We start from the raw sequence: 57,671 nt of genomic DNA on the forward strand, positions 1-57,671 counted from the left end.
TCAGTGTAAAATGTACTTGGGTCATGTAACGTCCTCCTGGGTATGTTTTTGTGGTTAAAAACATTGTACCGTAAAAGGGCTGTTACATGGCCTTTTATCTTTTACACAATTATATGGACGTAATCTTCAAAATACATACATAACGTACAGATGATTATAATAGAGAGGAAGAATAATATGACAAAAATCGATTTAGATCAGTTGGTTACCGAAAGACGCAATGAACAAACGTCTAATTTAGATGAAATGAGTATTCAAGAAGCTTTGGTTGTCATGAATCAAGAAGATTTGAAAGTGCCTGAAGCGATCTTGTTTGTTCTACCTGAAATCGAACAAGTGATTATAGCAGTCATTACAGCTTTCAAAGAAGGTGGACGTTTGATTTATATGGGAGCGGGAACGAGTGGTCGTTTAGGTGTTTTGGATGCGGCAGAGTGTGTACCAACTTTTGGTGTTTCTAGTGAAATGGTCGTAGGTCTTATCGCAGGTGGTCAACAGGCAATGACGAAAGCTGTAGAGGGTGCAGAAGATTCGACAGCATTAGGCGAAAAAGATTTGATCGAATTGGATCTTAAACAACAAGATATCGTAATCGGGATCGCAGCGAGTGGACGTACTCCTTATGTTATCGGTGGCTTGGATTATGCTAGAAAAATTGGCGCAAAAACAGCGAGTTTAGCTTGCAATACAAATGCTGAAATTAGTCGACATGCAGATTTTGCGATCGAAGTCGATGCTGGACCAGAATTTTTGACTGGTTCAACACGATTAAAATCAGGTAGTGCGCAAAAAATGATCTTAAATATGATCTCTACGATTAGTATGATCGGGATTGGAAAAGTCTTTCATAATTTAATGGTCGATGTTCAACCGACGAATGCCAAACTAGTGGAGCGCTCAAAACGGATCATCATGCAAGCGGCTGATGTTTCTTACGAAGTCGCAACGGATTACTTTGAACAAGCTGATCAAGAAGTAAAACTTGCGATTGTCATGATTTTAACCAACTCTTCAAAGAGCGAAGCACAGAAAAAATTAATTGAAGCAAATGGTTTCATTAAACATACGATTTAAATGGATGCGATGTGATCTAGAATGCCAGAATCCAACGATTTGGGATTTAAGATCATATTGCATCCATTTTTTTGTCTAACTCGCTATGGTATACTAGTTCCGTTCAAGAAAGGAAGAAAGAAATATGACATTTGAAGAAATCTTACCTGCATTAAAACAAGGAAAAAAAATTATCCGTCAAGGTTGGAGCGGATTTGAATTATATGTGACGCTCGTTCAAGACGATGTATTTGATGGCTGTCCAGTCACGCCTTACTTTTTGATCAAAACAAGTGATGAAGGATTTTCTAGTTTTGCGCCGACTGTTTGCGATATTTTAGCCAATGATTGGGTACTAGTGGAATGAACCACTATGAATCATTAGAAAAAAAAGTAGTATTGATCACAGGTGTGGCTTCTGGGATCGGTGAAGCGCAAGCAGCAGCTTTTTTGGCACAAGGAGCTTACGTGTATGGGATCGATAAACAACCGATGACTCGTACGATGGGAGAAAATTTTCATTTTAAACAAGTCGATGTGACCGACCCTACCCAGCTTGAAGCGGCAGTAATGACTTGTGAGCATGCCGTTGGTTCTGTTGATATTTTGGTGAATACGGCAGGAATCTTGGATGAGTATCGTCCGCTTTTAGAAACGACAGAGACACTTTTTCAAACAATCTATGAAACCAATTTATTGAGTTATTTTCGTTTGACCAAGCGAGTATTACCGACAATGCTTGAAAAAGGATCTGGTGTGATCATCAATATGGCTTCGATAGCCGGGTTAGTAGCCGGTGGGGGAGGTATTGCGTATACGACATTCAAGCATGCAGTGGTCGGATTTACGAAGCAACTTGCTTTAGATTATGCAGATCAAGGGATTTCGGTCAAAGCGATTGCACCTGGTGCGATCAAAACACCGATGAATGCTGCGGATTTTCAAGGTGATGGTATGATCGCAAAATGGGTCGCTAAAGAAACACCGGTCAAACGTTGGGCGAGTGCAGATGAAGTTGCCGAGCTGACTTTATTTTTAGCGAGTGAGCAAGCCAGTTACTTACAAGGGGCAGTTGTTCCGATCGATGGCGGTTGGACGTTGAAATAGTTCTTGTTTTCCTGTAAGATAACAACTAGCGGTAAACGCCCTGCAACACTTCAGTTGGAACTTATTCCCGTCCTTTGGTTGTAGGTATCAAGCAAGTCGGATAGACTTGTAAAGGAGAAGTATTTTGGAAAAGAATCAAGAAGTAACACGTACGCTGACGACAAGTGAAATGGCTAAATTAGCAATCGTTACAGGATTATATGTTGCGATTACCCTTTTGCTTGCAGTAATCAGTTTTGGAGCGATTCAAGTTCGCTTATCTGAAATGTTTAATTATCTATCGTTATACAACAAAAAATATATTTGGGCAGTCACATTAGGTGTACTGATCGCCAATCTATTGTCACCACTTGGCATGTTAGATGTCGTTGTGGGGAGTGTGAGTACATTGATCGTATTGTGGATCAATTATTATCTCACACGTAAAATTCGATCAAGAAAAATTCAAATGATCGTTACTGCAATCGTTTTTGCTTTTTCGATGTTCACCATTGCGGGACAGTTGACATTAGTGAGTGGGCTACCGTTTTTCATCAATTGGTTGATTATTGGTTTAGGTGAACTGGCTTCGATGGCAGTCGGTGGTGTGATCATTTACTGGGTCGCTAAACGAATCGACTTTACAAAATAAAATAGATTTAGGGAATAGGAAAAAGAACGACTAATCGTTAGTGGTTCTTTTTTTCTTTGCAAAATTTCCGTTATAATAAGGTAAACGAAATCAGAGGAGAGTTTATGAAATTATTACATACTGCCGATTGGCATATTGGACGAACGTTAAACGGTTTTCGTCTTTATGAAGAACAAGTGCATGCTTATGAACAAATCGTGGCACTAGCTAAAAAAGAACAAGTCGATGGTATCGTGATCGCAGGAGATCTATACGATCGTTCGATTCCACCACTTGAAGCTGTGGAGTTATTAAATCAAATGATCGAACGTTTAGTCTGTGAAGAACAGTTCCCAGTGTATGCCATCAGCGGCAATCATGACAGTGCGAAACGACTTAGTTTTGGTCAGACATTTTATTCGATGGCTGATTTTCATTTAGGTACGTCACTAAAACAAAGTATCTCACCGATCGAAACGCAAGAAGCGCAGGTTTATCTATTGCCTTTTGTCGATCCAAGTGAGATTCGGATTTTTTGTCAACAAGAATTAGCTGAAACACCAGACGTCGTGCAAACGTATAAAACCATCACTCAAGGTGTTACACGTTTGATTAGTGAAATGAAGAAAACTATGGATCCATCTAAAAAACAAATCTTGATCACTCACTTTGCAGTTACAAAAACGGTAGAGGATCAAACCTTAACAAATTTGCGTATTTCAGAAACGACATCGACTGTTGGAGGATTAGCGACTTTACCTAGTCATTTGTTTGCTGATTTTGATTATGTCGCTTTAGGCCATATTCACACGCACTTAGCTAGTCCAGAAGAGAACATCGTATACAGTGGAAGCCCGATCCATTTTCATAGTCAAGAAGCGCAGCGAGAAAAGCAAAAAGGTGTTTACCTAGTCACACTCGATGAACAAGGTGTCACGAAAACCTTTCATCCTTTAACAGTCAAAAAGCCGATCGTGACATTAGCGGCTTCTTTTGAAACATTATGCGATCCACTTTTTTATCAAAATCAACCTGTTCAAGCTGCTTGGTTTAGTCTCCATCTTGTCGACTATGATCGCCGTGCTCTAGCAGGTGTCAATATTCGAGCACGCTTAGAAGAAATCTATGGTAAAGGGATCGTGGACTTGACGTTTGAAGAACTTGAACGAAACAATCAAGAAAAAACAGTGAGCACAGTTGAAAAAATGGCTCCTGAAGAGACGATCGCTACCTTTTACGAAACCATTGCCAAACGTCCTCCGTCTGACTATCAAAAACAGCTGATCGAAACACTTTTAATCAACACAGCAAAGGAGAACTAATATGAAACCTGTGCAACTAGAAGCGACGAATTTTGGACCTTATCGTAAATTGAAATTGAATTTTGAGGATCTAGAGCAAGCACCATTATTTTTGATCAGTGGGGATACCGGAGCTGGAAAGAGTACTCTTTTTGATGCAATGACCGTTGCATTGTTTTCGCAAACCACAAGTACCCGTAAAGTAGAAGAAATGCGGTCGACGTTTGCAACGCCAGAAGATCCATTGACAAAAATCATTTTTTATTTTCGTCAACAAGAAACGCTATATAAAATCGAGCGCGAGATCAAACAAGAAAAAAAAGCGGCTCGCGGTTCGAAGATTATCGAACACAAGGCTACCGCCAAGTTGGTCAGTATCACAGCCGTCGATGGTATAGAACAAGAAGTATTAGCGAGTAAACCTAGTGACGTAGGACAGATGATTCAAGAATTGCTGCAAATCAATGCAGAACAATTTAAGCAAATCATCTTACTTCCACAAAATGAAGTGCAAAAATTTTTACACTCAAAAACCGAAGAAAAATTACCGATCTTAAAAACGATTTTTGGGACACAGATTTTTACAAAATTTACAAAATCTTTGGAGAATGCTTATCGTGATGCTAAAAAAGATGCTGAAAGCTTACAGCAAACGCTAGCAGATCTTTACCTTAGTCCAAGCTGGCCAGAAGAGATCAAAGAGCGATTCCAACAAACACCAGAAGCTGAGAAAAAAGCAGTAATGATGGAAGTTTTAGCCCAACATGAAGCACTTGTAGAAAAACAGCAGAAAACTGTTTTAAACCAGTTAGAGCGATATAAACAGCATGAAAAAAGTTATGAACACGCGGCCATCTTTCAAACAAAAGTCGATCGTTTAGCCGAATTAACGACACGTTATCAACAAGAAATCGTAGAGCTCACTTCTCAGTACCACGAACAAAAAAACGCCTACGCGCAATTTCAACAAGTTCAGCCATTGCTTGCCGTGTTGGAGTATCAAACGCGTGATGAAAAAAAATTGAGCGAACTTGATCACGAAATCAAGTCAGTCAAACAACAAATCACTATTACACAAGAAACACAGCAACAATTAACTGAACAATATGCTTGTTATCAAGCAAAAGAAGCAGAGATAGCTACAAAACGAACACTTAGCTTACAATTGGAAGAATATGATCAAGCAGCTAAACGATTGACAGTAGAAACTAACCGAAAACAGCAAGCATTCATTCAACTAACAAAACAGCAAAAACAAAAAGAGCTTCTGGAAGAACAACTCCAGCTTGTAATTGCTAAACAAGTAGTCTTGAAAGAAAATCTAGAGCAACAAGTTGGATATGAAACCGCATTTCATAAGTTTTATCAAATAAAAGAACAATGTTCCAAGTGGCAAGACGAGTTATTAAAGCTTGCGACAACCCACGACAAACTTGAACAAAGCGAGCAACAATACGCACAGCATCAAGCGTCACTGGCAACTAAAATGCAACAACGCGTTAAGTTAGAAGCGCAAGTCGTTCATTTAGAAAGCAAACGTCGCAACTTGATGATTGCACAATTACAAGCAGAACTGCGACCAGATGAGCCTCGTGTCGTTTGTGGTTCAACTACGCATCAACTCAAAACAGATAGTCTTGCAGATGAAAGTCAACTGCTGAAACAGTTGCAAGAACTTGAACTTGTACGTAAAGAGCATCAAGATTGCCAAGTGGCTTGTGCGCAGCTCGAGCAAACACTTCTCACCTTAAAAACACAACAGGAAGAATATCAACAGACGATCGCGCAATTAAAAGTGGAATGTGAAACGCTTTATGGAACGCTTACGACGTCTAGTGAATTTTCATTATCTGCAGATGCCTCCATACAAGTCATCAAAACCTATCTAAACGAACAAGAAGAGGTATTAAATCAACAAAAAGAACAGTACGAAACGCAACTTGTACAGATCGAGTCATTTGAACAACAACGTGTGGAATGTGAACAAGCAATCACTGAAAGCAAACGTGAAGAAACACAGCAACAACTCATTTTTGATGCGGCCAAAGCCGAAATCGAACAACTGCATCATGGCTATCCGGATCTTGATTCTGATGGTGACTATCTAAAACAAAAGGAAAATTTACAAACGGAGCTTTCGACATATGATGAAGCATGCACTGCATTGAAAAATGAAGAGCGCCAAGTAGCACAGCAAGTTTTGACACTTCAAGTCACACTCGATCATTTAAAAGAACAACAACTTGCGTATCAACAAGCATTGAGCGAAACAGAGAAAAAAATCGACACGTTGTTACCAGAGGGCATGACGAAACAAACGGCGATAGAGCAATTAACACAAGTAGAGATTGCAAAAGAATGGGATGCATTTATTCGTCGGTATGAAGAAAAACAAAGTTATTTAGCTGAGGAGATCGCTACTTTAAAACAGACGGTCGAATTGCAAGAACCAGTAGATTTGGCTCAGCTAAAAGTTGCAAAAGAACAGGCTGAACAAGTTTATCAAACGAGTATGGCGTACTTAACTCGTCTGGAGACGATTTTAGATCAAATGCGACAAGTTGCACATTCGATTATCGCTATTTTAGAGACACAAGGGATCAAAGGGCAACGATTTAATGAACTGAGCGAGTTGTATCAAATCATCAAAGGGGTGAAGGGATCCAAGTTGAAATTGGAAACCTATGTCGCCCAAGAATATCTAGAACAAGTCTTGACCCATGCCAATCGTCATTACATCAAACAATTGACTAAAGGCAGATATGAGTTTTTACTAAACACAACTCAAGTGAGTGGCCAGCGAGATACTGGGCTAGATATCGATATCTTTGACTTTTCAACTGGAACGATTCGTTCAACCAAAACCCTATCTGGTGGAGAGACCTTTATTGCAGCCTTATCGATCGCTTTATCTCTATCTGAAGTCGTACAAACAACGACAAATGGAGCGTTGATCGATGCTTTGTTTATTGATGAAGGATTTGGTTCTCTTGATAGAGATACTCTTGAGCAAGCGATGGAAGCTCTAGAACAAATTGGTGAAAATCGTATGGTAGGTGTGATCAGTCATGTGGATGAAATGAAAGAACGGATCGGTCAACAAATCTGGATCAAAAAACTTGGCAATGGTCAGAGTACATTAGCGGTTCAAGAATTAAAATAAATGTTATTTAATTTCAGAGATAGTATATAGGAAGAAAACCTCTTTCTGTTCGTATTTTTTCTTGAGAGACTAATTTTATAACGAAGGACGCTTGTTTTAAAATTGATTCTTTTGTGAAGGTATAAAAAAAGGAGTAAGCATCTACCTTGAAAACAGTTATTTTTTATGATAAGATAAACTTAACTTAATAAAACAAAAGGTTGAGCGCAAGCTTCAAGACGGAGTCCCCAAGGGTGAGGGGACGGTCTTGTCGTGCGCTCTTTTTTTGTGTTCAAAGATGAAAGGATGAGGACATATATGCTGCATTATAAAAAAGAAAAAGAAATGATTCTAGAGGAATTTTCAGTAGATCCAACTACTGGATTATCGCAAAAACAGGTACTTAATCAACGTGAACTTTATGGGGAAAATAAATTACCAGAAGAGGCAGAAGATCCATATTGGAAAGTCTTTTTGAAAAATTTTAAAGAACCGATCGTGATCGTCTTACTTGGTGCGGTTGTATTGTCGTTTTTAAGCTCTTATTATGCATTTAATATCCAAAATGATCCAAAACATGGTGTGGAAGCTCTCTATGAAGCCATCGCGATCTTGATTTTGATTTTGATCAATGCTTGTTTAGGTTTTTGGCAAGAAATTAGTGCTCGAAAAAGCTTAAATGCGTTAAAGGAGATGAACAATCGACAAACAACCGTATTGCGCGATGGAAACTGGGAGAAAATCTTAGCAAATGAATTAGTAGTAGGAGACATTGTACGTGCACAAGTCGGGGATTTTGTAGAGGCCGATGTTCGATGGATCGAGGCGAATGAGTTACAAGTCATCGAATCACACCTAACTGGTGAAGCAGATGCGATTCAAAAGACGACTGAGGTTATTAGTGAAACGGTTGAAGTCGGCGATCGTATCAATATGGGATTTTCAGGGTCGACTGTATCTAACGGTCAAGGGGTCGGAGTCGTTGTGGGAGTCGGAAAAGATACTGAACTAGGAAATATTGCCCAATTGATCCAATCAGTTGGATCAAAAAAATCTCCACTACAAAATACAGTCAGCCAATTGACGAAAACGTTGATGCTGATTTCAGGTGGGATCGTGGTATTAACGTTTATCGTAGGCATTATTCGTGCTGGTGAATTTAGTATCGATTCGATTACTTCTGTTTTGTCGACTTCTATTGCTTTAGCAGTCGCATCGATTCCTGATGCATTGCCGGCTGTTTTGTCGATCGTCTTGACGATCGGTGCTGCGAAAATGGCGAAAAACAAAGGGCTGATCAAATCACTAACGAGCGTGGAAACGTTAGGTGGTACTTCTTATATTTGTTCAGATAAAACTGGAACATTAACGAAAAATGAAATGACGGTCGTTAAATTTACAGCGAACGGAACTTCTTATGATGTAACGGGTCTAGGCTATGCGCCAAAAGGGGCAATCGAAACTTTAGCAGCACAACCGACAAATGCACAATCATTCTTATATGGAGCTGTTTTATGTAATGAAGCAACAGTGAAAAACGTCGATGGTGAGTACAAACCTTTTGGAAATCCTACTGAAGTTGCGTTGACTGTTTTGGGACAAAAAGCTGATGTACAAAAAGATGCATTATTGCGCGATCAAACAATCGTGCGTACGTTACCTTTTACAAGTGATCGTAAGATGATGAGTGTCGTGATCGAAAACCAAGATGGCTACATGTTGTATACGAAAGGTGCGCCTGATGTTGTCTTAAATAAAAGCCAAGGTGTGCTGATCGAAGATGAAATCGATACATCAACACAAGCAAAAACAGATTTTAATACCATCGTAGAAGACTATGCAGAGCAAGCGCTACGTACGTTAGCTGTAGCGTATCGTCCATTAACAAAAGCACAAGCAATGGATGCGAGCGTAGCAGAATTAGAGCAAGAGTTGATTTTAACTGGAGTAGCAGGGATTATCGATCCTGCCCGTGAAGAAGTCAAAGAATCAATCAAGACCTTACACGAAGCCAATGTAGAAGTCGTGATGATCACAGGTGATCATGAGAAAACAGCACGAGCAATTGCTTACGAATTAGGCATCGTAAAGGATAAAGAAGCACCAGTTATTAAAGGTGTCGAATTAGAAGAGATGACAGATGAAGAATTGTTTGAAAAAGTCAAATCAACGAATGTTTATGCGCGTGTGTCACCTGAACATAAACAACGAATCGTCAAACAATTACAAGCGCATGGTCAAGTCGTTGCGATGACAGGTGATGGGGTCAATGATGCTCCAGCATTACGTGTAGCAGATATCGGGATCGCAATGGGGATTGCCGGAACCGAAGTAACAAAAGATTCGGCAGATTTAATTTTGTTAGATGATAAATTTACGACGATCGAAAAATCCGTCCAAAGTGGTCGAACGATTTATGGAAATATCAAAAACTTTATGCGTCACGAATTAACGACAAATGTCGCTGAAGTTTTATCATTATTGATTGGTCTGTTCTTCTTTACGCATACGATTGGAAACGTTCCTGGAACGACGCCTGTACTGACAGCTTTGATGGTCTTGTGGGTCAATATGGTTAGTGATGCCGTTCCATCATTTTCGTTAGGATATGATGTAGCGGAATCGGATATCATGAAAGAGCAACCACGTGATCCAAAAGAATCAGTATTGGCCAATTATACATGGTCTCGGGTATTGATTCGTGGGACAGTCATGGGACTTGTGGTATTTGCAGCCTTTTATCTAGCCGCAAAAGCTGGAATGTCAGCAAATGAAGCACAAACAGTCGCATTCTTGACTCTAGTTTATGGTCAATTATGGCATGTTTTTGATGCTCGAAGTTCAAAAACGCTATTTAGACGAAATCCATTTGGGAATCCTCGTTTGATTGCTGCCGTTGCTTTTGCTGCGATTTCTTCATTCTTGGTAACGATTATTCCATTCTTTAATACGGTGATGGGAACAGCGCCATTAACTTTCCCAATTTATCTTATGGTTATTTTTATTCCAGCCTTACCAACCTTTATCTTATCTGGAATCAAAGAAATGTTTGGCATCAAAATTTGGTAAAGAGTTTAAGAAGAGACAAGGAAACTTGTTTCTTCTTTTTTTCGATTTTGATTTTTGTTATAGTATAGACATTATAAAAAAAGGAGTAAGAATGTGAAAAACGTTCGTCGTAAAAAAAGAAAAGCATTCCACTTTTCACCAGCAGAAATTATTACCGGAACCTTTTTAGGATTGATCGTATTAGGAGCGATTCTATTGTCTTTACCTATAAGTAATCAACAAGAAATCTTAGCACCGATCGATGCATTATTTATTGCAACCTCAGCCATTTGTGTTACAGGATTATCGCCATTATTGATCGACCAACAATTTACACTATTTGGGCAAAGTATCTTACTGATATTGATCGAAATCGGTGGCTTAGGATTTATGTCGATTCCGATTTTTATTTATTTTGTTGGTAAAAAACGGATCCATTTAAGTACGCGTCTTATTTTACGTGAGTCCATGAATATGGAGAGTCGTTCGGGAGAAGTGAAATTAGCTCTAGCCATTTTAAAAATCGCCGGAAGTATCCAGTTTTTAGGAATTGTATTATTGGCTACCCGTTTCGTTCCAAAATATGGAATCAAGACCGGGTTGTGGTATAGTTTATTTCATGCAATTTCAAGTTTTTGTAATGCGGGATTTGATTTGTTTGGGACGAGTTTGATCGGCTTTAAAGCAGATCCAATAGTGTTATTGACCATCAGCTTTTTGATCATTGCAGGAGGCTTGGGCTTTTTAGTTTGGCTAGATATCTTACAGTGGCCACGTAAAAAACTAAGTTTACACAGTCAGTTAGCACTGAGAATGACTGGCTTTTTACTCGTTTTAGGATGGGGATTGTTTTACGTGATCCAACCTGAAAAAAATGGTTGGATCAGAGCATTAGATGCGTTCTTCTTAAGTGTGACACCACGTACAGCAGGGTTTTTCACGTTGGATTATGCAACGATGGCGCAATCAGGTTTGATGTTGACGATGATGCTGATGTTCATTGGTGGAACATCGGGTTCAACTGCAGGTGGATTGAAAACCACGACCTTAGCTGTGTTATTTGCTAAAGTGCGTTCGCTGTTTCGCGGACGTACGCGCACGGAGATTTCAGGACGTACGATTAGAGAATTAGCAGTTGCTAAAGCGATGACGCTTTTCTTTTTAGGACTTGCAATCTGTACCTTTAGTATCTTTTTGTTGACGTTTACTGAAACAGCTTCTCAAGAAACGATCGTAGCTCTAGCCTTTGAAGCGATCTCTGCCTTTGGAACAGTGGGCTTGACTATGGGGATCACGGCTGATTTGAGTGTAGTGGGTAAATTGATCATTATCAGTTTGATGTTTATTGGTCGAGTTGGAATTTTAACGATTTTGTATTCACTCTCTAGAAAAACCTATCAACAAGAAGTAAAAATCAAGTATCCAGAAGAATCCGTTTTATTAGGCTAGTTTAAATTGGTCAAATAGCTGAAATTTTTTTATACTAACAAGTAAGGGGTGAGAAACATGCTAACAACAGGAGTGATTATCTTTTTTATTGGGTTGTTCTTTTTAGCCGCAGCAGGGATCAATTATCGCTGGCGTGCCTTTACCAATAAAAAAGCATGGAATGGAATCGCCGTTCCGTTTACGATCATTGGCTTGATTATTTTTGTGATCGGTCTAGTAATCATTTATATCAATTATCCACAGTAAAAAAGTCGCTAGTTTAGCGGCTTTTTTATTTGTCTATGATTTTGAATGAGTTACAGTAACGGCAAGATCCAATTGGCCCACATCCAACTAAACGGTAAAATGAGGATCATTGCTGGAATCATATCGGCAGTGGGAAACATTTTGACTTTAATGATTCGAAAACCGGTTGCAATCATTAAAATGCCACCGCATGCTTTAAAGTCTAAGATCATTTCGGGTGTAGTAAGGGGAAAAATAAATTTAGCTAGTGAAAATAGCGCAAAGAAAATGATGAATTGAGGAACTACGATCAATGACACCACAAATCCAAGTTGACTAGCAAAAATCGCCGCTGTAAAAAAATCTAAAATCGATTTAGCGATCAAGACAGAATGATCACCAGACATCCCAGAATCTAAGCTACCATAAATACCTGTACCACTTGCACAAAATAACACAATGATGGTCACTAAGCTTTGGATAAAATCTTCTTGATCTAAAGCAAGCTTATCATTGTTCATAAATTTACTGATCGGTTTTTGCATTAAGACTGCACCTTTGTCGATCTTCTCACCTAAATGGATCAAAAGACCAAAAGCAGTACCTAATACGACGGCAAAGATCACAGCGGGCATGTAGACCATTGGGGCAATCGCATACACGCCCATCGCCATGGAACAGGCACCAAAAATCATCGTAAGTTCTAATTTAAATTTTTCAGAAACGTGTTGGCCAAATAAAGCACCTAAAATGCCACCTAAAAAAATCGCCGCTGAATTGATTATGATTCCTAAAGGCATTGTGTCACTTCCTTTTTTATAGTCTGTGCTCATTGTAACAAGTCATGTTTCAGAACTCAATGCAAAAAATATTGTGACCTTATTTACAGACGTTGACGAGTGAGAAAGGGTATGGTACTATTTGCGAGAGATTGTTACCGCTTTATTGCGGGCTATACTCTAACTTGGAGAGGGTGGGTGCGATGCAGATCAAGAAAGTGATCAACAATAACATAGTCGTCTCAGAAAACACCTCCAATCAAGAGTTGATCGTCATGGGAAAAGGTCTTGGATTTCAAAAGAAAATTGGGGATCCGATTTCCGATGATAAAATCGAGAAAGTCTATGCGATTACGACTGAATGGAATGAATCAAAGTTAGCAGAATTGCTGACAGCGATCCCACTTGAACAAATTCAAGTCGCCAATGAGATCGTAAGTTTTGCCAAAGTCTCTTTAGGAAAAGCGTTGAGCGAAAATCTTTTTTTAACGTTATCTGATCATATTCATTTTGCATTAGAGCGTTTTGAAAAAGGGATGGAAATCAAAAATGCTCTTTTATGGGAAATCAAACGTTTTTATAATCATGAATTTTTGATTGGAAAAGAAGCGTTGCATTTGATTCATGAACGCCTAGGCGTGAAGCTTCCAGAAGATGAAGCAGGCTTTATTGCATTACATATTGTGAATGCTGAACTAACGAATTCAGATATGACGCAAGTTTCTGAAATGACGCAAACGATCCAAGCGATTTTAACGATCGTCAAATATCATTTTTCAATGGATCTTGATGAATATTCATTAAATTATGAACGCTTTGTGACGCATTTAAAATTTTTCGTGCAACGTGTTTTTAGTGGCATTCATTTAGACGGCGATGAAACAGCACAATTTATGTACGGGTTAAAAGAACAATATCCTAAAGAATATGCTTGTGCATGTAAAATAGGAGATTATATTCTAAAACACTTTAATCGTAAATTAGATCAAGATGAGTTGATCTATCTGACGATTCACATTAAACGAATTACGACAAAATAGGATTGTTACTGTTCGGCAGGCTAGACCTAACTATGGAAAACCATAGTTGGGTCTTTTTTTATACTTTAAGTTATTTAATTAAGGAGGAACTCAAATGGATTATAACAAATTAGCGATGACAATCATCGAACAAGTTGGCGGCGAAAAAAATATCAAAGGGTTGACGCATTGTGCGACGAGATTACGCTTTAATTTGCACGATGATCAAAAAGCCAATGATGAAACGTTAAAAAATACAGCAGGTGTGATGGGAGTTACGATTGCCGGTGACCAGTACCAAGTCATTATCGGAAGTGATGTGGCGAATGTCTACAAAGCGATCATGAATCAAATCAACATCCAAGACAATGAAGTGCCAGAAGATACAACCAAGAAATCGGTTTTCTCAAAAGTGATCGATACGATCACAGGGATTTTTACACCGATCTTACCGGCAATTACGGCAGCTGGGATGTTAAAAGCGGTCCTATCGATTTTAGTTGTCTTTAAAGTGTTAACGGTCGATGCCCAAAGTTATCAAATTTTAAATTTCATGGCCGATGCTGCTTTTTATTTCTTGCCGATCTTACTGGCAGCTTCTTCTGCACAAAAATTTAAAACGAATATGTATCTCGCGATGATGTTAGGTGGAATCTTACTCCATCCAACATTTATTATGATGGTCAATGCGGTCAAAGAAGGGGGCGGATCGATTGCATTATTTGGTCTTCCCATCGCCGCAGTGTCCTATTCTTCATCGGTAATCCCGATCATTTTGACTGTTTGGTTATTGTCTTACGTGGAGCCATTTGCGGATCGTATCTCACCAAATGTCATCAAATTCTTTAGTAAACCCTTGATCTCGATTGCCATTGTGGGAACAGTCAGTTTAGTTGTTTTAGGTCCTTTAGGATATTATTTAAGTGAATTATTATCTTCAGGAATTAAATCTCTTGAAACGGTAAGTCCTTGGATCGTGCCATTGATCATTGGAACCTTTACGCCGTTATTTATTGCCACTGGAACACATTATGGCTTAGTACCAATTGGTATCAATAACCGTGTCACAACAGGGTATGATACAGTCATTTATCCGGGAATGTTAGCCTCTAATGTCAGCCAAGGGGCCGCATCACTAGCAGTGGGCGTGAAAACTAAAGACAAAGCCATCAAACAATTGGCCTTTTCAGCAGGGGTGACCGGGATTTTTGGGATCACTGAACCAGCATTATATGGGGTCAACTTACGCTTTAAAACTCCACTATATGCTTCAATGATCGGTGGAGGTGTTGGTGGCTTACTCATGGGGATTTTACGCGTACGTAATTTTTCTGGTGGTTCACCAGGTTTATTGACATTACCTAGTTATATTGGTGATAATACCTTAAGCTATTTCTACTACGCATGTATCGGTGCTGCAGTAAGTATTGTAGTAACATTTATTTTAACGTTGATCTTATATCGCGATAAAGTCACCGAAATTCAAACAGCCGATGCCCAACTAGAAGCAGCGATGAAAGAACCTAAAGCAAATGAAAATCCAAATAGTTTAGCTAAAACGACGACGTTGATCACGTCACCAATGACCGGAAATGTTATCCCACTTGCTGAAATCCAGGACGGGATGTTTTCAGAAGAGATTTTAGGAAAAGGGATGGCGATCATTCCAACTGAAGATACGGTTTATGCACCATTTAGTGGAACTGTAAGTGCGATTTTTGATAGTGGACATGCGATTGGATTGACGAGTGAAACGAGTGTTGAATTGTTGATCCACGTAGGTATCGATACTGTTCAACTTGATGGTGCCGGGTATCAGTATCTAGTAACAAAAGGACAAACCGTTACCCAAGGAGAGGCTTTATTGACATTTGATCTAGATATCATAACTAAAGCTGGATACAATCCAGTAACCCCAGTTGTGATCACAAACTCGGTCGATATGACAGAAATTATGCCGATCCAAACGGGTGAAATCACAGCGAAATCTGATTTGATGCGTGTGATAAAATAGATAAAAAAGACCTGACAGCATTTGCTGTCAGGTTTTTTTGTTAAAATCGTATCCAACGCGTACTCATATTGGTATCATAAGGACGTGTCACGTTGATATGGTCTTTTTCGAGATGGCATTCTTTACAGATCAGTTCTTGCAATTGCGATGTCGATAGAGCTACAGTTCCCTTATAGGTTGATTGATCGTAAGGTGTTCATTCGGTTAAGTTTTGAACTTTTTGATTCGCTAAAAACGCTAGACTATCCGCTTCTGTTTTAAAGGTTATCAAAGCATCGTTTGGTGTTGTTTAGTAAACCGGTGATCGATTCATTTTAAAAATCACGATAAACACGATAGCTAATATACCGATTCCAAGTATTTCCCACATGATGATCACTCCTTAAAAGCCTTTTCTTTAGTATACGCTTTTTTTAAAAGTTCAACCACTAATAACTAGTTTCCACTGTATAGGTTTCTAAACATTCTTCTTCTTTTTTTGGTAAAGGAACGATTTGATAATCTAAAGTGACGATTTTGGGTGCATAGCTTTCTAATTGAGCAGCAGGTATAGTAAATTGAGTTATAATCATAAACAACACTCCTTTAGTTGGTATACACAGAGTATAAAAGCCCAACCTTAACTTTACCTAAACTAGATCAACCGATAATGAATAATCAGTAACGACAAAGCCCACTTTTTCATAAACATGTAAGGCACGTTGGTTGTGACCAAAAACATGCAAGGATAATTTGGTTGCGCCTAGGTCATGACAAAACGTTTTGATAGCGTGCATCGCTTCTTGACCATAGCCTTTTCCACGATGCTGTTCGAATAGTAAAAAGTCATACACAAAGGCTTCTTCGGATTTTAAACCGTCAAAGTAAATCCATGTATACCCAATAACTTCTTGAGCTCGCTCAATCATCAATAAATAATGGCCTGTAGTTGCTAAGCCATCGGGTAATAATGTTGCGAAACTTTCTTTTGAACGTGCAAGTGCTTCTATTTTACTCCAAGTGTTTGCTTTGACTTTATCTTCTGCGAAATCTTTAATAGCCTGTTCTAGATAATCTGGATAAATTGCTTGTGTCATAGGAATCAGTTTCATGTTAATTGCTCCTTTTTTAGTGTAGTATAGCATGAATACGGCGTAACAAAATTGATAGCTAAAAAAAAGAACAATCAATGGCTCGTTTCTCTTCATTTTAGTACGTTTACCATGAAGCTTGAAAGAAAGGAAGGTTTTTTATGCGTGTCTGTAAAGAAGGACTAAAATATATCCCACTGGTCATGATTATATCTTTCTTTATTTTAGCCGCTGATCACACTGGAAAGCTTGGTATTTTTGGCACGTTGATTACTTTAATGATCGACCCACAAAATTTTGCCCTAAAATATGACATTCAATTAAAAAAACAACTACAACGAAAAATCTACTATTTTCGCGATCTTTCTTTAAGCATTTATTGTAGTTGGTATGCGACGTATATCGTGAATCGTTTTGCACACTATGAAATTCCTTGGATCAATTGGATTGTTCCTAGCTGTTTCTTTTTACTGATTTGGTGGCATTTACGTTATCTCGTACCTAGAACGATGAAGTATCTCAATCAAAAATAGTAGATGAGTACTAATAGCGATTTTCGTTCGCACTATAAAAATGAGACCGTGACAAATTCCTGTCACGGCCTCATTTTTTAAGCTTTACGTTTCTTTTTGTTTAATCCAAATGTTAAGAAGAAACTCAAAAGCATTACTAAAGATGAAATTCCAATCGTTTTGCCTACACTGGTTGTAAATGTAGCATCGATTTTTTCAAATACTTTTGTTTTCGTATCTTGTGTGATATTTAATTTTTCAGCAGGTACTTCTCGTAAACTTGGAATCGAAGAACCAGCACTATCGACAACGGATTTTTCAACCATCGTTTGGACTGGTTGGGCTAATTCAAATTGGTTTAATGAAGAAGGGACATCGTGTTGTAAATAGCTGACAAAAATCGTTCCGATAATAGCGATCCCTAAAGCAGATCCGATTTGACGAATCGTAGATTGAACAGAAGAAGCTTGTCCGGATTGAGTCGTAGGGACATCTTGTAAGACGATCGAGGTCAACTGTGCTGAAGCAAGTCCTAATCCAAAACCATACACTACTAACCATAAGGTGATGACCCATAAAGCAATGCCAGGATCGACCGTTAGAAAGAAGCCAACAAACCCAATCGTTTCAAGTAATAGCCCTAATGAAACAACAAAACGAGCAGACGTTTTTTGAACTATAAATGAAGCAGATCCTCCGGCAAAAAAGGCACCCACACCCATCACAGCTAAAATTCCACCAGATTTCATCGGAGAAAGATTTAAAATATTTTGTAAAAATAAAGGCAATAAGAACAATAATCCAGATTCACCGATTGCCACAACACCGGCTACGATATTCCCCAATGAAAAACTTTTGAATGAGAAAAGACTTAAGTTTAATAATACAGATTTTTGTTGTTTACGCAGATGACTTTCCCAAAATAAGAAAATTGCCATCAAAATCAAGCCTGCTGCCAACAAGAAGGGAATAATCGATAATCCTAAAAAGGTTGGATGACTTTCTTTGACATTCCACCAGCCATAGTTACGTCCTTCGATGATACCAAATACTAAGAGCAATAAACTTGCTGTAGACAAGATAAAGCCTAAAATATCAAAGCCATTTGTCATCTTTTCTCCATATGTTTCAGGCAAGACTTTCAAAGCTACTAAGATAATAAAAATGCCAATTGGTAAGTTGATATAAAAAATCCAATGCCAGTTTAGATACGTTGTAAAATAACCTCCAAGTAATGGTCCTAAAGCAGCCATACCTGAAATCACAGAACCCCAAACGGCAAAAGCTAAAATTCGATCTTTACCAAAAAACAACGAATTTACCGCAGAAAGAGTAGTAGGCAAAACGACTGCCCCACCAATTCCTTGCAATGCACGAGCAATCAGCATTGTTGTAATATTGGATGAAAAACTAGCTAAAATAGAGCCTGCAATAAAAATGATAATTCCAGTAATCAAGACTTTCTTACGACCAACGTGATCGGCAATCCGTCCCATTGTAATCAATAATGCAGAAAAAATTAAAGAGTAAAGTGTGATGATCCATTCTGCATCAGTAAAATCTAATTTTAGATCACGCATGATGACAGGTAAGGAGACATTGACGATTGTTCCATCGATAACTACTAATGAAACAGATAGTGCTAAAACAGTTAGAGCCCACCATTTATGTGGAAATGGTTTAGTCTTATTTTCCATTTTCTTCACCTCAAATTTAATTTTAAATACCTAACGTGGTCTTAGTATACACCTAAAGTGACACTTTGTCACTTTAGGTGTATGGAAAACTAGTAGAATTATATAAAAGAATATTTGTTATTCTATTTTGTTGGTAAAGGTTAGCAAAATCAATGAAAAGAATAAAAAAAGTAGTGAAATATACCGAAGAAACATACCGAGTGGAAAAACCCAATTTGTATCAAATAATATCGGAAATAGTGGTGAAAACACAGTGCGACACCAAGTACTAGAATCTAAAAAAGTTAATAGTATACCCGCTAAAAAGCAATAAATCGCAAGAAGTAAATAGACGGAAAATGAACACTGCACACATTTACGACAAATTTTTTTCATACGTAAAACTCCTTTATAAGAAATAGATAATATTAGTATACTTGATGTGCTGTGAATCATATGACTAGATGCTTCAAAATGAAAAAATAGAAACCGTTTTCTTCAAAAATGGTATAATAAGCAAAGAATTTAATGAAAAGGAGCAGATCTATGAGCGAATTTTTAGAGATTCCGACTTGGCCTTTGTCATTACCCTTTCGTGCGTTTGAAAATGAAGGTGAAGTCGTTGTCCCTCCACATTGGCATAAAGAAATCGAAATTATTCATGTGGTAGAAGGAAGCGTTACGATCGGTTATCGAAATCGATTATTTCAAGTGCACCAAGGAGAGATATTCATATTTTCTAGCGGAGAAACTCATTATTTTTTAGCTTCTCCAAACAGTAAACGACGTGTCTTTCAGTTTGATTTAAACTTAATACGCAATGGAACGAACTATGATATTTCGAGCAACGAAGTAATCCACCGTTTTCAATTATCTAGTTTTTATAGTGTTGAATGGACAGAAGAACTTCGTCAAAAGATGATGACGACACTCACTAAGTTATTTGACGAAATGGTGCAACTTAACAGTGGATATAGTTACATGATCACGAGTTTATTATTTGAGATTATTGTCTTGTATTGTCGTGAAATGCCTTTACGTGATGCAACAAAAGAAGATAGTTTTGTAGAAGCTACAGTTAATCAAGAAGCTTTAGAACGATTGAATCAAGTGTTTATCTATGTAGAACAACAATTCGATACGCCCATCACGTTAGATGAAGTTGCCGAGGTTGTTGGATTTAGTCCGTATTATTTTGCTCGCTTTTTTAAAAAACATACTGGTCAGACATTTATACAATTTTTAACGACTTATCGGATCAATCAAGCCAAATATATTTTAGCCAATGAAAAATGTCCGATGATCGAAGTAGCAGAACGGGCGGGTTTTCATAGTGTGAAAACATTTCATCATGTCTTTAAAGAACAAGTTGGGATTTCACCATTAAAATTTCAAAAGACAATATTCGGGAATAAGTCTACTTAAATCAAGGAAGAAAACGTTCACTATTTTTTGTAGGATAAAGACATACAAAAGATAGCGGAGGTTTTTTTTATGACATTAAAAGTAGGGATTATCGGATGTGGCGGAATCGCCAATGGGAAACATTTACCAGCTTTAAGTCAGGTTTTAGAAGTCGAGCTGGTGGCATTTTGTGATATCGAAGTAGAACGAGCGGTAAAAGCAAAAGAGCAATACGGAACAAAGGATGCAACTGTTTATGCTGATTACAAAGAAATGATAACGGATACAGAAATCGATGTCATTCACGTGTGCACGCCAAATAATTCCCATGCAGAGATTACGATTGCAAGCTTAGAGGCAAACAAACATGTGATGTGCGAAAAACCAATGGCCAAAACAAGTACAGAAGCAAGAGCGATGATTGAAGCTGCGAAAAAAAGTGGGAAAAAATTGACGATTGGCTATCAAAATCGTTTCCGAACAGATTCTACTTATTTACATGAAGTCTGCCAAGAAGGTGGATTAGGTGAGATCTACATGGGCAAAGCGCATGCGGTCAGAAGAAGAGCAGTCCCTACTTGGGGAGTTTTCTTAGATGAAGAAGCACAAGGTGGTGGTCCACTGATCGATATTGGGACACACGCTCTAGATCTTACACTATGGATGATGAACAACTATCGTCCAAAATACGTTGTGGGCAATACGTACCATCATCTATCACAAATAAAAAATGCAGCCAATGCTTGGGGCTCTTGGGATCCAGAAAAATTTACAGTGGAAGATGCTGCCTTTGGATTTGTGGTCATGGAAAATGGTGCAACGATCTCATTGGAAGCGAGTTGGGCATTGAATAGTTTAGATGTAAAAGAAGCAAAAACGACTTTGATGGGAACAAAAGGTGGAGCAGATATGAATGATGGTCTGACCTTAAATGGGGAAGATCATGGTCTATTATTTGAAAAGAAAATCGAACTTGAAACGGGTGGCGTTGATTTTTATGAAGGAGAAGGGAATGATCCTGCTGTTTTAGAAGCACGCTCATTTGTCCAAGCTATTTTGAACAATACCGATCCAGTTGTAAAACCAGAAGAAGCCTTGGTAGTGACAGAGATTTTAGAAGCAATCTACGAATCTGCCCGAACGGGTGAACCAGTGATGATGAAAGGAGCACACGTATGATCCACGTTACGATTTGGAATGAGTTTCGACATGAGCAAACAGATGAGAACGTTAAAAAAGTCTATCCAGATGGCATCCATGAACAACTAAAATCTTTTTTACAAGAAGAATTCGTTGTCCAAACGGCTACGCTAGATGAAGCTGAACACGGCCTAACAGAAGCGCGTCTAAATGAAACAGATGTGCTGATTTGGTGGGGACATCTTGCTCATGATGAAGTATCAGATGCTATTGTTGAACGCGTATATTCCCGTGTTCTTCAAGGAATGGGACTGATTGTACTCCATTCAGGACATTTTTCTAAAATCTTTAAAAAATTGATGGGGACATCTTGTGATTTGAAATGGCGTGAAGCCAATGAGCGTTGTCGTATTTGGAATATTGCACCAAGCCATCCGATTACACAAGGAATTGGTGAAATGATCGAACTAGAACAAGAAGAGATGTACGGGGAGCACTTTGATATTCCCGTACCAGATGAATTGATTTTCTTGAATTGGTATCAAGGTGGAGAGGTTTTTCGAGGTGGATGTACGTATTATCATGGGAATGGAAAAATATTCTATTTCCAACCAGGGCATGAAACCTATCCTTCTTACTACAATGAAAAAGTTCAACGCGTAATCAAAAATGCGATTCACTGGGCAAATCCAACTGATAGTGTCTACCCTACTTATGGACATCATGTAGCGCTTGAACAATTAAATTAGGGTGGTGATTGTTAGATGAAAATCAGTTTACAACTATGGAGCATTCAAGATACCGTAAAAGAAGATCTATTAGCTACATTAAAACAAGTTAAACGATTTGGCTACGATGGAGTTGAATTTGCAGGCTATTTTGATCATTCCGCTGCAGACATCAAAATGTGTCTAGATGAATTAGGATTAGAAGTATCCGGGACTCATTATCCGATTGAACAATTAGAAGAGCATTTTGAAGAAGTTCTTCTTTTTGAAGAGACGATTGGCAATCATAATTTGATCGTGCCTTACTTAGATGGACACACGGTTGAAGAGTGGAGAAACTATGCGAAACGTATGGCTAGGATCCAAGAAAAATTAGTCGGTACTCCATTTCGTCTAGGTTACCATAACCACGCGCATGAATTTGATGTTACCCCACACGCATTTGATATCTTGTTAGAAAAACTTCCTACTTTGGCATTAGAAGTTGATACGTATTGGGTAGCCTATGCTAAACATCCAGTGATTGCTTTTTTAAATCAGTATCAAAAAAATATCGACTGGCTACACATAAAAGATATGCAAGAAGAACCAATTGAAAGTACCGAGATTTCTTCAGGAGTTTTACCAATCAAAACCTATCTAAAGTGGGCAAAACAACATGAAATGGAGTGGTTGATTATCGAACAAGAAGCGTTTCAGCGGTATGCTCCTTTAGAAAGTGCACAAAAAAATTATCGAGCACTCGAAATATTACGTATAGAAAGCGAGGGAAACTAAATGAAATTAGGTGTTTTTACGCCATTATTTAATGAGTTAAGTTTTGACGATATGCTAGAAGAAGTAGCAAAACGAGAGTTGCAAACCATCGAAATCGGTACAGGAGGATTTCCCGGAAATGCACACTGTGACATTGATACCTTATTGGCTAGTAGTGAAAAAAGAACAGAATATCTGCATCGTTTAGCAGACAAAAATTTAACGATCAGTGCCTTTAGTGCCCATAATAATCCACTATCTCCTGATCCAAAAGAAGCAAAAATTGCCGATGAACTATTACAAAAAACGATTCGTCTGGCAAGTTTAATGCATGTACCAGTAGTCAATGGATTTTCGGGCATTTCAGGTGGGAATGCAACCGATACAAGTGTCAATTGGCCGGTATTGCCATGGCCTACTGAGTATGGCGATAACTATCACTACCAGTGGGAAAAGAAGTTGATCCCGTATTGGCAAATGATCAATGAGCAGTGTGAGCATGCTGGTGTGAATATTGGAATCGAACTTCATGGTGGTTTTTTAGCACACACTCCTTATACGATGTTGAAATTACGCGATGCAGCGGGTAAGCATATTGGCTGTAATCTAGATCCTTCTCATCTATGGTGGCAAGGGATTGATCCGGTAGCGGCGATCAAAATTTTAGGTAAAGAACAAGCGATCCATCATTTTCATGCAAAAGATACGTATTTGGATCAAGACAATATCAACATGTACGGATTAACGGATATGCAACCATACGATCAAGTCCAGACTCGTGCTTGGACGTTTCGTTCTGTTGGATGTGGGCATTCGATGACAGAATGGTCGAATATCATCAGTGCCCTGCGTCTATATGATTATGACTATGTTTTAAGTATTGAACATGAAGATCCGTTGATGTCGATCGCAGAAGGATTTGATCGTGCGGTAACAAATTTAAAATCGACTATGATCAAAGAACAACCGACGGATCTTTGGTGGACATAAAGGAGATAAACGATGCATAAAACATTACATTTAGGCTTGATTGGTTATGGTGGGATGGGGAGCTATCATCTGCATACATTGATTCCAAAAGAATTGTTTGAGATCGGCGGTATCTATGATATCGATGACTCCAAAAAAACTAAAGCAAAAGAAAATGGACTCACAGTCTATGAATCCGTAGAAGAGCTGATTGCAGATCCACTGATCGATGTCGTTTTGATTGCAACGCCTAATGATAGTCACTGTAAATTAGCGATTCAAGCATTGCAAGCAAAAAAACATGTGATTTGTGAGAAACCAGTGATGATGACGACAAAAGAACTAGACCAAGTTCTCGCAACAGCAAAACAAGAAGATCGTCAATTTATCGTACATCAAAATAGACGTTGGGATGAAGACTTTCTTGCGGTAAAAGAGCTATATCACACGAAGAAAATCGGGGAAATCTTTCAAATTGAATCACGTGTGCAAGGCGCAAATGGTATTCCTGGTGACTGGCGCCATGAAGCAAAGCATGGTGGTGGAATGCTACTTGATTGGGGAGTTCATTTATTAGATCAATTGCTTTATCTAATCGATTCTAAAGTGATTTCTGTGATGGCGGATCTAAGTTTCGTTTTAGGTAATGAAGTTGATGATGGATTTCTTGCGTATCTTTACTTTGAAGATGGGACACGCGCTATCGTTGAAGTTGGGACGACGAATTTTGTGACATTACCACGTTGGTATGTCAAAGGATTTGAAGGCACGATGCGCATCGATGGTTGGGATTTATCTGGTGAAATCGTATCGCAAACAGGAACGATCGATCATCATCATTTGATCCCAATAAAAGCAGGTGCTGGTTTGACGAAAACGATGGCGCCTCCATCTGAAGAAGCAACGACGAGTGATGAAATCAAGACACCAACTAAACCAGAAGCGTCGTTTTATGAAAATGTCTACCGCGTTATTTTACACGGTGAAGAACCTATTGTGAAAAATGATGAAGTAAGACGTGTACTGGCTTTGATTGAACGACTATTTGAGTCACATGAACAACGCCAAATTTTACCATTTGAATTATAAGATAACCCCCTCTTTCATTTTTTAGAAAGGGGGGTTGTTGTATACTAAATAAAAGAGGTGACCGCTATGAATGCAATTAATGTACAGAATATTTCAAAGTTCTATCAGCAAAAACCTGCAATTCAAGACGTTTCTTTTACCGTTAAAGGAGGAGAAGTATTTGGATTTATCAGTCCAAACGGTGCTAGAAAATCGACAACGATCAAAACGATGCTTGATTTTATTCAACCAGATCAAGGTACAGTCGAGATCTTTGCAATGGATCATCATCAAAAGGCTAAAGAGATTCGTCAGTGTACAAGTTACGTGTCGAGCGATGTGCGCTTTTATTCAAATTTGACAAGTCTACAAATCATGCGTGTCGTAGCCAATAGTTATCAGCTGTCTAAAATCGAGCAAGAAAAGCAGTTTGCCTACTACATCAAGTTATTCTTAATGGACGTTACAAAAAAATGAATTAGCTCTCCTTAGGAAATAAAAAGAAATTAGCTTTAGCCTGTGGGTTACTGACCACTCCTAGATTATTGATCTTAGATGAGCCAACAAATGGATTAGATCCATTAATGCAACATCGTTTCTATGAAGAATTGACTCGTCATCGTCAAAATGGAACAATCGCTTTGATGGATAATAACTTTGTCAAAGTTCCTAAGTTAAAATCATTAATTAAAATTAAACTCCATAGACACCCTAAAGGGGTTATCAAATCTGCAACAATATCCCGTCACTCAAGTGGTAAATATTATATTTCTTTGTTGTGCAAAGAAGAAGTTAGTGAATTGCCTAAAACTAATTCGGTTGTGGGTATTGACCTAGGGATTACAGACTTTGCGATTCTTTCTGATGGTCAAAAAGTTGATAATAATAAATTCACGTCCAAAATGGAAAAGAAACTCAAGCGCGAACAACGTAAGGTATCAAGGCGTGCCTTATTGACTAAACAGAAGGGTATCAATTTGTTTGAAGCTAAAAATTATCAAAAACAAAAACGTAGAGTGGCTAGAGTACACGAAAAAGTAGTGAATCAACGTACTGATTTTCTGAATAAGTTGAGTACAGATATTATCAAAAATCACGATATGATCTGTATTGAGGACTTAAATACAAAAGGTATGTTGCGTAATCATAAATTAGCCAAAAGTATATCTGATGTATCTTGGTCAAGTTTTGTGGCTAAATTACAATACAAAGCTGACTGGTACGGGCGAGAAATCATCAAAGTAGACAAGTGGTTTCCATCTAGTCAAATCTGTTCAGAGTGTGGACATAAAGACGGTAAGAAACCACTCAGTATTCGAGAATGGACTTGTCCTATTTGCTATACCCATCACGATCGAGATATCAACGCTAGTATCAATATTTTGAGTGAAGGTCTAAGAATACAAGCGTTAGCTTAGAAAAAGTCGAGAACCGTAGGAATTATGGGGATAGCTTGGTAAATAAGAGACACCGCTGTTAGTAAAGAAATACGCTATCAAGTATGCTCTGTTCCCAAGAAGCTCCCACTTCAAGCGTTACAAACCGCTAGGTTTAGCTAAGTGGGGAGTAGTTCACAAATTAAGTTTGATCTTTGGCCAAGAACTGGTCGTTTTATGGCTATTGATCAGTATCGGTTTTTTCTTATCTAGTTGGCTAAAATCAAATCGTCAAAGTATAGGGGTCAGTCTAGGAATCGTATTTGGTATTTACTTGATAGGAAGGAATCTTATCTGCCTTGACGGATACCTTTACTTGGTTAGAAAACTGGTCATTTATTCACCGAACGTTGCCTAGTAAACTAATCACAGATTCTCTTTCTATTAATTATAGTATTGGAGTAGTTGGTCTAGGAGCTTTGTTTTTATTAGGCGGTTATGCTCGTTATACGAAAAAAGATTTAGTCAATAAATAAGCAATATGGGGGTGTGATAGACATCTGTTACACCCCCTAAACATCGAATAAACGTTGTTCTAGAATACTCTTTTTTTGACTGAAGTCTTGAGACTATCGACTGTTATCATGAGATCATCTTTTTCTTGAAAAAATACAAGTTTCTTGCAAAAAAATTTAAAGTTCTTTATAGTTATATAGATTGTTATCGATATGGAGGCGAGGATATGGAACATGAGTTACTTTCAATCAGACTCAAAGCATTAACGGATCCAAATCGACGTAAGATTTTGAAGTTATTACAACAAGAAGCCAAATGTGCTTGTGAGATTTTGCCACATTTTGAATTTACTCAACCAACGCTTTCTCATCATATGAAGATTTTAGAACAAGCAGGTTTTGTAAGTGTGGAAAAACGCAAATCTTGGCATTATTATAAACTTCATGAAGAAGCAATGGTGAATGTATTACATGATCTAAGCACATTGAGCAACAATAATGAATCGAATAAAGGAGCACACATATGACCTATGCACTAGAAATAAAAGGACTGAAAAAAGTTTATGCATCTGGAGTAGAAGCGCTAAAAGGAATTGATTTGACAGTTGAAGCAGGTGATTTTTATGCCTTGCTTGGACCAAACGGAGCAGGAAAATCGACAACAATTGGAATCATGACCTCTTTAGTTAACAAAACTGCAGGTAGCGTGACGATTTTTGGATATGATCTAGATAAAGATCTAGTGAAAGCAAAACAACAGATTGGCTTAGTACCGCAAGAATTTAATTTTAATCCGTTTGAAACAGTGCAACAAATCGTAGTGAATCAAGCTGGATATTACGGTGTACCGAGAAAAGAAGCTTTGCGTCGTAGCGAAAAGTATTTGAAACAATCCAATCTATGGGAAAAGCGTAACGAGAGAGCACGAATGCTTTCAGGAGGTATGAAACGACGTTTGATGATTGCGCGTGCATTGATGCACGAACCGAAACTATTGATTTTAGACGAACCAACAGCGGGTGTAGATATTGAGTTACGCCGTGAAATGTGGACGTTCTTACGTGAATTAAATGAACAAGGAACGACAATTATTTTAACAACACATTATTTGGAAGAAGCAGAAATGCTTTGTCGTAATATTGGGATTATTCAATCAGGTCAAGTTATTGAAAATACAAGTATGAAAGAATTGCTTGCTAAATTACAATATGAAACGTTTATCTTTGATTTGGAACCTTTTGATACGAAACCAATCATTACTGGATATGCACATCAGTTTGAAGATGAGCGAACACTAGAAGTCGAAGTCGAACGTAATCAAGGTGTCAATCATGTCTTTGAACAATTGTCTACGCAAGGTGTTAAGGTCTTATCGATGCGCAATAAATCAAATCGCTTAGAAGAGTTGTTTTTAAAAATCACAGAAGACAAGCAAGTGGAGGCAGATCATGTTTAATCTTTATTTAACAGCATTAAAAAGTTTGGCAGCAAAAGAAACAAATCGTTATATGCGGATTTGGGTACAAACTCTCGTACCTCCGGTGATTACGACATCGTTATATTTCATCATTTTTGGTAATTTAATTGGTGGCCGTATTGGAGAAATGGGTGGTTTTTCTTATATGGAGTTCATCGTACCAGGTTTGATCATGATGTCTGTAATTACAAGCTCTTATTCAAATGTCGCCTCTTCTTTCTTTTCGCAAAAATTTCAAAAAAATATTGAAGAATTACTTGTAGCGCCCGTACCGACTCACGTGATCATTTGGGGATTTATTTTTGGAGGTTTAGGTCGTAGTATTTTAGTAGGAGCATTGGTAACTTTGATTTCGTTATTTTTTGTTCCTTTACATGTTTTTTCTTGGGCTATCGTCATTATAACTGTTCTTATGACGGCTATCGTATTCTCATTGGCGGGATTACTAAACGGAATCTTCGCGCAATCGTTTGATGATGTCTCGATCGTGCCGACTTTTGTATTGCAACCATTGACTTATTTAGGTGGTGTCTTTTATTCGGTGACAATGTTGCCTCCCTTTTGGCAAGCTGTCTCAAAAATCAATCCGATTGTCTACATGGTATCAGGATTTCGCTATGGTTTTTTAGGGACGATCGATGTTAATATTTGGATTTCATTAGAAATCTTAGTATTGTTCATCCTTGTCTTATATACAGCAAGCTTTTATTTAATTGAACGCGGAAGAGGCTTAAGAAGCTAAAAAAAACGTCATGAGGGGGACTCATGACGTTTTTTGTACCCTTTTTTTAGGGAGTTGGGTACGGGTTATATGGAGGAAGTGATAAATTAGAAAAACTAATCGTAGTTATATAAGTTGGGGGCTTATATAACTTATGCTTCAAGGGGATGAAAGCATCACTTCTATGTCTATATAATACGCTCGATCATCTAAAAATACTACGAACAAAACTGTAAACTCACCTTACATAAACGTTATATTATTTTTTTGTTGACCTTGACGTAACGTTAAGGTGTATGCTCAAACTAAAGGAGGAAGACGATGGAAAAATATAACATTAAAGAACTCGCGACTTTGTCTGGAGTAAGTAGCAGGACGTTACGTTATTATGATCAAATTAAGCTATTATCTCCTTTGACCCGTACTAGTGCTGGATATCGACTGTATGGTACGAAAGAGGTCGACCGTTTACAGCAAATTTTAGTTTACAAAAAACTTGGATTTTCTTTACAGCAGATCCAACAATTACTTGATCAACCCACAACTACTCAACTTATATTATTTGAACAGCAATACCAAGCACTGAAACAAATGAAACAGCAAATCGAATTGCAGTTAAACACATTGGAAAAAACGATTGCTTATCAAAAAGGAGATATTCAGATGAACGACCAGGAAAAATTTATTGGATTGAAAGAAGAAAAACTTATCCGACAGCAAGAGTATCAAGCAGAAAGTAGTACGAAATACGGAGAGCTATCGTTAATAAGACAATTGAACACTTAGAAAAAAAATCAGAACATGATTTTCAAACAGCTGAAGCAATCGAGCAACAGTTGATGGTATTGCTCAAAAATCAAGTACTATCTCTTGATGAGCAAACACAAATCGTAGCGTTGCATAAACAATGGTTGCAGCACTACACGCCATATTATAATGTAGATTATCATCGACAACTTGCTGATTTATATTTAGAAGATGAACGATTTCAAAAGTATTACGATCACAAAGCTGGTGAGGGTGCAGCTAAGCGCTTAAGTGAAAGTATCCACTCGCTTTTACTCTAGCGATAAAAAGGTGTTAGCGTAAATAAGACAGCCAGAATAATTTGTCATAAAATCATCTTTTTTTTGCAAAAAATAGAGTAAAATGACTCGCTTTTTATGTAACTAGTCATAATATGACTATATGGTATGTTACACTCCTTTTTGTGAAGAACGAGAGGAGGAAATCATGATGCATGAAGTTCAAAAAAATGAGATTTATTTTTCGAAAGTGATTGGACAAGAAGAATCATATCATGTGCGAGTACGTACGATTTTAGAGCGTACAGCAGTGGTTGAGATCCAAGAGTTAAATGAGTTACCGGCGCTAGTCTTATTAGAAGATCTGCAAGTAGCTAATCTTCAAGAAGCTTAATTGCTTAAGTGAACAAATATTGCTATACTAAACCGAATATATTGAAAAACAGTAGCCAAGTCTACTGTTTTTTTAAATCTAAATAGATTGAGGGAAAGAAATGCGCAATATTAAAATGACGATTGAATATGATGGTACTCGGTATCAAGGGTGGCAACGCTTAGGGAACACTGATAAAACGATCCAAGGGAAAATCGAAAACATTATCAAGCAGTTGACAGGAGAAACAATCGAGATCGTAGGTTCCGGTCGGACCGATGCAGGGACACATGCATTAAATCAAGTTGCAAATTTTAAAACGAATTACACAGGTGACCTAACAGAGATGCTTGAATTTTTCCATAAATATCTACCACAAGACATTGTTGTCAAAAAAGTTGAAGAAGTACCGGAACGATTCCATGCTCGCTACAATGCAAGAGGAAAGACATATAGCTATTATCTATGGAATGATCCGATTCCCTCAGCATTTGAGCGCCATTATAGCTACCATTATCCAGAAACATTAAACCTCGATGCCATGCAAAAAGCTGCCGCATTGTTATGTGGTACTCACGATTTTGCTGGTTTCTCAGCTTTGAAAAAGACGAAAAAATCAACCGTACGTACAATTGAGGAGATTCGCATCGAGCGTGAAGGACATAAACTCCATTTCACCTTTACAGGAAATGGATTCTTGCATAAAATGGTCCGAATACTTGTAGGAACACTAGTCGAAATTGGAACAGGAAAGATGAAGATCGACCAGATCAATACGATTTTTGAATATAAAGTACGTAGCGAAGCAGGGGAAACGATGCCCGCACAAGGCCTATTTTTAGATTTTGTAAAATACGATTAAAACTAAACGATTAAAAATGAGTACGAAAAGATTAAGTTTCTCTTATAGAATAAAATAAACAGCAGTATACCCTATACTTTTAAGTGCAAACGTTGTATGATAGAGGAGTAGTATATTTGAACATTAATCAATTGGTAATTTTTAGCAACACCAAAATTCCTCTTTTTTAATCAAGAAATTATTGCAAAAAAATGATTGTGCATAGCACAAGGAGGAATTTTATTATGAACAACGGTACAGTAAAATGGTTTAACGCAGACAAAGGTTTTGGATTTATCACTAAAGAAGACGGACAAGACGTTTTTGCTCACTTCTCAGCAATCCAAGGTGAAGGTTTCAAAACTTTAGAAGAAGGTCAAGCAGTGACTTTCGATGTTGAAGAAGGTCAACGTGGTCTTCAAGCAACAAACATCCAAAAAAACTAAAACTTACTTATTCAACACGATTCAAGGTTCTTGAATCGTGTTTTTTTAATAAGATAAAACATTTAAGGAGAGGTCTAAATTATGGTATTTAATACTTGGAAAAAGGTTGTTCCTTCTGAAAAAGGCGAAGCGTTTCATGTAGGACAAAAAGTATCTGTAGTCGCTAACTCTCAAGCAGCGGTTGGAACAATCGATGCATTACTAGTCAATACGGCAGTCGTTTTAATGGAAGCAGAACAAGAAAAGCAAGTTGTTAAATACGAAAATTTAGTCATTTTATAGAATTAAAAAAGTACGCAGTCTGCTATTCAAATTGATAGCAAACTGCGTACTTTTTTATTCGCCCCAATAGGTAGCAGCGATTTTTTGTCCTTGTTTGATTTTCGCCCATTGTTGTTCATGGGATAATTCGTTTCCGCAATCACAAGAAGCGAAACCGCATTGGTGTGAAAGGTAAAGCCGTTCTTTAGGTAAAATACTACTTGCTTGGTCTAATAAACGAAAGACTCGTTCTTCGTCATCTAAATGATTGGTCTTACTAGAAAGTAGACCAAGGACAACTTCTGTTTCTGGACGATCTTGTAACACTTTCAAAGCTTCAAGATCCCCTGCACGTTCATCATCCCATTCTAAAAAGAAGCGATCATAATGTTGATCACGTAAAAATTTTTCTGCAATCGCTTGATACGTGCCATTAGAAGCATGACGGCTTTGATAATTTCCGCGACAATTATGTGTCCAAACTTCTAAATTTAATTGATGCGCATAATCGATAATTTCATTATTTACTGCTACAAACTCATCTGCTAAATCTTCCAAGCCTTTTGTGCCAGCTTTAAAAAAGCTTTTCTCATTGTCTTCTGCAAATAACTCCCATAAACAGTCATCGAATTGAACGATTTTTCCGCCCACTTTAGCAAATTCATCCAAAAATTCTTTGTAAGCATTTAAGACAGCGAGTTTTAAGTCAGCTTTAGTCTTGTAGACTTGATCTGGTCCAAATAATTGATTGAAAACGACCAATTCAGTAAATGCATGAGCCGCACCCCAGACAGTGATTTTTGTTGGTGTATCTTTGGCTTGTGCTTGAACGGCTTTAAAAATTTCGATAAAGTGATGATTTTTTCCTGAGAGTGGTGCGGTAATACGGATTCCAATATCTTTTCTCGTTTCAAAATCACCACCGTCTAAGTCTTCAAAAGAATATCCATTGTCTGCGATAAAACGCTCGATCCCATCAAATCCCCATAAAAAATCTAGATGCCACATAGATTTTGATAGTTCTCCATCTGTGACAATACTGATTCCTTCAGCCTTTTGTTTTTCCACGATCGCTTCAATCGCTTGCGATTCAACTTCTTGATAACCCTCAAAGTCCTCATAAAAAGGGTATTGAATATCCTCACGATGTTCGATTTGTTGTTTATATTGTAATAAATCCTCTGGTCTAAGTAGTGAACCCACTAGTTGAAAACGATCTGTTGTCATAATATTTTTCCCCCTATTTATGTGTTAGAAGAAGTGTAACAAAAATTTTAAAATAAAAATAATAGCTATTTACTTAATCTAGTTATAGTTTTTTTTTATAGTAAGCGTAATTATTACATTATTGTAAGGTCGATTGTAAGAATCGTTAAACTTTCTTAAGATATTCGAATGTTTTTTTTTCTGAAATAAAAATAAGATTTAACAGGGTGAAACTATATATTGTAAGTTATTTTATCGTAAAAATTTGGTTTTCTTTTGTCGCGAGAAATAAAGCGCGCTATACTCCAAGTGAATTAATGATCAAAGAGGAGGAATTTATATGACAATCAATAAAATTGTAGTAGCAGGTGCAGGTGTATTGGGTACGCAAATTGCTTTTCAAACTGCTTACCATGAGAAGGACGTATGGGTATACGATATCAAACAAGAATTCTTAGAGCGTGCCAAAGAAAATATGTCACGTTATCAAACGATTTATGCTAACTATTTCCAAACACCTCAACAAGCAAAAGACGCATTGACTAGATTACATTTTACGACAGATTTAAATGAAGCCGTAACCGATGCTGACTTAGTGATCGAAGCTGTTCCCGAGGTACTTAGCATTAAACAAGCGCTATTTCAGCAACTAGGTAAACTTGCCCCTGAAAAAACGATTTTGGCAACTAATACATCAACGATGCTACCAAGTCAGTTGGCTGATATTAGTGGGCGTCCAGAAAAAGTATTGGCTTTACATTTTGCCAATGAGATTTGGGTATATAACACGGCAGAGATTATGGGACAAAAACATACAGATCCAAAGATTTTACAGATGGTGGTTAACTTTGCTAAAGAAATCGGGTTAATTCCGATTCAATTGCATAAAGAGCAACCAGGATATGTACTAAATACGATGATTATGCCATTACTAGATAGTGCAATGTTTCTTTGGGTAAATGGTGTAAGTGATCCTCAAACCATTGACAAAGATTGGATGATTTCGACTAAAATGGCGATGGGACCATTTGGTATGATTGATATGATTGGAATGAAAACGCAATACGATGTACTATTGCATCGCATCGAAATGGGAGAGACACAGCTTCAACCATTAGCAGATCGTGTGAAAAAAGAATTCATCGACCAAAATAAATTAGGAATCAGTACAAATGAAGGATTCTACCACTATCCATCACCAGCATTCATGAATCCAAACTTTTTACGTTAGATAAAAAAATGACTGTGAAATAAGCCGAATAATTCCGATAACAGCTTCACATTTTTCGGTAATTATTTGGCTTATTTTAAAGAGAAGTTACTTTGGAAACAATGTGTATCCGATCTTTTAGAGTCTGTGACAGACTCCCGTCAGATTTCTTTTTTTCTTTGCATTCTCAACTGAAAATCGGTATCGTTAAAGAAAAAAAGGAAGTGAAACAATGGCGATTCTAATTTTTCTATTATTGCTTTATTTTATTCGAGAACAGTTTGAGTTTAGTGTAGTAAAAAAGTTTACGTATTTCTTTTTGCCAGGATTTTCATTGATCCAAGTGCTTTTAGTATTTGAGCCGTCGCAAAAAAGTTGGTTGATTTTAGGGATTGCGATTATTGCTGGAGCATTAGTTGGCTATTATCAAGCAAGATATTCGAATATCTTGCAAGAACTAACGCCTGTTTATTATTTCTATGAAGATGGAAAAGAACGAAAAATTTATAAAAAGGTAGTGCTAGTCAAAGGAGGGCATCATTATTTATACGGCTGGTTTGCGATCTTTTTTGTTCAAGTATTTATTCAAATTGTGATTTTGACACAGCAAGAAGATCTGACTCATCACTTATATGAAGAATTATTAAATGATTTATTTAGCATTTATCGTTTTCAAGGGTTAGAAGAAAAATCAGATAGTTGGTATGCTTGGGCATTGTACGGTGCATCGAGTTTGTTTTATCTTTTCTTTTTAATGAAAAAATTTCCTAAAGTCAAAGAGATTTTATTTCACACAGACAAGGAAGAATTGGTAGAAGAGGAGAAAATAGAATGAAACAATTTAGTCGTATTTGTTTGTTGATTGGTGTGATCAGTGATTTTTTAACTCCTTATATTCTAGGATTATTTGATCCGACAGTAAATCAATTTAAGGACGTCATGAGTTTGATTGGAGATGTGGGAAGTCCTGTACGAACAGCTTTTTTGATTTGGTCAGTGGTTGCGGGAAGTTTTTATTGTTTGGGATTCCCTTACCTTTATCAAGTTGCACGACCAGTATCAAAAGTAGCTGCATGGTTATTGGTACTTTCCATCGCTTTGTATGGAGTGGGAGATTGTATTTTTACAGGCTTATTTAGTGTCGATATACATGAAGCAAATTGGAATTTTTCAACCTGGGTACATAATGTGGGATCTGGTGTTGGGTATACAGGATTCTTCGCTTTTCCTTTGTGTGCTGCTTTATTTACTAAACGAAAACCAAATATACAGCAAACCCGTATATATCTTGGCTTTTTTTGCTTAAGTGTTCTCTTTGCACTAGTGTATGCATTCGCTCGAATCCCAGCATTACAACAAACCGTGATATTCGGTCAATTAGGCTTATGGCAACGTGTTAGTTTTTTGTTTAATTATTTTCCGATTTTATATTTTATTTGGCAAGAAAACAGCCGTCAAAAGAAACCCTTTTCAAAAAGTATGGTAAAATAAAACCATCTTGGTGTTGGAGGGAATAATATGAAGCAAGTACCTTTTGGAAGTAGTGGACAAGAAGTTTCAGCAGTGATTTTAGGTTGCATGCGGTTAGTTAATGCAGAAAATCCAACTACTGTTATCGAAGAAGCAGTGGCGCAAGGAATCAATTTTGTAGACCATGCGGATATTTATGGGCAAGGTGAATGCGAAAGTATTTTTGGTCGTTCGTTAAAAGAAGCTTCATTTTCTCGTGAAGATATTTTTATTCAAAGTAAATGTGGGATTCGTAAAGGCTTTTTTGATTTTTCAAAAGAACACATTATTGAATCAGTCGATGCGAGTTTAAGTCGTTTAGGCGTGGAATATTTGGATGCTTTATTATTGCACCGTCCCGATACTTTAGTTGAGCCAGAGGAAGTAGCAGAAGCATTTGATCAGTTAGAAGCACAGGGGAAAGTTCGTTATTTTGGTGTGAGCAATCAAAAACCGATGCAAATTGAGTTGCTAAAAAAACACTTAGCCCAACCAATCATGGCAAACCAACTACAATTTGGAATCAAACATACCGGTATGATTGATCAGGGGATTCATGTCAATATGCAAGATGAAGCGAGTATCGATCATGACGGAAGTATTCTAGATTATTCTCGTTTACATGATCAAACGATTCAAGCTTGGTCACCTTATCAGTATGGCTTTTTTGAAGGTGTCTTTATTGGAAATGAAAAATTCCCAGAGTTGAATCACGTTCTTGACAAAATTGCTCAAGCACATAATATTACAACGACTGGGCTTGCAACAGCTTGGATTTTACGTCATCCAGCAAACATGCAAGTCATTGCTGGTACTATGAATCCGCAACGTATCAAGGAAATTGTCAAAGCATCTGAGATCGTACTCTCACGCGAAGAGTGGTACGAGATCTATCGTGCAGCAGGCAATATCTTACCATAATTATAAAATTTTAATTGATGTGTATTTAAGCTTTGAGAAACAAGCAGATGAATTTTATCTGCTTGTTTTTTATTGAGCAAATCGGTTTCTTTATTTTTTGAAAGGGCTTATCATAGAAATCAAGAAGGAGTGTGAGTGAGATGACGACACAATATGAAAAAGCAATTTTTGCAGGTGGCTGTTTTTGGTGTATGGTTCATCCTTTTGATGAATATCCTGGAGTGATCTCAGTTGTATCAGGATATACAGGAGGACATGTGGTCAACCCTTCATATGAACAAGTGACTACAGGAACTACTGGGCATACGGAAGCAGTTGAAATTACGTACGACCCTAATGTTTTACCTTATGAAAAATTAGTTGAGATTTATTGGCAACAAACAGATCCGACTGATGCATTTGGTCAGTTTGCTGATCGTGGTGATTCTTATCGTCCAGTTATTTTTTACACGACTCCAGAGCAAAAAGAAATTGCCGAAGCTTCTAAACAAGCACTAAACGATAGTGGTAAATTTGATACACCGGTTGTGACAAATATCGAAGCCGCACAACCGCTTTATCCGGCCGAAGACTATCATCAAGATTACTATAAAAAAAATAGTTTTCATTATGGATTGTACCGAGAAGGATCAGGTCGAGGTAAATTTTTAAGAAAACATTGGAAAGATGCGCAATAAAAGGTGGGATAAATTATGTATGAAGACTTAGTTGGTAAAGTAGTGGTGGTTACAGGTGGTTCTAAAGGAATCGGAACGGCGATTGCAGAACGCTTAGGCAAAGAGAAGATGAAGGTCATCATCAATTATCGTTCAGATGACGATGGGGCGGATGAGGCTGTTCAATTAGTTGAAAAAGCTGGTGGACAAGCGATAGCTGTTCAATCTGACATCAGTATAGAAGAAGGTGTAGCTACCTTGATCAAAAAGGCTATCGAACATTATCGAAGACTAGATGTGTGGATCAATAATGCAGGGATGGAAAATCAACAGCCAACACATCAGCTTAGTTTAGAAGACTGGCAACAAGTGCTCGATGTCAATTTGACGGGGGTATTTATCGGTTCGAAAGCTGCCTTAGCTTACTTTGTCGAACAAAATATTCCAGGTGTGATCTTAAATATCTCTTCAGTTCATGAACAGATTCCATGGCCGACTTTTGCACACTATACTGCATCAAAATTTGGTGTGAAAGGCTTTACGCAAGCAATCGCAATGGAATATGCGAGCAAGAATATTCGAGTCAATAGTATTGGGCCTGGTGCTATTGAAACACCGATCAATGCTGACAAATTTGAAGATGCACAAAAACGTGCAGAAACGGAAGCGATGATTCCAATGCAACGTATCGGAGATCCAGAAGAAGTTGCGGCAGCGGCAGCTTGGTTGATTTCTAAAGAAGCAAGCTATGTGACAGGAGTTACGTTGTTTGTTGACGGTGGAATGACACTATATCCAGCGTTTCAAGATGGTAAAGGCTAAACATAGATTATGGTAGAAGGAGGTAGCCTAAAGAAATAAGCCAAATAATTCCGATAGTGGTTTCACCTGTTTTGGGAATTATCTAGCTTATTTCTAAAGAAGTGACTTCTTGAACGCTATTTGTTTGATTGTTAAGGGATGTGACAGATTTCGGTCACATCCTTTTTTAGTGTCGAACATCTCCTTTGAAAAAGAGAGAAACCGTTCCAGGACCAGTATGAGAGCCAATTACCGTTCCAATCGAAAAAATAGTGATATGATCACGAAGTTCTGGGAAAGTAGAAGTTAGTTGTGTTTCTAAAGCTAAAGCGTCATCTAAGCAATCTGAGTGAGAAATAAAACAGTGCGGTATATTATCTAAATCTTGCACATGTATTTGGAATTGCTCACAAAGTGCGCGAATGGCCTTTTTCTTACCTCGTACTTTATGATGAGGTGTTAACATTCCTTTAGCATCCATCATCATGACTGGACAAATATGTAAGGCGCCACCAATCGCTGCTGTCGTTGCACTAATGCGACCGCCACGTTTGTAGTATGATAGATCGGTTGAAAAAAACCAATGTTGGATGTGCAAACGTGTCTTTAACGCAAACACTACCGTTTCATTTAGGCTAGCACCTTGTTGTTTTTGTTTTGCTACTTCTAAAAGCAATAAACCATAACCTGAAGAAGCAGCTAGAGAGTCAATAATCTCGATTGATCGATCAGGAAATTGTTCTTTCAAGAGTTCTTTTGCCATACAAGCAGATTGGTAATCGCCAGAAAGACCAGAAGAAAAAGCGATATGTAGGATATCTCTTCCCGCTTTTAAAAAGGAAATGAAAAATTCACAGTAAGCAGCAGGATTGTTTTGTGAAGTCGTAGGCATTGCGCCATGTTTTATTGCTGTATAAAATTCGCTATAAGTCATACTTTGGCCAAAGTCATCGACGTATTGTGTCTCATTTAGTTGAAAATGAAAGGGAAGATAAGCGATCGAATATTCGGCTAGTTGTGCCAAAGAAAGATCGACTGTAGAGCTACAAGTAAGTTGATAGTCGGACATAAAAAACCTCCAGTTATGTGCCATAAAACTAAGAAATACGCTCATACAAAAATGTATGAGCGTATTTAGTATAGATTATAAAGTTTTCCATGTCCAATCCGTTACTTCAGGAATATCCATACCATTTTCACGGATATAGTCATGGTGATAGGCTAATGTATCATCCATTTTTGCCATAAACTCGTGTGCTTTTTCACCAAATACATGAGCAGCTGCATCTTTAGCTAGGTGGAAACGATCCAATTCGCTAAACACACGCATATCAAATGGTGTCGTGATATCACCATTTTCACGATAACCATGGATCAACACATGATGGTTTTTGCGATCAAAGAAGATATCACGGATCATATTTTCGTAACCGTGGAAAGCAAATAACACAGGTTTATCTGTCGTGAAGTACTCGTCGAATTCTTCGTCGCTCAAGCCACGTGGATCAATTGACGGATGACGTAATTTTAATAAGTCTACGATATTGATGAACCGGATTTTAAGTTCAGGGAATGCTTCATGTAAAATAGAAACCGCAGCCAACGCTTCTAGGTTTGGTTCGGTACCAGCTGAAGCTACAACTAGATCAGGTTCTTCATGTTCAGCTACCGTACTTGCCCAGTCGATAATTTTTAATCCTTCATTGACTAGGATCTCTGCTTCTTTGGCAGAATAAAATTGCGGGCGTGGATGTTTAGATGAGACGATCAAGTTGATTACTTGCTCATCTTGTAGAGCTTTATGCATTGCGGCCATTAAACTATTGGCATCTGCCGGTAAATATTCTCGGATAAATTCAGGTTTTTTCTCAGCTAAATGCGTCAAAATACCTGGATCTTGATGTGTGTAACCATTGTGATCTTGTTGAAAAACAGTTGAAGTTGAGATCACATTTAACGATGGATAGCGTTTGCGCCAGACGTGTTCATTAGCTTTACGCATCCATTTAAAGTGTTGTGTCAGCATTGAATCTACGACACGTAAAAATGATTCATAGCTTGCAAAGAAACCGTGTCGACCAGTTAATACATAGCCTTCTAAAAATCCTTCTGATTGATGTTCTGATAGTTGTCCGTCGATAACACGACCAACTGAACTTTGCCACTCATCATCGCTATTTTTAGGTTCTAACCATTGACGATCAGTCACATCAAACACTTTGTTCAGACGATTAGATTTTGTCTCATCAGGTCCAAAGATACGGAAATTCGTCGGATTATGTTTCACGATATCACGCGCATGTTCACCAAATACGATCATATCTTGCGCCATGACTGCACCGGGTGTTGTTGTATCTACAGCATATTGTTTCCAGTCGGGCATAACAAGTGGTTTAGGATCGAGTCCACCTGTTGTGATCGGGTTGGTCGACATTCTACGGTCGCCTTTTGGTGCTATTTCTTTTAATTCATCGATTAATTTTCCTTCTGTAGTAAATAGTTCTTCAGGACGATAAGATTTCAACCAATCGATCAATTTGTCGATATGTTCCATATGATGTGCATCCACTGGGATTGGGACTTGATGAGCTCGGAACGTTCCTTCGATTTTTTCATGATCCCATTCTTTCGGTCCAGTCCAACCTTTTGGTGTTCTAAATAAAATGACTGGCCAATGTGGCATTTGAGCGTCTTTAGCGGGATGTTTGCGTGCATCTTCTTGGATAGTATGGATCTCTTCGATCACGTGATCTAAAGTTTCAGCCATGATCGGGTGTACTTTTTTGGGATCGTCACCTTCGACGATATACGGTTTCCAACCCATCCCTTCGAAATATTTGATCAAATCTTCATTTGATTTGCGTGATAGAATCGTTGGATTGGAAATTTTTCCGCCATTTAAGTAAAGAATCGGCAATACCGCTCCATCGTTTACTGGGTTGATAAAGGTGTTTGAAAACCAACCAGCAGCTAAAGGTCCAGTTTCCGATTCACCATCACCAATCACAGTCGCTGCAATCACATCTGGATTGTCTAAGATCGCACCAGTCGCATGTGACAAGGCATATCCTAGTTCGCCACCTTCATGGATCGATCCAGGTGTCTCAGGTGCTGCATGTGAGGCGATACCTCCAGGGAATGAAAATTGTTTAAACAACTCTTTCATCCCATGCTTATCCGCCGAGATTTTAGGATAAATTTCTGAATAACTACCATCTAAATAAGAATTTGAAACCATCACTTGTCCACCGTGACCAGGACCAGAAATAAAAAACATATTCAAATCATACTTATTGATCACACGATTTAAATGTGCGTACACAAAATTTTGTCCAGCGATCGTTCCCCAGTGACCAATTGGGTGGACTTTGACATCCTCAGCTGTAATTGGTCGATCCAATAAAGGATTATCTTTTAGGTACAATTGTCCTACAGAAAGATAATTGGCAGCACGCCAATAGGCATCAACTTTGTCTAAATAGTCTTGAGATGAAAAATCTGTCATAGGAAAAACTCCTTTTAAGTATTTTTTACCGTAAAATTACCCTTTAATTGTAAAATAAATCACAAAAATTGTAAAATAATCACGCGTGAAACGAACAAACTTGTTCGTTTCTTAAAATCTCACGTTTATTACCTTGATGTATAAAGTGTGCGTATAAAGACTCGCCGCTTAAAAATAAAAGTCAAATTTTTCTATATTAGTCAAAAAAACTGACACTAATGGCAGTTTTTTTTAGTTTATGCAAATTGTTTTTTAGTTTCTGTCAGTTGTTTAGTCGTAGTGTGAACAGGGATGGTTTTTAGCATTCTTAAGCCATTTAAAATCACTAAAATAGTACTTCCTTCATGACCAACAACACCAAGAGGTAAATTGATAACTTGGAATAAATTCGATAGGATCAACAGGAAAATGACCGATGCAGAAAAAACAATATTTTGTAGTACGATGCGTTTTAATTTTTTCGACATCATATGACTCATTTGTAATTTTTCTAAGTCATTTTGCATCAAGACCATATCGGCTACGTCCATGGCGATATCCGTTCCGCCACCCATCGCGATCCCAATCGATGCATTGGCTAAAGCAGGGGCGTCATTGATACCATCTCCGACCATTGCATTGATTTCATAAATTTCTTTTTGTTGATTGATTAGCGTAGTTTTATTTTCTGGTAAAAAGTCTGCATGGATCTCATCGATTTCAAGTGCATCCCCAATAACTTTAGCAGTAGCGTAATGGTCACCTGTAATCATTGTTGTGTGGATGCCTTCTTGTTTGAAATAAGCGATTGCTGCAGCAGCTTCAGCTTTTGGCACATCTAGTAATCCAAAATAGCCTAAAATCTCTTGATTCTTCGCAAGATAAATCACTGTTTTTCCTTCTTCTTGCCACTGAGAAACTTCTTTTTGGATCGTAGTAGAAAGAGTCAAACCATTTAGAAAACCTTCTTTCCCAACTTTCCAAATATCCTCTTTGATGATTCCTTCTAAACCAAAACCAGTTACATCTTTGATCTCAATATCTGAAATGACTCGCTGTTTATGTTCTTTAAAACGTGTCGTAATCGCTGTAGCTAAAGGATGTGTAGAAGTTCCCTCAATAGTCAATAATACATCTAGTGCTTCTTGTTGTGCTTCGATTGAAGTAGTGGTGAATGTAAAGTCAGTCACCACAGGAGCACCATTAGTCAATGTTCCTGTTTTATCAAAGGCGATTGCTTTTAAAGCAGCTAAATTTTCTAAATAAATTCCACCTTTAAATAAAACACCATTTCGTGCGCCGTTTGAAATGGCAGCAAGCGTAGCTGGTGTAGCACTGGCTACTAGCGCACATGGAGAAGCGACGACAAGTAACACCATTCCACGGTAAAAACTTTCATAGAAACTCCATCCTAAGAAAAGATAAGGGATAAAGATCATTAATGGAATAATGATCAAGACTGCTTTGACATAGATATTTTCAATTTTTTCAATAAAAGATGCTGTTTGGGAAGGAGTGCTTTGTGCTTCGTTTACCAACTGAATGATTTTTGCAAAGAGTGTATCATCAGATTTTGTTGTTACTTTTAGTGTAATCGCGTTTCCCAAATTGATCGTCCCACCAAATAGCATATCCCCAGTTGTTTTTTCAACAGGGATCGATTCACCACTGATTGCAGCTTCGTCGATCGTAGAGAAGCCTTTGACCATCTCTCCGTCGATTGGAATACTAGTCCCCTTTGGAACCATCACTAAATCACCGATCATCAGTGCGGATACGTCGATTTCAGTCGTCGTACCGTCTTGTTCCAAGCGCAGTGCTGTTTCAGGTTGCAATTGCATCAAACTGGCGATTTCTTTTTTGCTCTTATTGGTTGTGTATTCTTCTAGGGCCCCACTTAAAGAGAAGATGAAAATCAACATCGCTCCTTCGAACCAATTTCCAATAATCGCAGCACCGATTGCTGCTAGTGCCATCAATAAGTCAACGTTTAGTGTTTTATTTTCAAATGTGTCAGTCAATCCTTCGATCGTTTGTTTGGCACCACCGGTTAAAATCGCGATAGCAAAAACGACTTGATAAAAAGGGATTGACAGACGTTCCATGACGAATCCGATAATCATAAAAATAAGACAAGATAAGGTAGAACCGATTGCTTTTTGTGAATCGCTCATGAGAATAGCCCCCTTTATTATTTACGAGACTAGTGTAACATGACATTTTCCTAATTGATAATAAAATCATCTAAATGAGAATGAAAGTGATTCTCATTTAGATGGTAAATTCGGTATTCATCTATTCTATTTATGATTTAATTTTTAGTAACTATAATCTGAAGTTCGATTAATCAAGCATTACCGTACGCATACCATCGCTAGCATAGGCACCGTAGCAAGTTTGGATATACATTTTGTGTGAAAAATCGAATAGTTCACTAGCGTATTGATTTGGATAAACGGTAAGACTAGCTGTCACATGATAAACTTGGCTATTCAGGTAGACAGGATCACCGATTTGCAAAGCAAGAACTTTTTGTCCTAGACCAGTAGTATTGCTGTTGTCGACTAGATAGTAATTATGACTAGCCATTTGTGGAGTGTTCCAATGATAAGCTAGAGGTGTATATGTAGGAACCTGTCCGCCGTCTATATTATAAGAACCAATCTGTGCACTGATTCCATCGATGTATAAACCAAAGCTTGGAATTTGCGCTTGAGTTGCAGTTTGAGCAGTCGCAGTCGCTGTTTGAGTTGTTTCAGCAGCTTGAGCATTGAGCAGTCTGTTGTGTAGCTTGTTGTTCGGCCTGTTGTGCAGCTTGCTCAGCAGCTTGTTGTTTTAATGCTTGTGCTTCTTTTGTTTTTTGTTTTTCTTGTAGAGTAGCGGCTAAGTGTTCTTGTGCTTTTTTTGCACTAAGCAAATCAGTATGTTCATCTCGGTAAGCTAAAATTGTATCTAGATTTGGATTATTACTACTCGCATAAATTTGCGTAGCAGTTACGCCTCCAATTAGTGCACTAGCTACGATTCCGATCAGACTCATTTTGATAATTGCTTGTTTGTTTTTTTATGTTTTAAGACCCTTCTTGTTATAAAATAGGGAGCACGTCTACTCACAAGAACTGATTATATAGATGTTGTTTTTTTTATTGCAAAGTAAAACAGGGAAAATGCTGGGTCAAAAAATACATGAATTATGATGATTAGTGAGAAGGAGTTATTGGGGTAGTCAATACAGAAGTTATTTAAACGGTTTAATTTGCTTACAACTGTTGTTTAATTCAATCTAAATAACACCTTCTTAGTGAAAAAAGAAGGTGTTTTTATATTTTTTCGTTATTTTACTTGTATGTACTAGTTTAATACTATAGATTTTATACTAGCACCAGCGATTTTAGGTGGTAAGCTACGAGCGATAATTGGCGTATCGGTTAAAGTTACAGTAAGTTGATCGCCGGCTTTTAACTGACTGCCCGTTAATTTATTGTCGTCTTTATCGGTGATCGTTACGTCTTGTAATAGGAGATAGCCTTCAAATTGTTGATCACCAAGTACCGTTTGGTCCTGGTTTTCTTTACTCGTAGGATCCATTGTCACCAATACTTGATCATTCGTTCCGTTCTCTTTGACTTGCATGGTATAAGTTGCTGTCGTATTCGATTCGCTAGTAGACGTCATATTGCTAGATGTCGTTGTCGTATCGCTAGATGTTGCTGCTTGTTGTTCGTGACTACATGCGCTCAGTGTTAACGCGCACAAACCTGTGATTGCATAGAGATACCAGCGTTTTTTCATGTTTTTCACCTCTAGTTAACTATTTTCTTTTAGTATACCAAATCAAAAAATAAAAATAGATGTAATTTAATGAATGATAGCTTTTCTTAAAATTTCTTGACTTCTTTGGAAGACTTATCGTAGGTTTTTCTTAGAAAATAACGTATAATGACACTACCTTTATATGAAGAAAGGATGAGGAAATGACACTTTATCAAAGTTTTATTCAACATACGAAATTAAGAAGAGTGACTGTATTGCTTTTATTGTTGCTTTTATTTTATCTTTTTCGTAGCATGCTAAGTTTATTTTTACTCACATTTATTTTTACGTTTTTAGCGTACAAAACGATTCGTAAGCTACGTAAATTTGTACCGATTTCTTCCTTTATTTTGACGATCATCTTATATGGCTTGGTTGTCTGTATGGCATATTTTGCATTAACAAAGTATGTTCCAATGCTGATCAATCAAACGATTCAGATGGTTAATTCCGTAGTGGATTTTTATGAACAAACACCAGCAGAATCAAATGACTTTTACTTGTTTATCCAGAAATATATCGAACAGTTCAATATCTTGGGTCAGTTACAAAAAAGTGCGACCTTGATTTTAGCTTATATCCAGAATTTTGGTAAATTAGCAACGGCGATTGTGATGTCATTTATTTTAAGTTTTTTCTTTTTAATAGAAGAAAAAAAGACTTGGCATTTTTCACGTCTATTTTTGAAAGGCGAATTGGCTTGGTTTTTTGAAGATATGCGTTACTTTGCGCATAAATTCGCCAATACTTTTGGAGTTGTGATCGAAGCGCAATTTTTGATTGCGATCATCAATACGACACTAACGATTATTTCGCTATCATTGATGGGATTTACTCAGTTACCGAGTTTAGCGATCATGATTTTTGTTTTGAGCTTGATTCCTGTAGCTGGAGTGATCGTATCGATTATTCCGCTATCTTTTATTGCATATTCACAAGGTGGACTACATGATGTCATTTTAGTTTTAGTGATTGTAGTTGTGATTCACTTGATTGAAGCCTATTTATTAAATCCTAAGTTGATGTCAAGTAAAACGGAATTACCTATTTTTTATACATTTGTCGTTCTTTTGATTAGTGAACATTATTTTGGAACTTGGGGATTAGTAATGGGAGTTCCAGTCTTTGTCTTTTTATTAGACCTATTGAAAGTAAAACCGATCACTCAAGATTAGGATAGTAGGAAATCAAAATTTTTGATTTCCTATTTTTTTTACGTTACGATTTTAATAGGAACTACTTAAGGAGGAACGTCAAAATGAATATTTTTGTTATTGGATCTACTGGTCGTGTAGCACAAGAATTGATAAAAGCGTTAGTTAAGGATGGACACCAAGTGTTTGCTGGTGCGCGTCAACCTGAAAAAGTAGTAGAATCTGAACAAGTTACGCCAGTGAAATTTGATTTACATTGGGATGTACCAGAGATGGCTCAGGCACTTAAAAATGCTGAAGCGGTCTATTATGTCGCAGGTTCTAGAGGGAAAGACTTATTGCAAACTGATTTATTTGGTGCAAAAAAAGCTATGGAAGCGACGGAAAAAGCTGGAATTGGCCGTTATATCCAATTAAGTTCTGCTAATTCTATGCAGCCTGAAACTTGGAAAGGTAGTGGTTTAGAGGCATTGATGGATTACAATATCGCCAAATTATTTGCCGACCACTGGCTGATTGATCACACAGATCTAGAGTATACGATCTTACAACCTGGTAGCCTAGAAGAAGCACCAGCTACCGGAAAAGTAGCGTTAAATAGCGGTGAGTTAGGTAAAAATACAATCCCAGACGTCGCAAAAGTTTTAGCAGGTTTATTGACAAATGAAGCGGCAAAAAAACAAGTTGTTGCCATGCTTAATGGTGATGAAGAAATCAGTGCGGCACTAAATTCTTTATAAAAAAAGCTTTGATCTGATCGTTTTTCAGATCAAAGCTTTTTTGTTTTCATATAACCTTTTGATTTTAACTAGTTATTTTTATCACAATTAGGTAAAATAAAGAAAAAATCAAAGGAGAATAACAATGAGCGAATTACCAAAATGCCCTTTGTGTCAGAGTAGTTACACATACGAAGATCGTGGATTATTTGTGTGTCCTGAATGTGGACATGAGTGGAATGAAGTTGAAGAAGAAATGTTTGCTGTTTATGATAGTAATGGCAATTTACTTTCAGATGGAGACAATGTTTCTATTATCAAAGATCTAAAAGTAAAAGGCTCTAGCACGCCTTTAAAACAAGGAACAAAAGTAAAAGGAATTCGTCTAGTCGAAGGCGATCACAATATCGATTGTAAAATCGATGGATTTGGTCCAATGAAATTAAAATCGGAATTTGTTAAAAAATTATCGTAAAAGAGGAGAATCTTATGACGTATATTGCTTTTTTTGACGTTGATGGAACGCTTTGTACAAGTAGTGGCAAGGTATTGCCTTCAACTGTTGAAGCGATTCAAGCATTTCGTAATGAAGGGAATCTAGCATATATTTGCACGGGACGCTCAAAGCCTGAAATTATTGAGAGTATTTTAGCAATCGGATTTGATGGGATTATTGGTGCAGGTGGAGGCTATGTCACGATCGGTGAGGATGTATTGATCCATCAAACAATGCCTAAACCAATGGTACTCGATATGATTGCTTATTTTGATCAATATGATATCGGTTATTATCTAGAGTCAAATGATGGGTTATTTGCTAGCGAAAATTGTGAACGGAAAATTTCTGAAGCCATTCGTAAAATTGCAAAAGAAACGAAAGTTGCTGAAGAACCTTTATTAGAAAAAATGACGTGGTTTGTCGAGTTAGTCAAACAATTTGATGAGATCCCGATTGATTATGGCAATGTCAATAAAATTTCATTTATCAATAATACCGTACCATTTTTAGAAATTGAACGACGTTACGGTGAAGAATTTCATATGTATCAATCTACTGTTGCTTTATTCGGGCCAGAAAGTGGTGAGATCGCCGTTCGTGGAGTGAATAAACAAACGGCAATTGAGTTTGTTTTAGAAACGTTGAATTTAGATAAAACACAAGCCTTAGCTTTTGGTGATGGTGATAACGATCTGGCAATGTTTGCGGCAGTTGGGTATACGGTTGCGATGGATAACGCGACGGACCGTTTGAAGAAAGTCGCAAATGAAGTAACCGCGGACGCTGATGAAGATGGTATTGCAAAAAGTATGGCAAAGAAATTATGGATCAAAAAAGAAGCGTAACGTTTTCGTTATGCTTCTTTTTCTTGGAGCTGTTCACTTCTATTTATAATGTTTTTTCTTTTTGCCAAACGTCTTTTAAAAAATCATAAGTCAGATCACGAGTTGAGTGTACAAGGGGGATGTCGCCTAAGACTTCTTTAGTACCAACACCGATTGGATGCGCCCCACTTTTAATGATTGCTTCAATTCCAGCTTGCGCATCTTCGATTCCGATACAGTCTTGCGGAGTAAGGTCGACTTCTTTAGCGGCTAGAATAAAAATATCTGGAGCAGGTTTTCCATGAGCTACTTTGCTCGGATCAGCGATTGCGTCAAAAGCTTCAGTTAGTTCCATTTTCTCTAATAAAAAAGGCCCATTTTTACTCGCAGAAGCTAAAGAGCATTTGATTCCAGCTTGTTTCAACTGTTCTAATAAGTGTTTGATACCTGGATAGACATCTTGTGGTGTGACTTGTTGGATCATTTCAACATAGTAGTCATTTTTTCGTGCAGCGAGTTCTTGTTTTTGGGCTGCAGTAAATTGATCACTTACACCGCCATGTGCTAATAGACGCGCTAGAGAATCTTCGCGACTGACTCCTTTTAGTTGCTCGTTAAATTGTCGATCGATCGTCACGCCGATCTCCGCACCTAATTTTTTCCAAGCTTTGTAATGATATTCAGCAGTATCGGTAATCACACCATCTAAATCAAATAATACACCTTTAAACATATGCCTTTTCCTCTCTATTATAGATTTATCTTTATCATATACGCAAACGATTGCATTAGTCAACTAGAAAAAATAATAGATAAATAAAATACTAATTAACTAAAATAAAAAGGTTTACAAAAAAGATAATCAAGATTATAATTTAAATAGCGAAACCGGTTGCACTATATATGGAGGGGGATTTATATGAAAAAGATCTTTAGTTTTGAATTTTGGCAAAAATTTGGAAAAGCATTGATGGTCGTGGTAGCGGTTATGCCAGCTGCTGGATTGATGATCAGTATCGGCAAGTCGATTCCACTGATTGATCCAAACTTAGCACCACTGGTGACCACTGGCGGTGTGATTGAAAATATTGGTTGGGCAATTATTGGAAATTTAAGTTTATTATTTGCATTAGCAATTGGAGGAAGTTGGGCAAAAGAAAAAGCCGGAGGAGCTTTTGCGGCTGGCTTGGCATTTGTTTTGATCAACCGTATCACAGGATCGATCTTTGGGGTAACGAATGATATGTTGTCAAATGAGGACGCCTTCACCCATACCTTATTTGGGACTAAAATTATGGTCAAGGGGTTCTTTACTAGTGTTTTAGAAGCGCCAGCTTTGAATATGGGAGTATTTGTCGGAATTATTGCAGGATTTGTTGGCGCTATGGCATTTAATAAGTATTATAATTATCGTAAATTACCGGATGCATTATCTTTTTTCAATGGAAAACGCTTTGTACCTTTTGTGGTGATTGCATGGTCAACAATCGTCGCTTTAGCTTTGGCTGTGATTTGGCCTTACATTCAAGCTGGAATCAATAACTTTGGTTTATGGATCGCCCAATCACAAGATAGTGCACCAATCTTAGCACCTTTCTTATATGGAACGCTTGAGCGTCTGTTATTGCCGTTTGGCTTGCATCATATGCTGACGATTCCAATCAATTATACACAATTAGGCGGAACTTATGAGATCCTATCAGGTGCACAAGCCGGAACACAAGTGTTCGGACAAGATCCACTCTGGCTTGCTTGGGCAACCGATTTAGTGAATTTAAAAGGTGCTGGCGACATGAAACAATATGAATTCGTGTTAACTAACTGGACACCTGCACGTTTTAAAGTCGGTCAAATGATTGGTTCTTCAGGGATTTTGATGGGGATGGCACTTGCGATGTATCGTAATGTCGATTTAGATAAACGAGCAAAATATAAATCAATGTATCTATCTGCAGCTTTGGCAGTATTCTTGACTGGGGTGACGGAACCATTAGAGTTTATGTTTATGTTTGCTGCTGTACCACTTTATGTTGTTTATGCCTTTATTCAAGGAGCAGCGTTTGCAATGGCAGATATCTTACCGTTACGTGTACATTCATTTGGGAACATTGAATTGTTGACACGGACACCGTTAGCGATCAAAGCGGGCATTGGTGGTGATTTGATCAACTTTGTCATTTGTGTGATCGGTTTTGGAATCTTTACCTATTTCTTAGCAAATTTCTTAATCAAAAAATTCAACTTTGCGACACCAGGGCGCAATGGGAACTACGATACAGATGAGGGACAAACACAGGCAACTGTAGCAGACGGAGAGTTAGATCCACAAGTGGTACAAATCATTCATTTATTAGGTGGGAAAGAAAATATCAAAGACGTAGATGCTTGTATGACACGCCTACGTGTGAGTGTAAAAGATCGCGATAAAGTTGGAGATGAAGAAGCTTGGAAAAAAGCTGGCGCGATGGGACTGATCGTAAAAGATACCGGCGTACAGGCGGTTTATGGACCAAAAGCAGATGTGTTAAAATCAGATATTGAAGATCTTTTAGCTTCAGGAGTTGAAATTCCTAAAGTAAGCAGTGAGCATATGGAAACACCACAAACAAAAACTAGCTTTTTAGGCCAAACAGTAGAACTATTTTCAGTTGCTTCAGGGCAAGTGATCCCATTAGAACAAGTTCATGATCCAGTATTCTCTAAAAAAATGATGGGAGAAGGTTTTGCTGTAAATCCTGAAGAAGATCAAGTCGTAGCGCCATTAGCTGGTGAAGTTGTTAGTATTTTTCCAAGTAAGCATGCCATTGGACTCCATACTAAAGATGGATTAGATGTGTTGATTCATATGGGCTTAGATACAGTGGAATTAAAACAAGCAGCATTTACGCTATCCGTTAAAGAAGGCGATCAAGTACAACCTGGACAATTACTGGCGACAATGGATCGCAACATGATTCAACAGGAACAAAAAGAAACAACAGTCGTAGTGGTTATCACAAATAGTGAAAAAGTCGACACGCTAGAGATTACACCACAACATGTTGATAAATCAGGTGTAGTGATTGGTCACATCACGATTTAAATAAAGCCAAAAGGACGGGAGGATTCGACCGTCTTTTTGCGTAGTAAAGTAAAAAGGAAGTGGAAAATGAAAATCTTAACACTAAATACCCATAGTTGGATAGAAGATAAAGCAGATTTAAAATTTGAACAATTGATCGAACATTTGATGCTAGAAAATTATGATGTGATCGCTTTACAAGAAGTCAATCAAGCGATAGCTTCACCACATATTTCAATTCAGCCAGCGTCATTTATACCAGTAAAGAACCAAGCACCACTACGTCAAAATAATTTTGCTTATTGTATCGTGGAACGGCTTAAACAAGCTGGGTACGCATATTATTTTAGTTGGCAACTTTCGCATATCGGATACGAGATCTTTGAAGAAGGAAATGCAATATTAGCTAAGGCAAGATTTAGTGCAAAAGCATTAACAGTATCAGACAAACATGATATAACCGATTATCGAACTCGTGTCAATTTGGTGGCTACATTTGATTCGGAAAAATTTAGTGTAGCAAGTTGTCATTTCTCGTGGTGGGATACACCAAATACAGGATTTGCTAGTGAGTGGCAAAATTTTTGTCGCCAAACGATTATCGACAAAAAAGAATGGATTGTTTGCGGTGATTTTAATGCTCCAGCTTTTGAAACGGCTTATCAGTTGGTTATGGATACAAATAAGCTAGAAGATAGTTATAAAATCGCAAAAATTCGTGAAGGTGAAGCGACAATCAAGCAAAAAATCGATGGGTGGGAAGACAATACCAAGCCACTACGGATCGATTATATATTTGTACCTAAACAAGTCGAAGTTACACGATATCAACGTGTGTTAGATGGTAGCCATTCACCTATTGTAAGCGACCATTTTGGTGTCCAGATTACAGTGGATCTATAAAAAATAAGAATGTGAAAAAGTGAGTGTGACAGATTTGTGTCACACCCATTAAAAATCGAATACGCGGTATTCCAAAAATAAGCCGCATCATTACCGAAATAGATGAATCTATTATCGATAATGATGTGGCTTATTTCCTAGAGCTGCACACTTTTATCACAGCCGCTTTTTTAGTTTAAAAGGCGGCAGTAATAAAGCTGATCCCGATCATCATAAAATAAAATCCTACTAAGAAAGCCAAAGTCAATGCTGCTGAAAGTGGATTAAATAGCAATAAAAGACCAACGAGAATACCGATAATGCTAATCGCTAGCATGAAGTAATAATACCCGTTGCTCACTTTTTGGAATTTTGGCGCGATCATTAATGCTCCAATCGAATCTAAAATAAACCAAAATGAGAAAACGAAAGGAAGCGCGATGAGGCCTAATGGAATATTAAATAATAAAATAAGTCCAAATAATAAATCGACGATTCCCATAAATATGACCCAGTTTTTCGAAGAACCCGTAAATTCTTCCATTTTTTTACGATAGAACAATTCAAAAAATCCCTTGATCAAAGCGATCATACCAAAGAAAATGACTAAGGCAATTAAATCACCGGCAGGATCACGAAAGGCAAGTAGCGCCATTAAAATAAACAAGACACCTAAAATAAAGTAACTGATTTGAAATTTCCGCATTATAGTTTCCCCCTTTACGTTACGTTCACTATAGCGTGAAATACAAAAAATGAACAGTTTTTGAACAACGAATAATCAATCAAAATTGTAAGGCGAATCATAAAAAATGTTATAGTTAAAGATTTGTTTAAAAAATCACTAATTTTTATTTTTTTCATGAGAAAGGTTGACGTATTGAAAAATCATTGCTATTATCGTGGCGAACAATAGAATAAAGATTTGTTAGGTGAGGCTCCTATACAAACATAGGCTACTGCCCAAAAATGTCGAGAGACGCCAATGGGTAGAACAGGGATTGTCGAGTACAAGGCTTTCCATAAGGTAGCTAAAAGGATGAATGTTCTTTTTACGTTGTATAGTGCCAAAACTCAACGAATAGATCTCATTTTTAGACATGTTTTTTTGTGTCGTAAAAAAGTGCGACCGTTCGCTGAGTCTAGCGAACGGTCTTTTTTGTCGTCAAGCTAAAGTGAACATCAGGACTATTCGGATAACAAATGTGAAAAAATAAACAAATGAGGTGGTTGCATGGGAGACGATCCACAGAGTAAACAGCGAGTAAGAAGGAGTTAGCATAATGGCTTTTCCTTCTTACATCAACAGGAGAAAGAAGGGAAACCAATGGCAAACAAACAAAAAACCAATTATGAATTATTTGCACGTAAAACGATCCAAAATATTTTAGAGTATTTTGATACCTCAAATAAAGGATTAACTGCAGAACAAGCAGAACAAATGCGAGAACGCTACGGTGATAACAAAATCAGTAGTGGGAAAAAAACACCATTTATTTTAGAAGTGATCAAAGCTTATATCACACCATTTACGTTAGTATTGATCAGTTTAGGAATCATTTCATTTTTTACGGAATTCGTTTTGCCTCCAAAGGGCGATAAAGATCTATTTGGTGTGGTTATTATTTTTACGATGGTCATTGTGAGTGGTACGATGACGTTGATTCAATCTGTAAAATCAAGTCAAGCTGCTGAAAAACTTACTTCCATGGTCAAAGTGACCTCACTTGTCAAACGTGATGGCATGTACAATGAGATTCCAATGGAAGAGATTGTGTGCGGTGATCGGGTGAAATTAGCCGCAGGAGATATGATTCCAGCGGATATGCGGATCATTTCTGCAAAAGACTTATTTATTTCGCAATCGGCACTAACAGGGGAGAGCTATCCTGTTGAAAAACGTGCTGAAGAAGTCGGCATGACGCGGGATGCGGAAACCAGTTTTGAAAATCTAGTGTTTATGGGGAGTAATGTCATCAGTGGTAGTGCAGAAGGAATCGTAATTTCTACAGGAAATGATACCTTATTTGGAAATGTTGCTCAGGCTTTATCTGACGCACCGATCCAAACCAATTTTGAAATCGGGATTCACAAAACATCGATTTTGTTGATCAAATTTATGGCCTTGATGGCACCAACTGTTATCGTGATCAATGGCTTGACCAAAGGCGACTGGATGGAAGCTTTCTTATTTGGTCTTTCTGTAGCAGTAGGACTAACACCTGAGATGCTGCCAATGATCGTGACAACTAATTTAGTTAAAGGCGCAACCGCAATGGCCAAAAAAGGAACGATCATCAAAAATTTAAATTCGATTCAAAACTTTGGTGCAATCGATGTCTTATGTACCGATAAAACTGGAACGTTGACTCAAGATAAAATCATTTTAGAATATCACTTGGATTGTGATGGCTATGAAGACCAACGTGTATTGCGTCATGCTTATCTAAATAGTTATTATCAAACTGGATTGAAAAATCTAATGGATGTCGCGATCATCGAATCAGCAAAAGAAGAATTGCAAACAGATCAAATGATGTATGAAAAAATCGACGAAATTCCCTTTGATTTTGAGCGTCGTCGCATGAGCGTCGTCGTGCAAGATCAACACCACAAAACGCAAATGATCACTAAAGGTGCGATCGAAGAAATGCTTGAAATTTCGAGTTTTGTTGATCTTCGAGGTGAAGTCGTAGCACTAACGGAAGCTGTCAAACAAGAAATTTTAGAAAAAGTTCGCGATCTAAATGAGGATGGTTTACGCGTTTTAGGTGTTTCACAAAAAACCAATCCTAGTGTTGTAGGCGAATTTTCAGTAAAAGATGAAAGTGAAATGGTCTTGATTGGCTATTTAGCATTCTTAGATCCACCAAAAGAATCAACCAAACAAGCGCTAGAAGCTTTACATGCACACGGAGTCGATGTCAAAGTATTAACTGGAGATAATGCACTTGTCACCGAATCGGTTTGTAAACAAGTCGGATTAGGTGCAGAACGTCTAGTCAGCGGAGAACAAATCGCGCAAATGGATGATGAGACCCTTCAAGGTGTGATCGAACGCCATAATGTTTTTGTGAAATTAAATCCACAACAAAAAAGCCGGATCACGAAATTATTACGTGAAAATGGGCATACAGTCGGCTTTTTAGGTGATGGGATCAATGATGCGCCAGCCATGAAAGTCGCCGACGTCGGGATTTCGGTTGATACAGCGGTCGATATCGCAAAAGAATCTGCCGATGTCATCTTATTAGAAAAAGATTTAACCGTACTAGAACGCGGAATCGTAACAGGGCGTGAAACATTTGGCAATATTATGAAGTATATCAAAGCAACGGCAAGTTCAAACTTTGGGAATATGTTTTCTGTGATTGTCGCAAGTACCTTCTTGCCATTCTTACCAATGTTGCCGCTACAAATTTTATTCTTGAATTTGATTTATGATATTTCTTGTGTATCCATTCCATGGGATAAAATGGATCGTGACTATCTAGAAGAACCCAAAAAATGGGAAGCTTCTAGTATTGGGAAATTTATGGTCTGGTTTGGTCCAACAAGCTCGGTGTTTGATATTACGACATATTTATTGATGTATTTCTTGATCTGTCCAGCAGTGGCTGGTGGTTCGTACCATACATTAGATGCACAACAAAAAATCATCTTCATCGCCGTCTTCCACGCAGGTTGGTTTGTAGAGTCACTATGGTCACAAACATTAGTCTTACATGCGCTACGAACACCTAAATTGCCATTTATCCAAAGTCATGGTTCATTTATTATGACGTCGATTACGTCATTAGGTATCGCGGTCGGAACCGTATTGCCATTTACGGCTTTTGGGGAAGATTTAGGATTGATGGAATTACCAGGAATGTACTGGTTATGGTTAGCGCTAACCATTATCGCTTACCTCATGTTAGTAACAGTTGTGAAAAAATTGTATATCTCACGTTATCGAGAATTGCTTTAAATCAATCGCTGAAACACATTAATTGGCTTATGAGCCAATTAATGTGTTTCTTTTTGTGAAATCGGTACAATAGAAAAGAAAGTAGGAGGGGAAAGAATGTTAGAATCGTTAAATGATACATTTCAGCTATTTGGGGCGACAGTGATTGTGCCAATTATGATTTTTCTGATCAGCATGTGTTTACGCGTTCCGGTAAAAAAAGCAGTCGAAGGCAGCATCTATGCAGGTGTAGGACTAACTGGATTTGGTTGGATTATTTCAGCCTTTACACCAATCATCACACCAATCGTTAAACAAATGGTCGAAACGACCGGGATTGATCGATCGGTTGTCGATATTGGTTGGCAAACTGGTTCATTAACAGCATTTTCGACCTCGATCGGGTTATCCTTTTTCATTTTCGGATTGGTGATCGAGCTGATTTTATTTTTAGTAGGAGTGACCCGTGTCTTTGTACCGTCAAATCTATGGAACAATTTTGGCTATATGATTTGGGGAGCCGTGGCGTATCAGGTCACGCATAATTTTTGGCTATCTTTTGGTCTCATGATCTTTTTATTATTATATACGCTGTTATTATCCGAAGTGATTGCCGATCGTTGGTCCGAATATTACGGGATCAAAAATGCAACGATCAATTCGATCCACAACATTGAATCGGCTATACCCGCTTTATTATTTGATCCTTTATGGAATAAACTCGGTCTAAATAATGTTTCGTTTAATCTGATTTTTTTAAAAGAAAAACTAGGTTTGTTCGGTCGACCAACGACTCTAGGGGCGATTTTAGGATTATTGATCGGAATCTTAGGGAATTTGACTCGCTTGCTGACACTCGAAGCATGGGGACAGATTCT

Annotated in this window: 55 protein-coding genes, 3 pseudogenes and 1 riboswitch (1 of these 59 running past the window's edge); of the genes and pseudogenes, 45 read left to right on the forward strand and 13 right to left on the reverse strand. The window is 37.7% G+C overall.

Features of this window, described 5'->3' with window-relative positions:
- Positions 1 to 177 precede the first annotated feature (177 nt).
- The 9 genes from murQ to ACWOEC_RS06905 all read left to right on the forward strand — a co-directional run bounded on the left by murQ (position 178) and on the right by ACWOEC_RS06905 (position 11,956).
- Positions 178 to 1,074 carry an N-acetylmuramic acid 6-phosphate etherase gene (murQ, locus tag ACWOEC_RS06865; protein ID WP_455306900.1) on the forward strand — a complete coding sequence of 299 codons (897 nt, stop codon included), beginning with the start codon at positions 178 to 180 and terminating at the stop codon, positions 1,072 to 1,074.
- A 124-nt stretch (positions 1,075 to 1,198) separates the two neighbouring features.
- On the forward strand, positions 1,199 to 1,420 hold the full coding sequence (locus ACWOEC_RS06870) for a DUF2829 domain-containing protein (RefSeq protein ID WP_297077555.1): 222 nt from the start codon (positions 1,199 to 1,201) through the stop codon (positions 1,418 to 1,420).
- Positions 1,417 to 2,160, forward strand: coding sequence for a 3-oxoacyl-ACP reductase (locus tag ACWOEC_RS06875; RefSeq protein WP_455306903.1), 744 nt, complete (start codon positions 1,417 to 1,419; stop codon positions 2,158 to 2,160). Before ACWOEC_RS06870 ends, ACWOEC_RS06875 begins: the two co-directional genes overlap by 4 nt.
- Positions 2,161 to 2,284: 124 nt before the next feature.
- A complete protein-coding gene (locus tag ACWOEC_RS06880) occupies positions 2,285 to 2,791 on the forward strand; it encodes a QueT transporter family protein (RefSeq protein ID WP_455306905.1) in 507 nt (168 codons plus the stop codon).
- 104 nt (positions 2,792 to 2,895) lie between these two features.
- On the forward strand, positions 2,896 to 4,092 hold the full coding sequence (locus ACWOEC_RS06885) for an exonuclease SbcCD subunit D (protein WP_297077559.1): 1,197 nt from the start codon (positions 2,896 to 2,898) through the stop codon (positions 4,090 to 4,092).
- 1 nt (position 4,093) lies between these two features.
- Entirely contained in the window at positions 4,094 to 7,234 is a 3,141-nt protein-coding gene (locus ACWOEC_RS06890; protein WP_455306907.1) for an AAA family ATPase, read from the forward strand.
- Between the two features lie 297 nt (positions 7,235 to 7,531).
- A complete protein-coding gene (locus ACWOEC_RS06895) occupies positions 7,532 to 10,282 on the forward strand; it encodes a cation-translocating P-type ATPase (protein ID WP_455306909.1) in 2,751 nt (916 codons plus the stop codon).
- Positions 10,283 to 10,375: 93 nt separating this feature from the next.
- Entirely contained in the window at positions 10,376 to 11,710 is a 1,335-nt protein-coding gene (locus tag ACWOEC_RS06900; protein ID WP_455306911.1) for a TrkH family potassium uptake protein, read from the forward strand.
- A 57-nt stretch (positions 11,711 to 11,767) separates the two neighbouring features.
- Positions 11,768 to 11,956, forward strand: coding sequence for a hypothetical protein (locus ACWOEC_RS06905; RefSeq protein ID WP_297077566.1), 189 nt, complete (start codon positions 11,768 to 11,770; stop codon positions 11,954 to 11,956).
- Between the two features lie 50 nt (positions 11,957 to 12,006).
- Here ACWOEC_RS06905 and ACWOEC_RS06910 read toward each other — a convergent pair whose 3' ends face one another.
- Positions 12,007 to 12,735 carry a DUF554 domain-containing protein gene (locus ACWOEC_RS06910; RefSeq protein WP_455306914.1) on the reverse strand — a complete coding sequence of 243 codons (729 nt, stop codon included), beginning with the start codon at positions 12,733 to 12,735 and terminating at the stop codon, positions 12,007 to 12,009.
- A gap of 182 nt (positions 12,736 to 12,917) precedes the next feature.
- Between ACWOEC_RS06910 and licT the strand changes: the two genes are divergently transcribed.
- Positions 12,918 to 13,754, forward strand: a complete 837-nt coding sequence (gene licT / locus ACWOEC_RS06915) for a BglG family transcription antiterminator LicT (RefSeq protein ID WP_455306916.1) — start codon at positions 12,918 to 12,920, stop codon at positions 13,752 to 13,754.
- Between the two features lie 94 nt (positions 13,755 to 13,848).
- Entirely contained in the window at positions 13,849 to 15,747 is a 1,899-nt protein-coding gene (locus ACWOEC_RS06920; RefSeq protein WP_455306918.1) for a beta-glucoside-specific PTS transporter subunit IIABC, read from the forward strand.
- Between the two features lie 428 nt (positions 15,748 to 16,175).
- Here ACWOEC_RS06920 and ACWOEC_RS06925 read toward each other — a convergent pair whose 3' ends face one another.
- Together ACWOEC_RS06925 and ACWOEC_RS06930 are read right to left on the reverse strand one after the other, a co-directional pair.
- The gene (locus ACWOEC_RS06925) at positions 16,176 to 16,319 is read right to left on the reverse strand and encodes a hypothetical protein (RefSeq protein ID WP_455306920.1); all 144 of its coding nucleotides are present in this window, start codon (positions 16,317 to 16,319) and stop codon (positions 16,176 to 16,178) included.
- A 57-nt stretch (positions 16,320 to 16,376) separates the two neighbouring features.
- A complete protein-coding gene (locus ACWOEC_RS06930; protein WP_455306921.1) occupies positions 16,377 to 16,838 on the reverse strand; it encodes a GNAT family N-acetyltransferase in 462 nt (153 codons plus the stop codon).
- Between the two features lie 140 nt (positions 16,839 to 16,978).
- On the opposite strand from ACWOEC_RS06930, the gene ACWOEC_RS06935 reads away from it, so the two are divergent.
- Positions 16,979 to 17,350 (forward strand): hypothetical protein, encoded by a 372-nt coding sequence (locus ACWOEC_RS06935; protein ID WP_455306923.1) that lies wholly within the window; start codon positions 16,979 to 16,981, stop codon positions 17,348 to 17,350.
- A gap of 77 nt (positions 17,351 to 17,427) precedes the next feature.
- Here ACWOEC_RS06935 and ACWOEC_RS06940 read toward each other — a convergent pair whose 3' ends face one another.
- The gene (locus ACWOEC_RS06940) at positions 17,428 to 19,026 is read right to left on the reverse strand and encodes an MFS transporter (RefSeq protein WP_455306925.1); all 1,599 of its coding nucleotides are present in this window, start codon (positions 19,024 to 19,026) and stop codon (positions 17,428 to 17,430) included.
- Positions 19,027 to 19,551: 525 nt separating this feature from the next.
- On the opposite strand from ACWOEC_RS06940, the gene ACWOEC_RS06945 reads away from it, so the two are divergent.
- From ACWOEC_RS06945 to ACWOEC_RS07035, 19 genes and pseudogenes are all read left to right on the forward strand, one after another.
- On the forward strand, positions 19,552 to 20,430 hold the full coding sequence (locus tag ACWOEC_RS06945) for an AraC family transcriptional regulator (protein ID WP_455306927.1): 879 nt from the start codon (positions 19,552 to 19,554) through the stop codon (positions 20,428 to 20,430).
- Positions 20,431 to 20,499: 69 nt separating this feature from the next.
- On the forward strand, positions 20,500 to 21,588 hold the full coding sequence (locus ACWOEC_RS06950; RefSeq protein ID WP_297077586.1) for a Gfo/Idh/MocA family protein: 1,089 nt from the start codon (positions 20,500 to 20,502) through the stop codon (positions 21,586 to 21,588).
- Positions 21,585 to 22,298, forward strand: a complete 714-nt coding sequence (locus tag ACWOEC_RS06955; protein WP_455306929.1) for a ThuA domain-containing protein — start codon at positions 21,585 to 21,587, stop codon at positions 22,296 to 22,298. The genes ACWOEC_RS06950 and ACWOEC_RS06955 overlap by 4 nt, the downstream gene beginning before the upstream one ends.
- Before the next feature lie 15 nt (positions 22,299 to 22,313).
- Positions 22,314 to 23,054, forward strand: coding sequence for a sugar phosphate isomerase/epimerase family protein (locus ACWOEC_RS06960; protein ID WP_455306931.1), 741 nt, complete (start codon positions 22,314 to 22,316; stop codon positions 23,052 to 23,054).
- The gene (locus ACWOEC_RS06965) at positions 23,055 to 24,023 is read left to right on the forward strand and encodes a sugar phosphate isomerase/epimerase family protein (RefSeq protein ID WP_455306933.1); all 969 of its coding nucleotides are present in this window, start codon (positions 23,055 to 23,057) and stop codon (positions 24,021 to 24,023) included.
- A 12-nt stretch (positions 24,024 to 24,035) separates the two neighbouring features.
- Entirely contained in the window at positions 24,036 to 25,091 is a 1,056-nt protein-coding gene (locus ACWOEC_RS06970; RefSeq protein WP_455306935.1) for a Gfo/Idh/MocA family protein, read from the forward strand.
- Positions 25,092 to 25,157: 66 nt separating this feature from the next.
- Positions 25,158 to 25,547: an ATP-binding cassette domain-containing protein gene (locus ACWOEC_RS06975; RefSeq protein ID WP_455306937.1), complete on the forward strand. Its 390-nt coding sequence runs from the start codon at positions 25,158 to 25,160 to the stop codon at positions 25,545 to 25,547.
- Positions 25,548 to 25,597: 50 nt separating this feature from the next.
- A pseudogene (locus ACWOEC_RS06980) lies at positions 25,598 to 25,642 on the forward strand (hypothetical protein); the annotation flags it as partial.
- A gap of 45 nt (positions 25,643 to 25,687) precedes the next feature.
- Positions 25,688 to 26,488 (forward strand): annotated as a pseudogene (locus ACWOEC_RS06985) (RNA-guided endonuclease TnpB family protein); the annotation flags it as partial.
- Between the two features lie 317 nt (positions 26,489 to 26,805).
- A complete protein-coding gene (locus tag ACWOEC_RS06990; protein ID WP_455306939.1) occupies positions 26,806 to 26,982 on the forward strand; it encodes a hypothetical protein in 177 nt (58 codons plus the stop codon).
- 206 nt (positions 26,983 to 27,188) lie between these two features.
- Positions 27,189 to 27,488 carry an ArsR/SmtB family transcription factor gene (locus ACWOEC_RS06995; protein WP_455306941.1) on the forward strand — a complete coding sequence of 100 codons (300 nt, stop codon included), beginning with the start codon at positions 27,189 to 27,191 and terminating at the stop codon, positions 27,486 to 27,488.
- On the forward strand, positions 27,485 to 28,417 hold the full coding sequence (locus tag ACWOEC_RS07000) for an ABC transporter ATP-binding protein (RefSeq protein ID WP_455306943.1): 933 nt from the start codon (positions 27,485 to 27,487) through the stop codon (positions 28,415 to 28,417). Before ACWOEC_RS06995 ends, ACWOEC_RS07000 begins: the two co-directional genes overlap by 4 nt.
- Positions 28,410 to 29,180, forward strand: a complete 771-nt coding sequence (locus ACWOEC_RS07005) for an ABC transporter permease (protein WP_455306945.1) — start codon at positions 28,410 to 28,412, stop codon at positions 29,178 to 29,180. The genes ACWOEC_RS07000 and ACWOEC_RS07005 overlap by 8 nt, the downstream gene beginning before the upstream one ends.
- 300 nt (positions 29,181 to 29,480) lie before the next feature.
- Positions 29,481 to 29,945 carry a MerR family transcriptional regulator gene (locus ACWOEC_RS07010; RefSeq protein ID WP_455306947.1) on the forward strand — a complete coding sequence of 155 codons (465 nt, stop codon included), beginning with the start codon at positions 29,481 to 29,483 and terminating at the stop codon, positions 29,943 to 29,945.
- A 38-nt stretch (positions 29,946 to 29,983) separates the two neighbouring features.
- Complete coding sequence (locus ACWOEC_RS07015) at positions 29,984 to 30,226, forward strand: TipAS antibiotic-recognition domain-containing protein (RefSeq protein ID WP_455307044.1); 243 nt, start codon at positions 29,984 to 29,986, stop codon at positions 30,224 to 30,226.
- Positions 30,227 to 30,395: 169 nt separating this feature from the next.
- Positions 30,396 to 30,578 carry a hypothetical protein gene (locus tag ACWOEC_RS07020; protein WP_455306949.1) on the forward strand — a complete coding sequence of 61 codons (183 nt, stop codon included), beginning with the start codon at positions 30,396 to 30,398 and terminating at the stop codon, positions 30,576 to 30,578.
- A 100-nt stretch (positions 30,579 to 30,678) separates the two neighbouring features.
- The gene (gene truA, locus ACWOEC_RS07025) at positions 30,679 to 31,419 is read left to right on the forward strand and encodes a tRNA pseudouridine(38-40) synthase TruA (protein ID WP_455306951.1); all 741 of its coding nucleotides are present in this window, start codon (positions 30,679 to 30,681) and stop codon (positions 31,417 to 31,419) included.
- 224 nt (positions 31,420 to 31,643) lie between these two features.
- Complete coding sequence (locus ACWOEC_RS07030) at positions 31,644 to 31,844, forward strand: cold-shock protein (protein ID WP_297077612.1); 201 nt, start codon at positions 31,644 to 31,646, stop codon at positions 31,842 to 31,844.
- A gap of 81 nt (positions 31,845 to 31,925) precedes the next feature.
- Complete coding sequence (locus ACWOEC_RS07035) at positions 31,926 to 32,126, forward strand: hypothetical protein (protein ID WP_297077614.1); 201 nt, start codon at positions 31,926 to 31,928, stop codon at positions 32,124 to 32,126.
- A gap of 54 nt (positions 32,127 to 32,180) precedes the next feature.
- Here the strand turns inward: ACWOEC_RS07035 and ACWOEC_RS07040 are convergent, their stop codons facing one another.
- Complete coding sequence (locus ACWOEC_RS07040; protein ID WP_297077620.1) at positions 32,181 to 33,332, reverse strand: cobalamin-independent methionine synthase II family protein; 1,152 nt, start codon at positions 33,330 to 33,332, stop codon at positions 32,181 to 32,183.
- A gap of 319 nt (positions 33,333 to 33,651) precedes the next feature.
- On the opposite strand from ACWOEC_RS07040, the gene ACWOEC_RS07045 reads away from it, so the two are divergent.
- The 6 genes from ACWOEC_RS07045 (at position 33,652) to ACWOEC_RS07070 (ending at position 38,429) form a co-directional block, all read left to right on the forward strand.
- The gene (locus ACWOEC_RS07045; protein WP_455306954.1) at positions 33,652 to 34,542 is read left to right on the forward strand and encodes a 3-hydroxyacyl-CoA dehydrogenase; all 891 of its coding nucleotides are present in this window, start codon (positions 33,652 to 33,654) and stop codon (positions 34,540 to 34,542) included.
- Positions 34,543 to 34,753: 211 nt separating this feature from the next.
- The gene (locus ACWOEC_RS07050) at positions 34,754 to 35,356 is read left to right on the forward strand and encodes a hypothetical protein (protein ID WP_455306956.1); all 603 of its coding nucleotides are present in this window, start codon (positions 34,754 to 34,756) and stop codon (positions 35,354 to 35,356) included.
- Complete coding sequence (locus tag ACWOEC_RS07055; protein ID WP_455306958.1) at positions 35,353 to 36,012, forward strand: DUF998 domain-containing protein; 660 nt, start codon at positions 35,353 to 35,355, stop codon at positions 36,010 to 36,012. Before ACWOEC_RS07050 ends, ACWOEC_RS07055 begins: the two co-directional genes overlap by 4 nt.
- A gap of 27 nt (positions 36,013 to 36,039) precedes the next feature.
- A complete protein-coding gene (locus ACWOEC_RS07060) occupies positions 36,040 to 36,951 on the forward strand; it encodes an aldo/keto reductase (protein WP_455306960.1) in 912 nt (303 codons plus the stop codon).
- Between the two features lie 140 nt (positions 36,952 to 37,091).
- A complete protein-coding gene (msrA, locus tag ACWOEC_RS07065; RefSeq protein WP_455306962.1) occupies positions 37,092 to 37,628 on the forward strand; it encodes a peptide-methionine (S)-S-oxide reductase MsrA in 537 nt (178 codons plus the stop codon).
- Between the two features lie 15 nt (positions 37,629 to 37,643).
- Complete coding sequence (locus ACWOEC_RS07070; RefSeq protein ID WP_455306964.1) at positions 37,644 to 38,429, forward strand: glucose-1-dehydrogenase; 786 nt, start codon at positions 37,644 to 37,646, stop codon at positions 38,427 to 38,429.
- A 166-nt stretch (positions 38,430 to 38,595) separates the two neighbouring features.
- Here ACWOEC_RS07070 and ACWOEC_RS07075 read toward each other — a convergent pair whose 3' ends face one another.
- The 6 genes from ACWOEC_RS07075 to ACWOEC_RS07100 all read right to left on the reverse strand — a co-directional run bounded on the left by ACWOEC_RS07075 (position 38,596) and on the right by ACWOEC_RS07100 (position 45,684).
- Positions 38,596 to 39,477 carry a DegV family protein gene (locus ACWOEC_RS07075; RefSeq protein WP_455306966.1) on the reverse strand — a complete coding sequence of 294 codons (882 nt, stop codon included), beginning with the start codon at positions 39,475 to 39,477 and terminating at the stop codon, positions 38,596 to 38,598.
- Between the two features lie 75 nt (positions 39,478 to 39,552).
- Complete coding sequence (locus ACWOEC_RS07080; protein ID WP_455306968.1) at positions 39,553 to 41,913, reverse strand: phosphoketolase family protein; 2,361 nt, start codon at positions 41,911 to 41,913, stop codon at positions 39,553 to 39,555.
- Positions 41,914 to 42,149: 236 nt separating this feature from the next.
- Positions 42,150 to 44,066, reverse strand: a complete 1,917-nt coding sequence (locus ACWOEC_RS07085; protein WP_455306970.1) for a heavy metal translocating P-type ATPase — start codon at positions 44,064 to 44,066, stop codon at positions 42,150 to 42,152.
- Positions 44,067 to 44,235: 169 nt separating this feature from the next.
- On the reverse strand, positions 44,236 to 44,481 hold the full coding sequence (locus tag ACWOEC_RS07090) for a hypothetical protein (protein ID WP_455306972.1): 246 nt from the start codon (positions 44,479 to 44,481) through the stop codon (positions 44,236 to 44,238).
- 166 nt (positions 44,482 to 44,647) lie between these two features.
- The gene (locus ACWOEC_RS07095; RefSeq protein ID WP_455306974.1) at positions 44,648 to 44,932 is read right to left on the reverse strand and encodes a hypothetical protein; all 285 of its coding nucleotides are present in this window, start codon (positions 44,930 to 44,932) and stop codon (positions 44,648 to 44,650) included.
- Positions 44,933 to 45,243: 311 nt separating this feature from the next.
- Entirely contained in the window at positions 45,244 to 45,684 is a 441-nt protein-coding gene (locus ACWOEC_RS07100) for a hypothetical protein (protein ID WP_455306976.1), read from the reverse strand.
- A gap of 182 nt (positions 45,685 to 45,866) precedes the next feature.
- Here ACWOEC_RS07100 and ACWOEC_RS07105 point away from each other — a divergent pair, with 182 nt between their 5' ends.
- The 4 genes from ACWOEC_RS07105 to ACWOEC_RS07120 all read left to right on the forward strand — a co-directional run bounded on the left by ACWOEC_RS07105 (position 45,867) and on the right by ACWOEC_RS07120 (position 48,922).
- Complete coding sequence (locus ACWOEC_RS07105) at positions 45,867 to 46,880, forward strand: AI-2E family transporter (RefSeq protein ID WP_297077642.1); 1,014 nt, start codon at positions 45,867 to 45,869, stop codon at positions 46,878 to 46,880.
- 83 nt (positions 46,881 to 46,963) lie between these two features.
- A complete protein-coding gene (locus tag ACWOEC_RS07110) occupies positions 46,964 to 47,599 on the forward strand; it encodes an NAD(P)H-binding protein (RefSeq protein WP_455306978.1) in 636 nt (211 codons plus the stop codon).
- A 124-nt stretch (positions 47,600 to 47,723) separates the two neighbouring features.
- Positions 47,724 to 48,053, forward strand: a complete 330-nt coding sequence (locus ACWOEC_RS07115; protein ID WP_455306980.1) for a zinc ribbon domain-containing protein YjdM — start codon at positions 47,724 to 47,726, stop codon at positions 48,051 to 48,053.
- A 14-nt stretch (positions 48,054 to 48,067) separates the two neighbouring features.
- Entirely contained in the window at positions 48,068 to 48,922 is an 855-nt protein-coding gene (locus ACWOEC_RS07120; protein WP_455306982.1) for an HAD family hydrolase, read from the forward strand.
- A 43-nt stretch (positions 48,923 to 48,965) separates the two neighbouring features.
- Here ACWOEC_RS07120 and pgmB read toward each other — a convergent pair whose 3' ends face one another.
- A complete protein-coding gene (pgmB, locus tag ACWOEC_RS07125; RefSeq protein ID WP_455306984.1) occupies positions 48,966 to 49,634 on the reverse strand; it encodes a beta-phosphoglucomutase in 669 nt (222 codons plus the stop codon).
- A 186-nt stretch (positions 49,635 to 49,820) separates the two neighbouring features.
- On the opposite strand from pgmB, the gene ACWOEC_RS07130 reads away from it, so the two are divergent.
- Positions 49,821 to 51,983 carry a PTS transporter subunit IIBC gene (locus ACWOEC_RS07130; protein WP_455306986.1) on the forward strand — a complete coding sequence of 721 codons (2,163 nt, stop codon included), beginning with the start codon at positions 49,821 to 49,823 and terminating at the stop codon, positions 51,981 to 51,983.
- A 66-nt stretch (positions 51,984 to 52,049) separates the two neighbouring features.
- Positions 52,050 to 52,865: an endonuclease/exonuclease/phosphatase family protein gene (locus tag ACWOEC_RS07135; protein ID WP_455306988.1), complete on the forward strand. Its 816-nt coding sequence runs from the start codon at positions 52,050 to 52,052 to the stop codon at positions 52,863 to 52,865.
- 175 nt (positions 52,866 to 53,040) lie between these two features.
- On the opposite strand, the gene ACWOEC_RS07140 is transcribed toward ACWOEC_RS07135, so the two are convergent.
- The gene (locus ACWOEC_RS07140) at positions 53,041 to 53,550 is read right to left on the reverse strand and encodes an HdeD family acid-resistance protein (protein ID WP_455306990.1); all 510 of its coding nucleotides are present in this window, start codon (positions 53,548 to 53,550) and stop codon (positions 53,041 to 53,043) included.
- A gap of 211 nt (positions 53,551 to 53,761) precedes the next feature.
- Positions 53,762 to 53,937, forward strand: a riboswitch (M-box (ykoK) riboswitch).
- A gap of 228 nt (positions 53,938 to 54,165) precedes the next feature.
- Here ACWOEC_RS07140 and mgtA point away from each other — a divergent pair.
- Together mgtA and ACWOEC_RS07150 are read left to right on the forward strand one after the other, a co-directional pair.
- Positions 54,166 to 56,814, forward strand: a pseudogene (mgtA, locus tag ACWOEC_RS07145) (magnesium-translocating P-type ATPase); the annotation flags it as partial.
- A 96-nt stretch (positions 56,815 to 56,910) separates the two neighbouring features.
- Positions 56,911 to 57,671, forward strand: partial view of a PTS transporter subunit IIC gene (locus ACWOEC_RS07150; RefSeq protein ID WP_455306992.1) — the 5' portion only. 640 nt of this gene lie beyond the right edge of the window; 761 of the gene's 1,401 nt are visible here — the first part of the coding sequence; it begins with the start codon at positions 56,911 to 56,913; the stop codon falls past the right edge of the window.

Source organism: Enterococcus bulliens (assembly GCF_053761865.1).

Bases quoted from the DNA above. Each gene is read 5' to 3' on its own strand.
- murQ (WP_455306900.1), top strand. From the start codon at position 178: ATGACAAAAATCGATTTAGATCAGTTGGTTACCGAAAGACGCAATGAA.
- ACWOEC_RS06870 (WP_297077555.1), top strand. From the start codon at position 1,199: ATGACATTTGAAGAAATCTTACCTGCATTAAAACAAGGAAAAAAAATT.
- ACWOEC_RS06875 (WP_455306903.1), top strand. From the start codon at position 1,417: ATGAACCACTATGAATCATTAGAAAAAAAAGTAGTATTGATCACAGGT.
- ACWOEC_RS06885 (WP_297077559.1), top strand. From the start codon at position 2,896: ATGAAATTATTACATACTGCCGATTGGCATATTGGACGAACGTTAAAC.
- ACWOEC_RS06890 (WP_455306907.1), top strand. From the start codon at position 4,094: ATGAAACCTGTGCAACTAGAAGCGACGAATTTTGGACCTTATCGTAAA.
- ACWOEC_RS06895 (WP_455306909.1), top strand. From the start codon at position 7,532: ATGCTGCATTATAAAAAAGAAAAAGAAATGATTCTAGAGGAATTTTCA.
- ACWOEC_RS06905 (WP_297077566.1), top strand. From the start codon at position 11,768: ATGCTAACAACAGGAGTGATTATCTTTTTTATTGGGTTGTTCTTTTTA.
- ACWOEC_RS06910 (WP_455306914.1), bottom strand. From the start codon at position 12,735: ATGCCTTTAGGAATCATAATCAATTCAGCGGCGATTTTTTTAGGTGGC.
- licT (WP_455306916.1), top strand. From the start codon at position 12,918: ATGCAGATCAAGAAAGTGATCAACAATAACATAGTCGTCTCAGAAAAC.
- ACWOEC_RS06920 (WP_455306918.1), top strand. From the start codon at position 13,849: ATGGATTATAACAAATTAGCGATGACAATCATCGAACAAGTTGGCGGC.
- ACWOEC_RS06925 (WP_455306920.1), bottom strand. From the start codon at position 16,319: ATGATTATAACTCAATTTACTATACCTGCTGCTCAATTAGAAAGCTAT.
- ACWOEC_RS06930 (WP_455306921.1), bottom strand. From the start codon at position 16,838: ATGAAACTGATTCCTATGACACAAGCAATTTATCCAGATTATCTAGAA.
- ACWOEC_RS06935 (WP_455306923.1), top strand. From the start codon at position 16,979: ATGCGTGTCTGTAAAGAAGGACTAAAATATATCCCACTGGTCATGATT.
- ACWOEC_RS06940 (WP_455306925.1), bottom strand. From the start codon at position 19,026: ATGGAAAATAAGACTAAACCATTTCCACATAAATGGTGGGCTCTAACT.
- ACWOEC_RS06945 (WP_455306927.1), top strand. From the start codon at position 19,552: ATGAGCGAATTTTTAGAGATTCCGACTTGGCCTTTGTCATTACCCTTT.
- ACWOEC_RS06950 (WP_297077586.1), top strand. From the start codon at position 20,500: ATGACATTAAAAGTAGGGATTATCGGATGTGGCGGAATCGCCAATGGG.
- ACWOEC_RS06955 (WP_455306929.1), top strand. From the start codon at position 21,585: ATGATCCACGTTACGATTTGGAATGAGTTTCGACATGAGCAAACAGAT.
- ACWOEC_RS06960 (WP_455306931.1), top strand. From the start codon at position 22,314: ATGAAAATCAGTTTACAACTATGGAGCATTCAAGATACCGTAAAAGAA.
- ACWOEC_RS06965 (WP_455306933.1), top strand. From the start codon at position 23,055: ATGAAATTAGGTGTTTTTACGCCATTATTTAATGAGTTAAGTTTTGAC.
- ACWOEC_RS06970 (WP_455306935.1), top strand. From the start codon at position 24,036: ATGCATAAAACATTACATTTAGGCTTGATTGGTTATGGTGGGATGGGG.
- ACWOEC_RS06975 (WP_455306937.1), top strand. From the start codon at position 25,158: ATGAATGCAATTAATGTACAGAATATTTCAAAGTTCTATCAGCAAAAA.
- ACWOEC_RS06995 (WP_455306941.1), top strand. From the start codon at position 27,189: ATGGAACATGAGTTACTTTCAATCAGACTCAAAGCATTAACGGATCCA.
- ACWOEC_RS07000 (WP_455306943.1), top strand. From the start codon at position 27,485: ATGACCTATGCACTAGAAATAAAAGGACTGAAAAAAGTTTATGCATCT.
- ACWOEC_RS07005 (WP_455306945.1), top strand. From the start codon at position 28,410: ATGTTTAATCTTTATTTAACAGCATTAAAAAGTTTGGCAGCAAAAGAA.
- ACWOEC_RS07010 (WP_455306947.1), top strand. From the start codon at position 29,481: ATGGAAAAATATAACATTAAAGAACTCGCGACTTTGTCTGGAGTAAGT.
- ACWOEC_RS07020 (WP_455306949.1), top strand. From the start codon at position 30,396: ATGCATGAAGTTCAAAAAAATGAGATTTATTTTTCGAAAGTGATTGGA.
- truA (WP_455306951.1), top strand. From the start codon at position 30,679: ATGCGCAATATTAAAATGACGATTGAATATGATGGTACTCGGTATCAA.
- ACWOEC_RS07030 (WP_297077612.1), top strand. From the start codon at position 31,644: ATGAACAACGGTACAGTAAAATGGTTTAACGCAGACAAAGGTTTTGGA.
- ACWOEC_RS07035 (WP_297077614.1), top strand. From the start codon at position 31,926: ATGGTATTTAATACTTGGAAAAAGGTTGTTCCTTCTGAAAAAGGCGAA.
- ACWOEC_RS07040 (WP_297077620.1), bottom strand. From the start codon at position 33,332: ATGACAACAGATCGTTTTCAACTAGTGGGTTCACTACTTAGACCAGAG.
- ACWOEC_RS07045 (WP_455306954.1), top strand. From the start codon at position 33,652: ATGACAATCAATAAAATTGTAGTAGCAGGTGCAGGTGTATTGGGTACG.
- ACWOEC_RS07050 (WP_455306956.1), top strand. From the start codon at position 34,754: ATGGCGATTCTAATTTTTCTATTATTGCTTTATTTTATTCGAGAACAG.
- ACWOEC_RS07055 (WP_455306958.1), top strand. From the start codon at position 35,353: ATGAAACAATTTAGTCGTATTTGTTTGTTGATTGGTGTGATCAGTGAT.
- ACWOEC_RS07060 (WP_455306960.1), top strand. From the start codon at position 36,040: ATGAAGCAAGTACCTTTTGGAAGTAGTGGACAAGAAGTTTCAGCAGTG.
- msrA (WP_455306962.1), top strand. From the start codon at position 37,092: ATGACGACACAATATGAAAAAGCAATTTTTGCAGGTGGCTGTTTTTGG.
- ACWOEC_RS07070 (WP_455306964.1), top strand. From the start codon at position 37,644: ATGTATGAAGACTTAGTTGGTAAAGTAGTGGTGGTTACAGGTGGTTCT.
- ACWOEC_RS07075 (WP_455306966.1), bottom strand. From the start codon at position 39,477: ATGTCCGACTATCAACTTACTTGTAGCTCTACAGTCGATCTTTCTTTG.
- ACWOEC_RS07080 (WP_455306968.1), bottom strand. From the start codon at position 41,913: ATGACAGATTTTTCATCTCAAGACTATTTAGACAAAGTTGATGCCTAT.
- ACWOEC_RS07085 (WP_455306970.1), bottom strand. From the start codon at position 44,066: ATGAGCGATTCACAAAAAGCAATCGGTTCTACCTTATCTTGTCTTATT.
- ACWOEC_RS07090 (WP_455306972.1), bottom strand. From the start codon at position 44,481: ATGGCTAGTCATAATTACTATCTAGTCGACAACAGCAATACTACTGGT.
- ACWOEC_RS07095 (WP_455306974.1), bottom strand. From the start codon at position 44,932: ATGAGTCTGATCGGAATCGTAGCTAGTGCACTAATTGGAGGCGTAACT.
- ACWOEC_RS07100 (WP_455306976.1), bottom strand. From the start codon at position 45,684: ATGAAAAAACGCTGGTATCTCTATGCAATCACAGGTTTGTGCGCGTTA.
- ACWOEC_RS07105 (WP_297077642.1), top strand. From the start codon at position 45,867: ATGACACTTTATCAAAGTTTTATTCAACATACGAAATTAAGAAGAGTG.
- ACWOEC_RS07110 (WP_455306978.1), top strand. From the start codon at position 46,964: ATGAATATTTTTGTTATTGGATCTACTGGTCGTGTAGCACAAGAATTG.
- ACWOEC_RS07115 (WP_455306980.1), top strand. From the start codon at position 47,724: ATGAGCGAATTACCAAAATGCCCTTTGTGTCAGAGTAGTTACACATAC.
- ACWOEC_RS07120 (WP_455306982.1), top strand. From the start codon at position 48,068: ATGACGTATATTGCTTTTTTTGACGTTGATGGAACGCTTTGTACAAGT.
- pgmB (WP_455306984.1), bottom strand. From the start codon at position 49,634: ATGTTTAAAGGTGTATTATTTGATTTAGATGGTGTGATTACCGATACT.
- ACWOEC_RS07130 (WP_455306986.1), top strand. From the start codon at position 49,821: ATGAAAAAGATCTTTAGTTTTGAATTTTGGCAAAAATTTGGAAAAGCA.
- ACWOEC_RS07135 (WP_455306988.1), top strand. From the start codon at position 52,050: ATGAAAATCTTAACACTAAATACCCATAGTTGGATAGAAGATAAAGCA.
- ACWOEC_RS07140 (WP_455306990.1), bottom strand. From the start codon at position 53,550: ATGCGGAAATTTCAAATCAGTTACTTTATTTTAGGTGTCTTGTTTATT.